The sequence below is a fragment of the Desulfobacterales bacterium genome (genome assembly GCA_029211065.1).
In the GTDB taxonomy this organism is placed as follows: domain Bacteria; phylum Desulfobacterota; class Desulfobacteria; order Desulfobacterales; family JARGFK01; genus JARGFK01.
Genome location: JARGFK010000015.1, coordinates 1 through 57,671, shown reverse-complemented (window position 1 = coordinate 57,671; position 57,671 = coordinate 1). Strand labels below are relative to the sequence as shown.

52 protein-coding genes (1 of these 52 running past the window's edge) are annotated in these 57,671 nt (G+C 47.2%); 26 read left to right on the top strand and 26 right to left on the bottom strand.

Annotated features, from left to right (window positions below; genetic code table 11):
* Nucleotides 1-111, top strand: partial view of an alpha/beta hydrolase gene (locus P1P89_05355; protein ID MDF1590924.1) — the 3' end only. 660 nt of this gene lie to the left of the window's left edge; only the last 111 of its 771 coding nucleotides appear in the window; the start codon falls outside the window, past its left edge; it ends in the stop codon at nt 109-111.
* A gap of 80 nt (nt 112-191) precedes the next feature.
* On the top strand, nt 192-533 hold the full coding sequence (locus P1P89_05350; protein MDF1590923.1) for a cupin domain-containing protein: 342 nt from the start codon (nt 192-194) through the stop codon (nt 531-533).
* Between the two features lie 89 nt (nt 534-622).
* Here P1P89_05350 and P1P89_05345 read toward each other — a convergent pair whose 3' ends face one another.
* The 6 genes from P1P89_05345 to P1P89_05320 all read right to left on the bottom strand — a co-directional run bounded on the left by P1P89_05345 (nt 623) and on the right by P1P89_05320 (nt 6,314).
* Nucleotides 623-958 (bottom strand): hypothetical protein, encoded by a 336-nt coding sequence (locus P1P89_05345; GenBank protein ID MDF1590922.1) that lies wholly within the window; start codon nt 956-958, stop codon nt 623-625.
* A complete protein-coding gene (locus P1P89_05340) occupies nt 955-1,290 on the bottom strand; it encodes a hypothetical protein (protein ID MDF1590921.1) in 336 nt (111 codons plus the stop codon). The genes P1P89_05345 and P1P89_05340 overlap by 4 nt, the downstream gene beginning before the upstream one ends.
* A gap of 7 nt (nt 1,291-1,297) precedes the next feature.
* On the bottom strand, nt 1,298-2,116 hold the full coding sequence (nudC, locus tag P1P89_05335; GenBank protein ID MDF1590920.1) for an NAD(+) diphosphatase: 819 nt from the start codon (nt 2,114-2,116) through the stop codon (nt 1,298-1,300).
* 410 nt (nt 2,117-2,526) lie between these two features.
* A complete protein-coding gene (locus P1P89_05330) occupies nt 2,527-4,266 on the bottom strand; it encodes a DUF6178 family protein (GenBank protein MDF1590919.1) in 1,740 nt (579 codons plus the stop codon).
* Between the two features lie 102 nt (nt 4,267-4,368).
* Complete coding sequence (locus tag P1P89_05325; protein MDF1590918.1) at nt 4,369-5,565, bottom strand: AmpG family muropeptide MFS transporter; 1,197 nt, start codon at nt 5,563-5,565, stop codon at nt 4,369-4,371.
* A gap of 98 nt (nt 5,566-5,663) precedes the next feature.
* Nucleotides 5,664-6,314 (bottom strand): XTP/dITP diphosphatase, encoded by a 651-nt coding sequence (locus tag P1P89_05320; GenBank protein ID MDF1590917.1) that lies wholly within the window; start codon nt 6,312-6,314, stop codon nt 5,664-5,666.
* A gap of 364 nt (nt 6,315-6,678) precedes the next feature.
* Between P1P89_05320 and P1P89_05315 the strand changes: the two genes are divergently transcribed.
* Entirely contained in the window at nt 6,679-7,686 is a 1,008-nt protein-coding gene (locus tag P1P89_05315) for a potassium channel protein (GenBank protein ID MDF1590916.1), read from the top strand.
* Between the two features lie 83 nt (nt 7,687-7,769).
* On the opposite strand, the gene P1P89_05310 is transcribed toward P1P89_05315, so the two are convergent.
* On the bottom strand, nt 7,770-8,981 hold the full coding sequence (locus P1P89_05310) for a porin (GenBank protein MDF1590915.1): 1,212 nt from the start codon (nt 8,979-8,981) through the stop codon (nt 7,770-7,772).
* A 491-nt stretch (nt 8,982-9,472) separates the two neighbouring features.
* Between P1P89_05310 and recN the strand changes: the two genes are divergently transcribed.
* The 9 genes from recN to P1P89_05265 all read left to right on the top strand — a co-directional run bounded on the left by recN (nt 9,473) and on the right by P1P89_05265 (nt 18,149).
* Nucleotides 9,473-11,173 carry a DNA repair protein RecN gene (gene recN, locus P1P89_05305; GenBank protein MDF1590914.1) on the top strand — a complete coding sequence of 567 codons (1,701 nt, stop codon included), beginning with the start codon at nt 9,473-9,475 and terminating at the stop codon, nt 11,171-11,173.
* A gap of 82 nt (nt 11,174-11,255) precedes the next feature.
* Nucleotides 11,256-11,501, top strand: a complete 246-nt coding sequence (locus P1P89_05300) for a zinc ribbon domain-containing protein (protein MDF1590913.1) — start codon at nt 11,256-11,258, stop codon at nt 11,499-11,501.
* Nucleotides 11,502-11,664: 163 nt separating this feature from the next.
* The gene (locus P1P89_05295) at nt 11,665-12,354 is read left to right on the top strand and encodes a transcriptional repressor (GenBank protein ID MDF1590912.1); all 690 of its coding nucleotides are present in this window, start codon (nt 11,665-11,667) and stop codon (nt 12,352-12,354) included.
* A 7-nt stretch (nt 12,355-12,361) separates the two neighbouring features.
* A complete protein-coding gene (locus P1P89_05290; protein MDF1590911.1) occupies nt 12,362-12,589 on the top strand; it encodes a FeoA family protein in 228 nt (75 codons plus the stop codon).
* A gap of 7 nt (nt 12,590-12,596) precedes the next feature.
* On the top strand, nt 12,597-14,777 hold the full coding sequence (gene feoB / locus P1P89_05285) for a ferrous iron transport protein B (protein ID MDF1590910.1): 2,181 nt from the start codon (nt 12,597-12,599) through the stop codon (nt 14,775-14,777).
* Between the two features lie 17 nt (nt 14,778-14,794).
* Nucleotides 14,795-15,730, top strand: a complete 936-nt coding sequence (locus P1P89_05280; GenBank protein MDF1590909.1) for a radical SAM protein — start codon at nt 14,795-14,797, stop codon at nt 15,728-15,730.
* A 49-nt stretch (nt 15,731-15,779) separates the two neighbouring features.
* Nucleotides 15,780-16,253: an SH3 domain-containing protein gene (locus tag P1P89_05275; GenBank protein MDF1590908.1), complete on the top strand. Its 474-nt coding sequence runs from the start codon at nt 15,780-15,782 to the stop codon at nt 16,251-16,253.
* 154 nt (nt 16,254-16,407) lie between these two features.
* Nucleotides 16,408-17,403, top strand: coding sequence for an adenosine kinase (locus tag P1P89_05270; protein MDF1590907.1), 996 nt, complete (start codon nt 16,408-16,410; stop codon nt 17,401-17,403).
* Between the two features lie 59 nt (nt 17,404-17,462).
* Nucleotides 17,463-18,149, top strand: a complete 687-nt coding sequence (locus tag P1P89_05265; GenBank protein ID MDF1590906.1) for a tetratricopeptide repeat protein — start codon at nt 17,463-17,465, stop codon at nt 18,147-18,149.
* 391 nt (nt 18,150-18,540) lie between these two features.
* Here the strand turns inward: P1P89_05265 and P1P89_05260 are convergent, their stop codons facing one another.
* The gene (locus tag P1P89_05260) at nt 18,541-19,923 is read right to left on the bottom strand and encodes a sigma-54 dependent transcriptional regulator (protein ID MDF1590905.1); all 1,383 of its coding nucleotides are present in this window, start codon (nt 19,921-19,923) and stop codon (nt 18,541-18,543) included.
* A gap of 2 nt (nt 19,924-19,925) precedes the next feature.
* The gene (locus tag P1P89_05255; GenBank protein MDF1590904.1) at nt 19,926-21,263 is read right to left on the bottom strand and encodes an ATP-binding protein; all 1,338 of its coding nucleotides are present in this window, start codon (nt 21,261-21,263) and stop codon (nt 19,926-19,928) included.
* 714 nt (nt 21,264-21,977) lie between these two features.
* On the opposite strand from P1P89_05255, the gene P1P89_05250 reads away from it, so the two are divergent.
* The 6 genes from P1P89_05250 to pilQ are packed head-to-tail and all read left to right on the top strand — an operon-like array spanning nt 21,978 to nt 28,408.
* Nucleotides 21,978-22,175, top strand: coding sequence for a helix-turn-helix transcriptional regulator (locus P1P89_05250; GenBank protein ID MDF1590903.1), 198 nt, complete (start codon nt 21,978-21,980; stop codon nt 22,173-22,175).
* 8 nt (nt 22,176-22,183) lie between these two features.
* Complete coding sequence (pilM, locus tag P1P89_05245; protein MDF1590902.1) at nt 22,184-23,239, top strand: type IV pilus assembly protein PilM; 1,056 nt, start codon at nt 22,184-22,186, stop codon at nt 23,237-23,239.
* Nucleotides 23,236-23,805 carry a PilN domain-containing protein gene (locus tag P1P89_05240; protein ID MDF1590901.1) on the top strand — a complete coding sequence of 190 codons (570 nt, stop codon included), beginning with the start codon at nt 23,236-23,238 and terminating at the stop codon, nt 23,803-23,805. Before pilM ends, P1P89_05240 begins: the two co-directional genes overlap by 4 nt.
* Before the next feature lie 12 nt (nt 23,806-23,817).
* Nucleotides 23,818-24,450 (top strand): type 4a pilus biogenesis protein PilO, encoded by a 633-nt coding sequence (locus P1P89_05235; protein ID MDF1590900.1) that lies wholly within the window; start codon nt 23,818-23,820, stop codon nt 24,448-24,450.
* A gap of 27 nt (nt 24,451-24,477) precedes the next feature.
* The gene (locus tag P1P89_05230) at nt 24,478-25,413 is read left to right on the top strand and encodes a pilus assembly protein PilP (protein MDF1590899.1); all 936 of its coding nucleotides are present in this window, start codon (nt 24,478-24,480) and stop codon (nt 25,411-25,413) included.
* A gap of 1 nt (nt 25,414) precedes the next feature.
* Entirely contained in the window at nt 25,415-28,408 is a 2,994-nt protein-coding gene (pilQ, locus tag P1P89_05225) for a type IV pilus secretin PilQ (protein ID MDF1590898.1), read from the top strand.
* Nucleotides 28,409-28,656: 248 nt separating this feature from the next.
* Here the strand turns inward: pilQ and P1P89_05220 are convergent, their stop codons facing one another.
* From P1P89_05220 to serS, 3 genes are all read right to left on the bottom strand, one after another.
* On the bottom strand, nt 28,657-29,361 hold the full coding sequence (locus P1P89_05220) for a tetratricopeptide repeat protein (protein MDF1590897.1): 705 nt from the start codon (nt 29,359-29,361) through the stop codon (nt 28,657-28,659).
* Nucleotides 29,362-29,492: 131 nt separating this feature from the next.
* Complete coding sequence (gene thrC, locus P1P89_05215; protein MDF1590896.1) at nt 29,493-30,992, bottom strand: threonine synthase; 1,500 nt, start codon at nt 30,990-30,992, stop codon at nt 29,493-29,495.
* The gene (gene serS, locus P1P89_05210) at nt 30,989-32,263 is read right to left on the bottom strand and encodes a serine--tRNA ligase (GenBank protein ID MDF1590895.1); all 1,275 of its coding nucleotides are present in this window, start codon (nt 32,261-32,263) and stop codon (nt 30,989-30,991) included. The genes thrC and serS overlap by 4 nt, the downstream gene beginning before the upstream one ends.
* A 276-nt stretch (nt 32,264-32,539) precedes the next feature.
* On the opposite strand from serS, the gene P1P89_05205 reads away from it, so the two are divergent.
* A complete protein-coding gene (locus tag P1P89_05205) occupies nt 32,540-33,127 on the top strand; it encodes a 5-formyltetrahydrofolate cyclo-ligase (protein MDF1590894.1) in 588 nt (195 codons plus the stop codon).
* Between the two features lie 5 nt (nt 33,128-33,132).
* Here the strand turns inward: P1P89_05205 and P1P89_05200 are convergent, their stop codons facing one another.
* Nucleotides 33,133-34,137 (bottom strand): potassium channel protein, encoded by a 1,005-nt coding sequence (locus tag P1P89_05200; protein MDF1590893.1) that lies wholly within the window; start codon nt 34,135-34,137, stop codon nt 33,133-33,135.
* Between the two features lie 46 nt (nt 34,138-34,183).
* Between P1P89_05200 and P1P89_05195 the strand changes: the two genes are divergently transcribed.
* Nucleotides 34,184-34,840, top strand: coding sequence for a protein-L-isoaspartate(D-aspartate) O-methyltransferase (locus tag P1P89_05195; GenBank protein ID MDF1590892.1), 657 nt, complete (start codon nt 34,184-34,186; stop codon nt 34,838-34,840).
* A gap of 3 nt (nt 34,841-34,843) precedes the next feature.
* Complete coding sequence (locus tag P1P89_05190) at nt 34,844-35,425, top strand: DedA family protein (GenBank protein ID MDF1590891.1); 582 nt, start codon at nt 34,844-34,846, stop codon at nt 35,423-35,425.
* A gap of 25 nt (nt 35,426-35,450) precedes the next feature.
* On the opposite strand, the gene P1P89_05185 is transcribed toward P1P89_05190, so the two are convergent.
* The 7 genes from P1P89_05185 to lpxC all read right to left on the bottom strand — a co-directional run bounded on the left by P1P89_05185 (nt 35,451) and on the right by lpxC (nt 44,180).
* Nucleotides 35,451-37,622 carry a vitamin B12-dependent ribonucleotide reductase gene (locus P1P89_05185; GenBank protein ID MDF1590890.1) on the bottom strand — a complete coding sequence of 724 codons (2,172 nt, stop codon included), beginning with the start codon at nt 37,620-37,622 and terminating at the stop codon, nt 35,451-35,453.
* A 155-nt stretch (nt 37,623-37,777) separates the two neighbouring features.
* A complete protein-coding gene (coaD, locus tag P1P89_05180) occupies nt 37,778-38,266 on the bottom strand; it encodes a pantetheine-phosphate adenylyltransferase (GenBank protein MDF1590889.1) in 489 nt (162 codons plus the stop codon).
* 47 nt (nt 38,267-38,313) lie between these two features.
* Nucleotides 38,314-38,889, bottom strand: a complete 576-nt coding sequence (rsmD, locus tag P1P89_05175) for a 16S rRNA (guanine(966)-N(2))-methyltransferase RsmD (GenBank protein MDF1590888.1) — start codon at nt 38,887-38,889, stop codon at nt 38,314-38,316.
* 16 nt (nt 38,890-38,905) lie between these two features.
* The gene (locus P1P89_05170; GenBank protein MDF1590887.1) at nt 38,906-40,255 is read right to left on the bottom strand and encodes a sigma-54 dependent transcriptional regulator; all 1,350 of its coding nucleotides are present in this window, start codon (nt 40,253-40,255) and stop codon (nt 38,906-38,908) included.
* Between the two features lie 57 nt (nt 40,256-40,312).
* Nucleotides 40,313-42,547: an ATP-binding protein gene (locus P1P89_05165; GenBank protein ID MDF1590886.1), complete on the bottom strand. Its 2,235-nt coding sequence runs from the start codon at nt 42,545-42,547 to the stop codon at nt 40,313-40,315.
* Nucleotides 42,548-42,582: 35 nt separating this feature from the next.
* Nucleotides 42,583-43,149 carry a DUF4390 domain-containing protein gene (locus tag P1P89_05160; protein ID MDF1590885.1) on the bottom strand — a complete coding sequence of 189 codons (567 nt, stop codon included), beginning with the start codon at nt 43,147-43,149 and terminating at the stop codon, nt 42,583-42,585.
* A 140-nt stretch (nt 43,150-43,289) separates the two neighbouring features.
* On the bottom strand, nt 43,290-44,180 hold the full coding sequence (gene lpxC / locus P1P89_05155; GenBank protein ID MDF1590884.1) for a UDP-3-O-acyl-N-acetylglucosamine deacetylase: 891 nt from the start codon (nt 44,178-44,180) through the stop codon (nt 43,290-43,292).
* A gap of 226 nt (nt 44,181-44,406) precedes the next feature.
* On the opposite strand from lpxC, the gene P1P89_05150 reads away from it, so the two are divergent.
* The 3 genes from P1P89_05150 (at nt 44,407) to P1P89_05140 (ending at nt 47,203) form a co-directional block, all read left to right on the top strand.
* Nucleotides 44,407-45,723, top strand: a complete 1,317-nt coding sequence (locus P1P89_05150; GenBank protein MDF1590883.1) for a radical SAM protein — start codon at nt 44,407-44,409, stop codon at nt 45,721-45,723.
* A complete protein-coding gene (gene prmA, locus P1P89_05145) occupies nt 45,710-46,642 on the top strand; it encodes a 50S ribosomal protein L11 methyltransferase (GenBank protein ID MDF1590882.1) in 933 nt (310 codons plus the stop codon). Before P1P89_05150 ends, prmA begins: the two co-directional genes overlap by 14 nt.
* 192 nt (nt 46,643-46,834) lie before the next feature.
* Nucleotides 46,835-47,203 carry a hypothetical protein gene (locus P1P89_05140; protein ID MDF1590881.1) on the top strand — a complete coding sequence of 123 codons (369 nt, stop codon included), beginning with the start codon at nt 46,835-46,837 and terminating at the stop codon, nt 47,201-47,203.
* A gap of 90 nt (nt 47,204-47,293) precedes the next feature.
* Here P1P89_05140 and P1P89_05135 read toward each other — a convergent pair whose 3' ends face one another.
* Together P1P89_05135 and P1P89_05130 are read right to left on the bottom strand one after the other, a co-directional pair.
* Nucleotides 47,294-47,605 carry a hypothetical protein gene (locus P1P89_05135; GenBank protein ID MDF1590880.1) on the bottom strand — a complete coding sequence of 104 codons (312 nt, stop codon included), beginning with the start codon at nt 47,603-47,605 and terminating at the stop codon, nt 47,294-47,296.
* A gap of 77 nt (nt 47,606-47,682) precedes the next feature.
* Nucleotides 47,683-49,020: a glutamine synthetase family protein gene (locus tag P1P89_05130; GenBank protein MDF1590879.1), complete on the bottom strand. Its 1,338-nt coding sequence runs from the start codon at nt 49,018-49,020 to the stop codon at nt 47,683-47,685.
* Between the two features lie 406 nt (nt 49,021-49,426).
* Here P1P89_05130 and P1P89_05125 point away from each other — a divergent pair, with 406 nt between their 5' ends.
* Both P1P89_05125 and nspC read left to right on the top strand, forming a co-directional pair.
* Nucleotides 49,427-50,605 (top strand): saccharopine dehydrogenase family protein, encoded by a 1,179-nt coding sequence (locus P1P89_05125; GenBank protein ID MDF1590878.1) that lies wholly within the window; start codon nt 49,427-49,429, stop codon nt 50,603-50,605.
* On the top strand, nt 50,602-51,738 hold the full coding sequence (gene nspC / locus P1P89_05120; GenBank protein MDF1590877.1) for a carboxynorspermidine decarboxylase: 1,137 nt from the start codon (nt 50,602-50,604) through the stop codon (nt 51,736-51,738). The genes P1P89_05125 and nspC overlap by 4 nt, the downstream gene beginning before the upstream one ends.
* 167 nt (nt 51,739-51,905) lie before the next feature.
* Here the strand turns inward: nspC and P1P89_05115 are convergent, their stop codons facing one another.
* From P1P89_05115 to P1P89_05100, 4 genes are all read right to left on the bottom strand, one after another.
* Complete coding sequence (locus tag P1P89_05115; GenBank protein ID MDF1590876.1) at nt 51,906-52,214, bottom strand: hypothetical protein; 309 nt, start codon at nt 52,212-52,214, stop codon at nt 51,906-51,908.
* A 197-nt stretch (nt 52,215-52,411) separates the two neighbouring features.
* Entirely contained in the window at nt 52,412-53,149 is a 738-nt protein-coding gene (locus P1P89_05110) for a hypothetical protein (GenBank protein MDF1590875.1), read from the bottom strand.
* A gap of 201 nt (nt 53,150-53,350) precedes the next feature.
* The gene (locus P1P89_05105; GenBank protein MDF1590874.1) at nt 53,351-53,944 is read right to left on the bottom strand and encodes an ATP-binding protein; all 594 of its coding nucleotides are present in this window, start codon (nt 53,942-53,944) and stop codon (nt 53,351-53,353) included.
* A 172-nt stretch (nt 53,945-54,116) separates the two neighbouring features.
* Nucleotides 54,117-57,515 (bottom strand): DUF6079 family protein, encoded by a 3,399-nt coding sequence (locus P1P89_05100; protein MDF1590873.1) that lies wholly within the window; start codon nt 57,513-57,515, stop codon nt 54,117-54,119.
* Between the last annotated feature and the right edge of the window lie 156 nt (nt 57,516-57,671).

Here is a 57,671-nt window from a genome sequence, read left to right as displayed (position 1 = left end):
GCCGAAAGCCTCCCCGAAGACAGGGTCATTATTATTGCCGGCGGACATCGACCCAGCACCTTTAAAAGGATATGGGATATTTTTCTGGACAAACACAGACTGTCCCCTTAAATATTGTATTCGCGTCCATCAAGGCTTGTACCCTTAATGAATGACGTGATCCATCACACTGACCGTAAGGAGTTTAACGCATGATCGTCCGAAATTTGAATGACAAGGAAGTCCTGGATACCACTTACCTCGCCCATGGCGGCGCCGTTGCCCAGATGTTTCTGGATGGGCGCACGTTAAAAGAAATCGGATTTTTAGCGATTGCCAATCTGGCCCCCGGAAAGGAAATTGAAGCCCATGTCGATCCCATGGAAGAAATCTACTTTGTCTTGAGCGGGACCGGAGAAATGCGGGTCGATGATGAGTCCCGGCAGGTCAAACCCGGTGACGCCACCTGGATTCCCACCGGCGCATCCCACAGCCTGCTGAACAACGGGGAAAAGGACCTTCTCATACTGGTGGTGGCTTCACCGGTGCGGTGAGCCCTGAGTATTGCATAAAATAGGATATATTCTTTCAAATCCCCCCGGCCCCCTTTTTCAAATGGGGAGACCTTTGAAATATGATCCATCTATGGGGCCAGCATCACCTGGTCGCCAAACCGCTCTGACAAAGCCTTTGCAAGGGTATCGACCGCTTCATGGTCTTCCAGTTCCATCTGCAGCTCACCCTGGTCCCCCACCGTCAGCCGTCCGTGCGCCTCCACAATCTCGGCGACTTCAGTGGGCTCCACCGTCCACCAGCCCCGGGTCCGCATCAACAGTTCTTTTCCTTTTAAGCGTCTTGGGGTTACCAGGTCGATGCGACGGAACCATGCTTCCCAGCCGATCTGTGCCGGCGCCCGCAACACCGGACTCACCGGATCGTGGTATATGCGGCAGCGCCCGAACAACCTTAACCGGATCATCGCGACACCTCGCGAAGCAGTTCACGCACATTCCTGTCATCAGGCAATAGATCCTGCGATATCGCCATTCCAGATGTCCTCATCGCTTGATGCAAACATCCTGTAAATATGTCCTTCATGGCGGTATCGGTCAGCCGTATTCCCTTGCCGGCCGCGCGAGCCACAGCTTTATCAAACAAATTCAGGGCGGTCTCCCGGACGGATCGCAGGCGTCCATCAAAGGGTGAAATCCGCACCTGATCCAGCAGGGTCTTTTGGATTTGTTCCATCCCGGTAAAAATCCTTCGCATTTGTTGAACCGCCGGGTCCCGGCCCCACTTGTCCTGTTCCATAAATTATTCACGCCTTATTGTTTTGAACAAACCAGTCGATCAGCTGCCGGGCAATGGTCGGTCTTCCGGGCACATCCGGCAGGGATGATGCTGCGAACCAGTTTGCATCAACTATTTCATGATTATCAATAACGATATCCCCGCCGGCATGTTCCGCGGTAAAGCCGATCATGAGCGAATTCGGGAAGGGCCAGGGTTGGCTGCCGAAATACCGTATATTTTTTACTTCCAATCTGACTTCTTCTCTGACTTCCCGCCGGACACACGCCTCCAGCGTTTCTCCGGGCTCAACAAAACCGGCCAGAACGCTGTATCGCCCTTGCGGGAAGCGCTGGGATCGGGCCAGCAGTATTTGACCATCCTTTATCACCGCGACGATAATCGCCGGAAAGACGCCCGGATACCTTACAAGATTGCAATCAAGACAGATTTTGGCATATTCGTCTTTTTTAAATTCCGTAGGGGCTCCGCATTGCCCGCAAAACCGATGGCGCTGCTCAAACTGAATCATCTGAAAAGAACGCCCCGCAAGTACAAACAACTCGTCTTTCAACAGACCAAACAATCGCCGCAGCCCTGTCAATTCCATACCGGGCGGCAATGTAAAATCATCCGACAACGCCACGGAAAAGCAAGGGCGCTCATCAAATGCGCCCACATAGCGCCGGGCCACAGATTTTGGATGTAAGGGTGCGATTTCTTCGATCCGCGGAATTTCAACTGCCCCCCCACCCTGTTTGACAAGCAGTTCATTGTCCCTAAAGGCGAAACAAAGCGCTTCTGTCGGTTCCATTGCATCGGCTGTTTTTATGGGGGTAACATTCACGACGCATCTTTCTTTGAACCAAACTGAGAATTCTCATTTTTATAAGGTTAATGAACTACCCCGTAGTAAGCTACTGGGTATCAAATGTCATGCCGGACTTGATAAGCCTGCCCCGTACTTGATACGGGGGCATCCAGTTTATGTTTCTGGATTCCGGCTTTCGAGACTGTGTCGCAATTATAAAATCCAGCGTTCCAAGAATTTTCGTCATTCCGGGCTTGACCCGGAATCCAGAATATTTTCGCGGGGATGTCCATCTGGATGCCGGACCAGGTCCGGCATGACGTGGAAAAAAAAGGATCCATTTTAACAATTACGACAAAGCCCCTTTCGCCGGAATGACGACTCGCGGCAAGCCGCGTGGAATTGGACCTAAAAGAGAATTAAATTAAGTTTTATAAAACCTTCTATTAAGGTGAAAGCAGAAACAGATGAATATATTTCGGATCTAAGTCCGCTTCTGAAACAGAGCCGTATTCGCTTTCAATTTCATTAAAAAGCTTTTCGAATGTGTCGCCGAGTCGAAATGCAATTTCATCGGTGCTGAACCCGGTTTCTTCCGCCAGCCAGTTTATAAAAAACGTTTTTACCGGCTGTTGTATTTTTCGGGGAGTATTCTCATCGATCCATAAGGCTTTAAAGAGGCTTTTGAATTCACCCCGTGTCAATGGCCGGAAATCTTTTGAAAGGCCCAGATAATCTCTGGCCCAGAGGGTCAATACAAGATTTTTATGGTTCAATGATGTGTTGGCGGAAACGGGTTTGATCGTTCGGGTCATCAGCGACAACAACTCGTCAAAAGCCACGATCGCATCCAGCGCCCTTTCGGTTTGAGCAATATCCTCGTTGGAACTGAATTCTCTGTAGAGCACACCTGTTTTGTAGTTATCGAAAAAAAGCGGCCGTTTGACCAAAAGCCCCCCTAAAACCCCCAGCCATGATTCACCCCAAAAACTCAAAGGCAGTCCCGCCTTTTTAAACCAGCTGTTTTTAAGCCATTTTTCTGCCCGCCATTTCAACTCCAGCGCCGAACCGTAGCCGACCCGAAATATCTCCAAAAGCGGAAACCTTGTCAGGTCGACGGCGGAAGATTGTTTTTGTTGTTCAGGAGGCAGCGTCTTTAAGTCATGCAGACGCCCCAGCCCGATGCTCAGATATCCGCAGGCTTTTTTGACTACATCTTTCAGCGATTCCCTGTCACGGATTTTTTCCTGATCCGCCGTCACAATCCGGTTACATAAAGCAACAAATTCCAACTGAATCTGCTGCAGCAGCTCAAAGCCTTCGATTACCTGAAGTGATGTTGAAAACAAACTTTCCTCTTTTATCATCCGTGAAGGATAGAGCGGTATCGGCAGATTATTTCGCTGTTCGGACTCACCGGCAATGACCTTGTCTTGCTGATTTTGCAAAACGCCGCGATCTAAGTATTGATAAACGCCCACGGCTTCATCAAAGGGTAAAAATCCTTTTTCCCCAAGGCGAACATTTCTCAAGCGATAAGCTTCCTCTTCTGCTTCAGCCGGAATAACGCAGCGGGCACTAAAGAGCATCTGTTGAAATTGAATATGATCAAACTCGGCCAGTCGCTCCAGCAATACCGGCAGAACATGGCCGCGCGGCTTTTCGTCCTGGTTTTGCGAATTTTCATCCACTTGATCGTCCATAATTCTCATATAATAGACATCGTCAAAGGTGAAAAATCCTTTGCCGAAATCCGATGGGTCCTGATCATGCTCCCGGACGATCACTTCGATATTTTTGAACAGATAGTATTCAAACAGTTCGGGTTTATCCTTTAAAAGCCATTCCACCAGGCGGCCGGGATTGGCCTGCAGCAGCAGCCCGAACCATTTGGTCAGAGCAGAAATATCCATGCCATCCCGCTGCCAGGATTCCAAATCAATGATATATTCCCACTGCGCCGGAGAGGCCATCGAAAAGAGCGCCAGTGAATCTTCCGGACCGATATCATGGATCAAAAAATAAAAGTCTTCTTCCGGAAAAGATTGAACCAGTTCAGCCGGCCGGGGGTGATCCAGAATATAGTCCCGGATCTTCTCGGGCGGAAGGGAAAGAAGTTTTTCCCTTTCTTTAAGATAGTTTTCCTCGGAAACAATGACGGATTTATTTTGAATATCTTCATTCATCGTAAAATTCCCATTTGCGGTCATTTTAACCCAAGTTGTTCCAGCCATTTCCAGGAGTATTCCGCCGGCACTTACTTCTATTACCTCATCTTAACATATGCTTTAATTCTGCAATCTGGCAGTCGGCTTCCATGGAGCAACCTTCAGAAGCAACAGCATTCCCGGAATCGCGATTAAGGTGCAAATGACAAAAAAGATTTCCCATCCCAAAAACTTGGCAATTAACCCTGTCGGCGCCGACGCCATTACCCGCGGAATCCCCATCAGGCTGCTTAACAGGGCGTATTGAGTAGCAGTAAATTTTTTATTGGTGATACTGGCCATATAGGCGGCATAAGCGGCGGTCCCCATGCCGCTGCTAAGATTCTCAAAACCGATTACCGCAGACAAAGCCGGTATGCTGTGCCCCATTCGGGCCAGAAAGACGAAGCCGGCTGTGGATAGCGCCTGTAGAAGACCAAAAACCCAAAGGCTTCGTTTGATGCCAAGGCGCAGCATGATGATCCCACCGACCAGGGCGCCAAGGAGTGTCGCCCAGAAACCGAACAGTTTAACAACAGCGCCGATTTCAGTCTTTGAAAAACCGATATCCAGATAAAAAGGGGTCGTCATGGCGCTGGCCATGGTATCACCGATTTTGTAGCAAAGTATGAACGCCAGAATCCATAACGCTTCCGGTCGGTTGAAATATTCGATCAGGGGGGCCAGCACCGCTTCCCGCATGCTTTTGGGAGGGTCTGAAAAAACGACCGGTTCCGGCGCCAAAAGGGTGGTCGCCACACCCGGCAGCAAGCAGGCGGCCAGAATAACATACACCAGAGAAAACGGCAAAAAATCCGCCATAATCAGCCCGCCGCCGGAGGCCAGCAGCATCCCGACGCGATACCCGTTGATATAGAGAGAAGACCCCAGTCCGAGCTCGGCATCGGAAAGGTCCTCGCGACGGTAAGCATCGACGATAATGTCCTGGGTCGCACTAAAAAAAGTGACCAGAAAGGCAACCGAGGCCAACAGCCACGGACTGTTTTTGGGGTCGGTGGTCCCTAAAGCAGCGATGGAAAAAATCAGCGCGATTTGGACAATCAACAGCCAGCCCCTGCGCCGCCCCAAGAAAGGTAATGTGAACCGATCCAATACCGGCGCCCAAATAAATTTAAGGGTATAGGGGAGCCCCACCAACGCCATCATGCCGATAACGGCCAGGTCCACCCCCTCTTCTTTCATCCATGCCTGTAAGACTGTGATGGTCAAGAGAAGCGGCAGCCCGCAGGCGAACCCCATCACTAGAGCCACCAGCATACGCCGGCTGAAAATCAAAGTGAAAAGAGAATCCTGATTGCGTGTCTGCCCGCTATTTTTGATGGGGATGCGCCTCTCCGTAAAGGGTAAAGCCGTTGTTAATCGCCCTTACAATTGCCGGGTTCCGGCAACGGCATGTGCTGCCTGATCCAAATCAGCGCCTTTTCAAATTCGGCACATAAATCTCTTAATGCCTTACCCCTATGACTGACGCTGTTTTTTTCTTCTGCGGTCATTTCAGCAAAGGTTTTTCCGGCCGGCGGATAAAAAAATACCGGGTCATAACCGAACCCGCCCGAGCCGGACGTTGTCTGGGCAATAAGACCCTCGCACTTTCCTTCATATGTCAGCGCGGAGCCGGAAGGAACGGCAATGGATACGACGCATTCAAAAACAGCGCTGCGGTTGGCCTGGCCTTCCATTTCTTCGAGCAGCTTTAGACACCGCTGTCGATCGGTGGCATCTTCACCAGCATATCGGGCCGAATAGACGCCGGGTCTTCCGTCCAAAACCTCTACCACAAGACCTGAATCATCTGCCAATGCCGGCAACCCCAGAATTCTTGCGATTGAACTTGCCTTTTGGTATGCATTTTCTTCAAAAGTTGTCCCATTTTCTGCTATCTCCGGAACAGGGCCAAAATCATCAAGCGTTTTGATATTAACAGGAAAATCGTTTAGCAGCTCCTGTATTTCGACTTTTTTCCCTTTGTTTCGAGAAGCAATGACGATCGTCAGTATCGGCCGCATCAGGCAATTTTCTCTGTTTTCAGGATAAATCCACTTGTAATAAAGCTTTCCAACTTTCTAACCTCCCGGCTTCCCAGCCTCCCAGCTTTATAGCCTATTTGCACTTCACTTGAACCCCGGACCCCTTGAACCCTTGAATCCTGGATCACCAACTCTTTTGGAGGTGATCCAAATTTATAAAGCATGCTCGTTCCTTTGTAAAGATTTTTCACCGGCCGGCCTTGCCTAAAAAGTTGATAGAACCTTTATCGGTTACGGGATTGTTTGCAGAAAAACCTTTACACTAAAACGCATACTGGTGTATGAGTCTATCACAGTCACTATAGTGGTTTCCATATCTTAACCGACCTTTTCATACTAAACGATGCATATTAAGAAACGTCTCCTTTTTGCGCTGCTGGCCGTTTTTTTCGTGGTTCTGGCGGGAAGTCTCGGCTACTTTATCCTCCTTGGCGGCAAACCCAGGTTTATGGACTGTATCTATATGACGGTAATTTCTTTGACGACGGTCGGATATGGAGAAATTCTTGAAATCAGAGGAAATATCCCCGTTGAAATATTTACCATGATCCTTATCACCTTCGGAATGGGGATTATTCTTTATGGAATAAGCTCGTTAACAGCCATGATCATTGAAGGAGAGCTATCAGGGGTCTTGAGGAAAAACAAAATGGAAAAACAGATCGCAAAACTCAGTAACCATTATGTTGTCTGCGGCGGTGGCGAGACCGGTCGCCATGTTGTGACGGAGCTGCTGAAAAATAGAGAACAGGTTGTCCTCATCGAACAAAGTGAAGAAAATATTGAACGCTGTAAAAGCATCGGAGATTTACTCTATATCAAAGGGGATGCCACCGATGACCAGAATCTGTTGACAGCCGGCATCGAAAAGGCCTCCGGAATTGTGATTACGCTTCCCTCTGATAAAGACAGCCTTTATGTCACCATGACCGCCAGAATGCTGAATAAGCAGGCACGCATCATCAGCCGGATGATCGATCCCAGTTTAGAGCCCAAGCTCAGAAAAGCAGGCGCAAACCAGGTGGTTTCACCCAACTACATCGGCGGTCTGCGCATGGCTTCTGAAATGCTTCGCCCTACCGTTGTCAGCTTTCTTGACAGCATGCTGCGAAGCAGCCAGGGCAACCTACGGATACACCAGATTACCGTTACTGAAAACTCCACCGTAGAAGGCAAAAAACTGAGCACTTGCGCCTTGAATGATAAATACAATCTCCTTGTCCTGGGCGCCAGACAAGACATGGGTGAAATAGAATTTAATCCTTCCCCCGAACAGCAGCTTGAAAAGGGGATGACGCTCATCGTCATGGGCGACGTCGACGATATTGCCAGAGCCAGAAAAATCTTCTAAGTGCACGTCCACATCGCAACGATCCGCAATCATCCCCGTTCCGTTGTCATGTTAAAGCACCATTGCTTCAGACCGCTATCTTGCTAGAATTTGATTCTCCCGCCCCCCAGAACAACATTGATATCTTCAAAGTCATTACCTGTCCGGTCGAGACTGGCGTGGCGGTAACCCATATACAGCTCCGTGCGCCAATCCGTCAGGTTCTGCACAAACTGAAACCCGATGGCGTCAGCCTCATCGTCATTCCTGTCCACGTCGTTGTAACGGCCATAATCCACCGAAAGCGCCGTGGGACCGATATCAAAATACTTCCGGACAAACCCTATTTTTGCGTAGTAAAAGGTCGCGTCATCCTGACCGGATGCCCGCATGTATTGATTGCCGGCGGCAAAGGTGGCATTAAAGCCACCGTCCAGCAGAATGGAGACGGATCCATCCAACTGATTGTCCAACGATGTATTGCCCGGATTGGCATAGGCAGCCGCGCCGGCAAGTTTAAATCCCGAAAATTTCCGGTTATACCAGAGGGCAATATCCTCGGCATTATTTTCAATAGCCGATCCCGACAAGACAAAGCCGAAAAATTCGGGGGTGTCATAGCGCAGGCGGTCCCTACGGCTGAGTCCGTCCATGTTATTGAAAACATCTCCGATGTCCGTGTCTGACAGGCTGTTGGCGGTCTTATCAAAGAATAATATGCCGCCCCCCACGGTACTGATATCAGAATAGCCTACAAGGGCTGTTCCAGACAGATCCACTTCAGAGGTTTCATTGGAGGCAGTGTTCCCTTGGCCGATTGACAGTTTGCCGAAGCGCTTTGATTCTATAAATAAATCGAGGTGCCGCTGGGTAAAATTATCGGGACCGGTCGAATTGCTTGTCTGGCTGACCGAAGCCGAAGAGTTCGATTCGTACTGGACCTCGAAGCGCGCGCCGACTTCCAGATCGCCGCCGGTTCGGGTTTTGGCATTTATACCCAGCCGGGTGGAGGATGTATCGTTGTCCACATGGTAAAAATCGCTGTCATTGCCGTCGTCCGCATACATGACACCCCGGTTTACCTGGCCGTATAACTGCACCTCCACCTTGTCGCTGCCGGGTTTTACAATGTTTTGCAGGGACGGAAGTTTTTCAGCGGTTGCCGTTGAAGGCTGCCCCGCCTTGGAAAGGGCCTGGAGCTGTTTTTTCATGTCTTCAATCGCCTTGGCCTGGGCATCCAGCTGGGATTGCTGCTGCTCGATCAGACGCTGCATCTTTTCAAAGGGTCCGGGCATCGACCGGTTGGGCCTGCACACGGCTGCTCCAGGTCGATACCAACAGAAAAATGATAGCCACTATACAAATATAATATCCTGAATAATTTCGCTTCATAATCCCTCCTGAAAGTTTGGGTTCACCTTTGATTTCTTTTGACATTAATGGGGTCGCAACAATTTGGAAGCACACCGGATGCAATTGACGCTTTTCTGGTTGAACAACGGACATCTAAATATTAATGCATTTTTTTGCAAAATAAAGATTAGAGCCAAAAAAATGTCGGCTTAACCAAATCATCGAACGCTTTGCCCTGGATTAAGGATGCCTTTTTTGATTTAAATAACCGAAATTTTATAGCGACTTTCAACCCATGCCGAGGACTCACAAGTACCTTTACAAACATGAATGCTTATGCAATATTAATTTTTATCCGGGTGCCCTTTTCAGAAAGGAACTCATCAGGATTTTGTTCATGGAGGGTCCCCCCTGTCTAATTCGGAACAGATTAATTTAAGTAACATTTTTTTATATGCTTCAAGAACTCAGCATACGCAACTTTGCCATCATTGACGATCTGCACATCCATTTTTCAGATGGCCTGACCGTACTGAGCGGCGAAACCGGGGCCGGAAAATCAGTAATCATCAATGCCGTCAATTTGTTGCTGGGAACCAGAGCTTCCGCCGGCCTGATTCGATCCGGGTCTGAAACCGCCGAGCTTGAAGCTTTATTTGTTTTCTCTCCCGACAGTCAAATGAATGCCATTCTATCCGAGCATGGTTACGATACCGCCGACAGCCTGCTGGTCCGGCGAATTATTTCCCGTAATGAGCGTCACCGCATCTATATCAATGACCGTCTGGCCACTATCCAGCTGCTCAACACGCTAACCGAAAATCTTGCCAGTATCTCCGGCCAGCATGCCCATCAAGGGCTTTTAAAAGAAGACCAGCAGCTGTTGATCCTTGACCGGTTCGGCGGCCTTCTCCCACTGCGGGCTGAGGTTTATGCCTGCTATCAGGAGATCCTGCCGGCCATTGCAAAACTGAACAAACTGAATCTGAAAAAAAATCGTCAGGATGAACATATTGAACTGTTGAAATTTCAAAAAAAAGAGATCAGCGATGCCGCTGTTGTTCCGGATGAAGACAAGTCTCTTGAACAGGAAAAAATTCGCCTTAAAAACAGCGAAACGCTCTACCAGGTTGTTTTTGACGGCATCGAGGCGCTATACAGCGGCCAGGGCGCCGTGATCGAACATCTTGCGGCCGTGAAAAAACAGCTGGATAAAGCCGGCCAGCTCGACCCGGAGCTGCTGCCGGCTGCAAAGGGAATGAATGACGTTTCCTTCCAGATAGAAGACCTTGTGGAAAACCTTCGCGGCTATCTGAAAACCATATACTTTGATGAAAACCGACTCGAAGAAGTCGAATCCCGCCTGGACAAACTCCAAAAACTAAAACGAAAATATGGAGGGACCCTCGAAAGCGTAATTTCTCATCTTGAAAATATTCATTATGAGTTGTCCGAAATAGAAAATCTATCGAAAAAAATTAAAACAACAAAAGCGGACATCGGCCGCTTGCACGAAAAACTGGCCGGGCTGTCCCGTCAACTTTCTCAAAAAAGAGGGGGGGCCTCTCTAAAATTAGCTAAAATGGTGGAAAAGGAACTTGGCTTTCTAAAAATGGGTCACACCCGGTTTGAGGTGTCTTTTCGAAAAACAGCAAAAGATGCCCATACGGATCCGAACCTCACCCTAGCGGACGCTGTTATGGGCGAAACCGGTATCGACCGGATTACCCTGATGATTGCCCCCAATGTGGGCGAGGAACTCAAACCCCTTGCCAATATTGCTTCCGGGGGTGAACTGTCCAGGGTGGTGCTGGCCCTTAAAGCCATTCTGGCGGGAACGGATTCGGTCGAAACGATCATCTTCGACGAGGTTGATGCCGGCATCGGCGGCGGCGTGGCGGAGGTTGTCGGAAAAAAACTGGCGGACCTGGCCCGTTTTCACCAGGTCGTCTGCATCACCCACTTGCCCCAGATCGCTAAATTCGGAAAGCATCATTTCAGGATATCAAAGCAGGTTTCCGGCGGTAGAACCGTGACAATGATCCAGCCCCTTGACAAAAATGACCGCATCAAAGAAATTGCCCGGATGCTGGGTGGTGCAACGATCACAAAAACCGCGCTTGAACATGCCAGCGAAATGCTGCAAGACCGATAAAGAACCGTTCCCCTTGACAAACAAAGTTAAAACATCATAAAGATATTGTGTTTTTAATCAATTCAAGTCACTGGAGAAAGTAATGCCGATATATGAATTTAAATGTTTAAAATGCAACGATATTTTTGAATTGCTGCTGATAAAAAAAAGTCGATCGCTTAAACTTCAGTGCCCCAAATGCGACTCCGATAACCTTGAGCGGGTTCTTAGCACAACCGGTTACACCATCGGCAGTGGTTCCGGGCAGCGTTCAGGCGCGACTTCCCAGGCCAGAACCTGCCCCGGCGGCTCCTGCACAACCTATGATATCCCTGGACCAGGCAAGTAGTAACATACCGCTTTAATTCCCAGGCCACCAATGACCGACCCCGTTTCTTTTTTTATACCCCCGGAAACAAATCATAGTCCTTGAAAACGATGAATTTTCAATATATTGACATTATCGGGCTTGAGCACTATGTTCAAAAAAATATTACCAACAGGGATTACTGATGAAATACATCCACCGCCAGGAACATGAACAGTTCAAAAAGCTTTTTACCCATGAACATACGGATAACATTGAAGATAGATTCAAAGTCCTTGAGGCCTTCCTTCAAACCGAACAGCATGTGACCAGCACTGAACTCGTTCAAATCCTGAATGATAGAGGCCACCCGTTGGAACCGGGGCTTGTACGCGAAACCCTCAAACTGATGTGCCGTTATGGATTTGCCCAGAAAAACCGATTTCGCAACGGGGAAGTGCGCTATGAGCATCGGCATCTCGGCCAGCACCATGATCATATGGTCTGCACCAAATGTCGGGGTATCTTCGAATTTAAAAATGAACAACTGGAGGATCTGCAGGTAAAAATTGCCGCAACGTATGGCTTTCATATGCTGCAGCATAAAATGGAAATATACGGAATTTGTGCCGCGTGTCTGAAAGAACGTGTTCGGGTATTGCCCCTTGACACAGCCAAACAGGGAGAAAAGCTGATCATAAAAGACATTTTGGGTGGAGCCGGCGTCCGCATGCGATTGTTGACCATGGGGCTGCGCCAGGGCGATCAAATAGACATCGTTACCAACATCAGCAAGGGTCAGCTTGTGGTTGCAGTTGAGGGTAAACGCTTTGTTCTCGGGCGCGGGCTGTCACAGAAGATACTGGTTCAACCGGCCGAAAAGAACATCGGATAGAGGGGCTATGCAACTGAGTGAATTGAAAGAGGGTCAGACCGGAAAGGTCCTGCACGTCGGCGGCATCAGCGCATTGCGCCGCCGAATTCTTGAAATGGGAATTACCAAAGGAGCCGAGCTGTATATTGAAAAATACGCTCCCTTGAAAGACCCGGTGGAATTGATCGTAAAAGGCTATCATGTTTCCCTGCGGGTCGAAGAAGCGGCCCAGATAACGGTCGAGCAGGTAAAATAGGAATGTTATGACGCAGATAGGACCCATCACCATCGCCCTTGCCGGCAATCCCAATTCAGGAAAGACCACCATCTTTAATGATATCACCGGAACCCGGCAGAAAGTGGGTAACTGGCCGGGAGTCACTGTGGCCAAAAAAGAGGGAAATGTTCACAAGTTCGGCCATGATCTCAAAATCGTTGATCTTCCCGGCACCTACAGCCTGACCCCTTTTTCCATCGAAGAAATTATTGCCCGTAATTATATCCTGGATGACCGTCCCGATGTGGTCATCGATATTATTGATTCTTCCAACCTGGAACGCAGTCTTTATCTGGCAACCCAGTTAAGAGAGCTGGACTGTAATGTGCTGTTCGCCCTGAACATGGAAGATGTCGCCCTGGCGCGCGGCATAAAAATTGATGCCCCAAAGATGATGGAACTTTTAGATGTTCCGGTTGTTTTTACGGTGGGAAACAAAAATGAAGGCATTGATGCCCTTTTGAAAAAAGCGATTGAACTGGCGGCGTCCGACCGGGAAAAACCCAAACGACGCCGGGTTAAATACAGCAAAGATATCGAAGGGGCCATCGCAAAGCTGCAATCCATCCTTCAGGACAAAATACCCGAATCATTTCCATACAATACCCGCTGGACCGCAGTTAAGCTTCTGGAAGACGACAAAATAATTAAAGACCGCATTTGTCAAAAAGTACCGGATCATTGTCAAACGCTTCTTGCTGAGACGCAGCTGCTGCGAAAGAACTTATCGAACCTGTATGACGATGATCCGGAAATCATCATGACCGGGGAACGCTACGGTTTTATCTCCGGCATCATAAAAGAAGTTCTTACAACTTCGGCCAAACAACGAATCGATCTATCAAGAAACATCGACTTGGTTTTAACAAACCGATTCCTCGGATTTCCGATATTTATTTTCTTCATCTGGGCCATGTTTCAGTTGACGTTTTCACTGGGCGCTTATCCCATGGATTGGATCGACAGCGGCGTCAATTGGACAGGCGCTTTTATCGCAACGCTTTTGCCGGACAGTCTGTTTAAGGATTTAATTGTTAACGGAATCATTGCCGGTGTCGGCAGTGTCATTATTTTCCTGCCCAATATCCTGATCCTTTTTTTCTGTATCGCCATTTTTGAAGACACCGGCTACATGGCCAGAGCCGCTTTTTTAATGGACAAAATCATGCACTTGATTGGGCTTCACGGTAAATCCTTTATTCCCATGCTCATGGGGTTCGGCTGTAATGTGCCGGCAATCATGGCCACCCGCACCCTTGAAAGTGAAAAAGACCGTGTATTGACGATTCTCATTACACCTTTTATGTCCTGCTCCGCCAAACTGCCGGTGTACATCATTCTTGCCGGCGCTTTTTTTGCCGGCAAGGCCGGCACCGTCATTTTTTCAATCTACCTTATCGGAATTTTGCTCTCTATCATTACCGGCCGCCTTTTTCGCTCAACGATCCTGAAAGGAGCCGACGCCCCTTTTGTGATGGAACTTCCGCCATACCGGGCGCCCATGTTGAAAAGCCTGATTATTCATATGTGGGACCGCAGCAAGATGTTTCTCAAAAGAATGACCGGTGTCATTTTGATCGGCTCCATTGTTGTCTGGACCCTTTCAGCCTTCCCCCGCAACTTAACCTATTCACGCGACTATACGGCTGAAATCCAATCCCTTAAAACATCTTACAGCAGCCGGATAAATACCGCCACTGACAGCGAAAAAAAACAACTTCTGCTGGAACGTGATGCCGCCCTGTCCATACTTTTAAAGGCCAGCAAGGCCGAACAGGCCGAAAGATCCTACATGGGCCGGATCGGAAAGGTTGTCGCACCTGTTTTTGCCCCTTTAGGAATCGACTGGCGCGGGAGCGTGGCACTCCTAACCGGTTTTTTTGCCAAAGAAATTGTTGTCAGCACCCTGGGTATTCTTTACGTTGCCGGCGAAGAACCCGAAGCGCTTCAGAACGCGCTATTATCCTCAGGAATGACGCCGCTGGGCGCTTTTGCAATGATGGCCTTTGTGCTATTATATGTCCCTTGCCTGGCCACTGTCGCAGCAATCAGGAGGGAAACCGGATCCGCCAAGTGGACCATTGTCAGTATTGTATACAGCACCCTGGCAGCCTGGGTGCTGGCGTTTATCGTTTACCAGGGCGGCAGATTAATTGGTTTAAGCTAACATCACATTTGAATACTATGTCCCCTGTTGAACCCACCTATATTGACACTTTTAAAAAGGGGCTTTTGCGGGAAAAAATAGAGACCGCCTGCCGCATCCTGGACAGCTGCCGGCTTTGCCCCAGGGCATGTGGGGTTGATCGAAATTCGGAAAGGACCGGTATTTGTAAAACAGGCAAAGATGCGGTTGTTTCCAGTTATAATGCGCATTTTGGTGAAGAGGCACCGCTGGTGGGGAAAAGAGGTTCCGGGACCATTTTCTTTACCCATTGCAATTTATTGTGCAATTTTTGTCAAAATTACAGCATCAGCCATGAAGGAGACGGTCAGCCGGTTTCAAGTGGGCAGCTGGCTGCAATAATGCTGCAACTGCAAAAAAGGGGCTGCCACAATATCAATTTTGTCACACCGTCTCATGTGGTTCCCCAGATCCTTTCCGCCATTGAAATTGCCATTAAAGACGGTTTGTCGATTCCGCTTGTCTATAATTCCAGCGGATACGATCAAGTGGACACCTTAAGGCTGCTTGATGGCGTTTTTGATATATACATGCCGGATTTTAAATTCTGGGACACGGCCGTTGCCGAAATGACCTGTAACGCCGCAGATTATCCGGCCGTCGCCCGGCAGGCCCTGCTGGAAATGCATCGTCAGTGCGGTGACCTGGCCTTGGATGAGACCGGCATCGCCCGACGCGGCCTTTTGATACGACATCTGGTGCTGCCCCAGGATATGGCCGGAACCCGGGAAATCATGCGGTTCATTGCTCGTAAAATCTCCCGGAACAGCTATGTCAACATCATGTCGCAATACCGTCCCTGCGGGCGGGCGGGAGAAATCAAAGCGCTGGTCGCTTCTTTATCTCAACATGAATTTAGACAGGCGCTCCAGTCTGCCCGGGATGAAGGTATTAATCGGCTGGATAAACCCCGGCGGGTGTTTATGATAGGGTAGCCCCAACCGGACCCAATTTTTGGGTTCAAACATAAGTGAGCATTTTGTCATGGTTCTTAAAAAACAATATCGGCGTTGTTCAATCGTTAAAAATCATATCGGATTTCTCATCGGACTGACCGTGTTTTTTTCAGCAGTTTCTGTTGTTTCAGCCGAACGGCTGACCGTCTCAGCACCTTTAGCCAACATCCGGTCCGGCCCTGGAACTACCGCCGACATTCTTTGGCAAGTTGAAAAATTTCACCCGATACAGATTTTAAAAACATCCGGCAACTGGTACTATTTCCGAGACTTTGAAGGTGACGAAGGCTGGATCCATTCGTCTCTGGTTCAGAAAATTCCTTCCCTGATTACCATCCAGGATGAGTGCAATATCCGATCCGGTCCGGGGACCTCTTTTCCCGTTCTATTTACGGTTGGAAAAGGCATTCCCTTCAAGGTGCTGGAACGGAAAGGAAACTGGTTCCATGTTCAACACGCCGACGGAGATAAAGGCTGGATTCATCAATCTTTGATATGGTAAAGGGTCCTGAATAATATTTTGAACATTGTTCAGCCCCCTTGTTATAGCGGTTGTCAAAAATACATTCCGATTCAGCCGCCGGATGGCGTAGCAGATATATGGAGATCCATCAACTGGAACATATTTGTGACAACAACTCCAATGGACGTTTCATATGCCAGGAATGGGAATAATAGATCCAAAAAAAAAGTTGATCGTCAGCATCGGTTCAGCTCTCGTGGATATCCTTATTCGCGAAGATGATAAATTCCTTGGGCAAACATGCGTCCCCAAGGGGGGCATGACACTGGTGGACCATGTATATATCCAGCAGACCCTTTTGCTGGCAAAGGATACACCGCATATTGTTCCGGGCGGTTCGGCCTGCAACACTGCAATCGGGATTGCCCGGCTGGGGGGAAATGCCCGCTTCATCGGCAAATTAGGAGAAGACGACTTGGGGAGGCTTTTTAGCGACGGGCTCCAAAAAAATCATGTGGAATCGATTCTTTTTAGATCTCACCTCCCGACCGGCAGGGTTCTTTCGGTCATCACACCGGATGCCCAGCGTTCCATGTTGACTTTCCTTGGCGCATCTGCTGAAACACTGCCGGAGGAACTCAGCGACGCTTCCCTGGCGGGTGCGGCCGTTGTTCATATTGAGGGGTATCTTCTCTTTAATCGAAACCTGATATTGGCAGCACTAAAAGCCGCTAAAAATGCCGGTGCTGTGATTTCACTTGACCTTGCCAGTTTTACGGTTGTCAGAGAAACGAAAAAGTTTCTAAACGAAATTGTACCGGAGTATATCGACATCCTGATTGCAAACGAAGATGAATCGTTAGCCTTTACGGGTATAGACGACGAACGCAAAGCCCTTAAAAAACTGGCTGAAAACGTAACCATTGCCGTTCTTAAAGTAGGAAAGCGGGGAAGCTTTGTTTTTCACGACAATCAAACAATTTCCATCGCCCCCATTGGCGCCGGAAAAGCAGTTGACACCACCGGCGCCGGGGATCTATGGGCTTCCGGTTTCCTGTTTGGACTGGTCCACAATCTTCCCCTTGAAAAATGCGGCGTCCTGGGTTCCGTCTGCGGTAGTGAAGTATGCCAGGTGGTGGGGGCGGCAATCCCCGATAAGGGCTGGCACAGGATAAAAAAATACTTATGAAAAACCCCCTACGAACGATAATAACTCTTAAACAACAATAGACGAGGTGGAGGATAAATATGGCAGCTAAAAAGGTAACCCGCAAGCAACTTCTTAAAGAGCCTGATGAGTTCATAACTTTCTCTGCCCGGCTTTTTCAGTTTGCGCTCAAATATAAAACGCGGCTTTTAGCGGGTGTTGGATTGGTTTGTGCGGTATTGATACTCCTTTCCGGGCTTGTATATTTTTCAAAAAAGTCGGAAGAAAAGGCCTTTTCATTGATGCAGCAGGGATTAGCAAAATATAAAACACTTTCGCAAACGATTGGGACGGCAAAAGCCTACCAGGAAGTAAATGCGGATTTTGAATTCATTTTAAAAAAATATTCAAGTAAAGAGGGGGGGAAACTGGCCCGGGTATCCTATGCCGACATCTGCTACAAGGCCGGTGAATATGACAAGGCCATTTCTTTATACCGCGAATCTCTTGAGACTCTCGGCGATCATCAGCCTGTGAAATATCTTGTCTTGAGCGGGCTTGGCTATTCCTATGCCGCCAAGCAGGCGTATCAGGAAGCGGCAACATATTTTCAAAAGATATCTTCAGGGCCGGAATCCATCATGAAAGACGAATCCCTTTTTAATCTGGGGCGCATTTATCATATCCTCGGAAATCCTGAAAAAAGCAAAGCGTCCTATGAGAAGATTGTTTCCGATCATCCGGATTCAATCTACATGGAACTTGCCAAGGACAAACTGGCTGGATAAATACAAAGCTTTTTTTTCAGAATCAAGAGCGAGTCTGTTTTTATATTTAAAGTACCAGACAAAAAAATGGCGAGTCAGGAACATCCTGACTCGCCATAAAAAGGAGGAAAACAGAATTAAGGTTTAGGTTTGATTCTATATCACTGCAAAATACTTGCCAATTCCGCCTTTAAATTATATTTTTTAAAAATTAATATTATTTCATTAATTATCAGCATGTTATAAATTTGATTGGTATAGTTTTATTACATGACGACTTTTGCTGTAAACTTAAAACCCGTTATTCTGTTTCCATTTGGAAACAAGCCGGTTTCCAAATGGAAATTGCCATAGCTTACATCTATAAAAACAATTTCAATTTAATCAGTACCCGGTTCCCAAAAAATAGATTTTATTTGTTATCTCTAATAGGGATTCCGTATTTTTTAATTTTTTTGTTAAATCCGCTTCGTCCAATTCCCAGCAGTTCGGCAGCATCTGTCTGCACATGATTTGTCAACAACAATGCCCTTTCTAACATTTTCTTTTCTATAGCTGAGACGGTATCATACAGCTTTGCATTAGCCGGTATCCACTCGAGTGACTGCGCATTATCGAGATTCTCCTTAAAATCTTTAGGCAAATCCGACACTTCAATATGATCGCCTGAGCAGAGAATGATACCCCTTTCAATGACATTCTCAAGTTCACGTATATTTCCCGGCCAGCCGTATTCATAGAAAAGACGCTCGGCTTCTTTCTCGACCCCCTTGACCGGGACATCCGGTTTGAGTTCTTGGGAATATTTTTGAATAAAGTGATTAATTAAAAGGCGGATATCTTCGGGACGTTCCCGCAATGGCGGCAATACGATGTGAACCACATTAAGGCGAAAATAAAGGTCTTCACGGAAATGTCCTTTTATAACCTCCTGTCTCAATTTTTTATTGGTGGCCGCAATAATTCGAATGTCAACGGATATCGGCTTAACCCCGCCGACCCTTTCAAACACCTTTTCCTGCAAAACCCGCAGCAACTTAACCTGCAAAACAGGGGATAGTTCGCCGATTTCATCCAGAAACAGGGTGCCGCCGTCCGCCAACTCAAAACGACCTTTCTTGGTCGCCACCGCACCGGTAAATGCGCCCCTTTCATGGCCGAATAATTCACTCTCCAAAAGGGTTTCGGCCAGGGCGCTGCAACTGACCGCCACGAAAGGCTTCTCTCTTCTGGGGCTGTTGAAATGAATCGATTTCGCCACCAGTTCTTTGCCGGTGCCGCTTTCCCCTTCGATCATCACCGTTGCACTGGTGGGTGCGACTTTCCGGATCATTTCAAATATCTCTGACATCGGTTTGCTTTTTCCGATAATGTTCCCGAAACTGTAGCGGGTTTCGACTGCGCTCCGAAGATGCCGGTTCTCTTTGACCACCCTGAACATGGCGTTGGCCTTGTTCACATATAGAATCAGCTGCTCGTTGTCGAAAGGCTTCAGCAGGTAGCTGTAAGCGCCTTTTTGCATTGCCTCGACCGCCTTTTCAATGGTTCCATGCGCGGTCATCATGATAACCGGAAGTTCAGGGTCCCTTGCCTTAATGCGCTCAAGCAGTTCAATACCATCCATGCCGGGCATTTTCATATCGGTAAGGACCAGATCCACATCGGAATCTTCCAAAACTGCCAACGCTTCCGGTCCGCCATAGGCCATTAAGGTTTCAAATCCTGCGTCCTCCAATACAGCGCTTAAAACAGGAGGATAATTTTTTTCATCATCAACGATCAATATTGTTTCCATGTTCATCCCTCACGGGTCAGCGGCAGGTTAACAACAACGCGCGTTCCCTTGGGGGTTCTCTGTTCAATGTGGATATTTCCCCCGTGTGATTCGACGATATTTTTCACGATACCCAGGCCGAGTCCCGACCCCGTATCCTTTGTGGTAAAAAAAGGCTCCCAAATTTTTCCAAGAACACTCTCTTTAATCCCCTCGCCCTCATCTTCAAAATTAATATTAACGAACTGTTCATTGACCCCGACACCAATGTGAATATTTCCACCCTGCGGCATTGCCTGCATCGCATTGATCAGAATATTCAAAAACGCCTGGTACATCATGGCGAAGTCCGCCATTATTTCAGGCGAACTGTTTTCATAATGCCGGAGGACCTGATAGCCCTGTTCCTGCATCTGGGATTCAAGGAACTTGATGTTTTTTTCAATGACATCTTCAATCCGGCAGGGAATCAGGTTCGGTTTTTTAGGCTTTGCAAAGCTGATAAAACCGGTAATGATGTCATTGAGCCGATTGGTTTCCTCAACGATAACGTTCGGGATCGTATTGGCGGGATCCAGCACCGTCATTTTTTTCCTGAGCAGTTCGGCGGAACTCCTGATAATACCTAAGGGATTGCGTATTTCATGTGAAATCCCTGCCGTCATTTCTCCCAAAGATGACAACCGCTCGGCCCGGCTTAACTGTTCCTTAAGTTCCAGTCTTTCCTGGGCCCGTTGTTCGCTGATACTTTCACCCCGTTTAACAACAAATAGAAGAACCAGGAATAAAACCCCCATGACAATGGCGTATGTCAGAATGACTATAATTTGGAACTTGAATATTGCCTGATATTCTTCAGACAAATCCTGAACAATCTCAACAACACCCAGAACCGGTCCCGATAATGTCGACATCGGTCGTTCCACACGTAGCGGCGCAAAGGTCACGATTTTGCTCTCCTTGGGTATTCCCAGAAGAATCTCCCAAAAATTTCCCCTTTGAATCAGTCTTGAGGTAGACTGTCCCTCAATCGCATTTTGGTAGCCTGTCCCGCCGATATCTTTTTGACCGATAATACTCTTATTGAAGCTGTAGGACACCGTATTTCCCATATCGTAAATGTTCACCTGGTCGACCTTGAAACTGTGGAGCGTGCTTCGAACAACCTTGTCCATCCGCTTAAACTGCTCCTCTTCGCGAAGCTGTATTTTGCCGTATCGGATCAAGACGGGGATAAGAAATTGCGTAAAAATCTGATGATTCAGGTTTTCAACCAAAACAAGGGCATAGTCCTCACTTTTTTTAAGCTGCAGCATCCTGGCCCAGTGGGTGTTGAGTGCCGACAGAACGACGGTTCCCAAAAAAATTACAATTAGGCTGGTAAAAGTAAAATACTTGACCAACCTAAACGGCTTTATTTTTTCTTCTGTAGTTTGGAGAATCGGCATTGTGATAACTGTAAAATACATTCAAAGCACTTTTTATTTTTTTGCCATAAAGACTATTATGGACTACATTCTAATATTGAAACTCTCCGTCAAAGTCAAGATAAACCTTTATTTTTATTGATAGTATGTTATGTTGAAAGTTAAATTGCCGATGCGAAACACCCTCTTATTACCCTTTCAGCTTCGATTATAATTTCACTGACCAATACCTTTTTTTAGCAAAATTTTCTTTCCCCGACACGTCATCATACTGTTTTTGAACCCAAGATATTAAATAAGGAATAAAGAGAATCGGGGTCACCCTTGGAAAGTTCTCTTTGAAATTATTCCTGCGGGTACCAAAACAGGTTTCAATCAACGCTTTACTTTTTTTGGAATTTTTTTTTATTCTTTTCTCCACAATATCTTGTTGTGGCAATTAATAAAACACAACATAATGTAACTTCATATAAGTTATATATAATTTATATATAAATCTAAATAATTTTTCTTGACAAAACAGGTTCTTCAAACACATAATCTTATCAAAAATAATAAATGCTGTAGTGTTGACTTTTCTTCTGTTCTACTAAGTGCCATGGTTCTGAACTTAAAATTTGCTAATAACAATAACGCTTCAAATCTAAAATGACTAAGAATTCAGTAAAGAAAATTAGAGAATCTTTAATGATGAGCAAGGCTGAACTTTCCAGAAAGGCAAATGTTTCACCTATAACGATTTCACGCATCGAAAAAGGGTTGGATTGCCGGATGGAAACGAAGCGCAAGATCATTCTGGCGTTAGGGTATAAGCTTTCAGACAAAAACAAGATTTTCGGTGATTAAGAGCAGCTATGCTATTTGGAAAAAAATATAACCTGGTTGGCTTAGACATTGGTTCCTGCACTTTCAAAGTCGGTGAAATCGTTGACTCAAAGAAAGGACGCAGCCTGAAAAACTTCTCAATGCTGGATATTCCCCCAGGCGTTATTGAAGAAGGGACCATTCGAGAACCCGATATTGCGGCACAAAAAATTCATGAATTGTTTAAAACTGCCGGGATCAAGGAACAAAACGTCGCCATATCGATAGGCGGATTTTCTATCATCGTCAAAAATATAACCGTCCAAACAATGACAGAAGCAGAACTTCAAGAAACCATCCAGCTTGAAGCAGAACAGTACATCCCGTTTGATATCAGCGATGTCAATTTAGATTTTCAAATTATTGGAGAAAATGAAAACAACCCCAATCAAATGAACGTGATCCTCGTAGCGGCAAAAAAAGAAATGGTCGAAGATTATCTGAATGTTGTTCAACTGGCCGGATTAAACCCCCTCATACTTGATGTTGATGCCTTTGCCCTGCAAAATATATTTGAACTGAACTATGAAGGTGAAGAAGAAAGTATTGCCTTAATTGATATTGGCGCCAGTAAAACTTCACTGAATATTCTGAAGGGATCTTTTTCCGTTTTTATGCGCGATGTCTCCTTGGGGTGCAGCCAAATCAATCAGAAAATCATGTCTCTCGCTAATTGTTCGGCAGAAGACGCCGAAGACATCAAATTTAATGAAAAAACAGATAAGATATCCAAAGATGACCTGTCTGAAATTACTTCGGCCGTTGTAAGCGATTGGTGTGCCGAAATTAGAAGGGCTTTAGACTTTTTTTACTCGACCTATCCGGATGAACAGATTAAACGGGTTATTCTCAGCGGAGGCGGCGCCAACATTAAAGAATTTCAAGAACTGCTGGCCGTTGAAACTTCTACTGAAGTTGAAACGATTGACCCATTTAAAAACTTAATTATTGATAATAAGAAGTTGGATGCATCATATCTTGAACAAATTGCCCCCCAGGCTGCTATCTGCATGGGCCTGGCAATCAGAAGAGCTGATGACAAATGATACGAATTAACCTATTGCCATTTCGGGCCGCACGCAAGAAAGAAAACATCCGTCGCCAGTTGTCCATTTTTGTTTTGATGTTTGCTTTTACGGCCGTGACCTTAGTCTACTATAATGGGACCTTAAACGACAAACTCACAACTCTCGAAACCGAAATTGAAGCAAAAAAAAGGGAGCTGGCAACTTACAAAAAAGACATACAAGAAATACAGCAAATCAAAAAGCGTCTGGAAGATCTCCAAAACAAGACGCGAATCATCAACCAGTTAAACGTAAACCGGGAAGTGCCGTTAAGTTTTCTTGACTCCATTAACGAGTTGATCATTGAAAAACGGATGTGGCTTACCAACCTTCGTTTGACCGGTCGCAGTGTCAGCATAAAAGGGATTGCCCTGGACAACAAGACCGTTGCCGATTTTATGACCCGGCTGGAAAAATCAAAATTATATACGAATATAAATTTACAAACCGTGAACCAGCAAACCATTTTAAAATATAATCTTAAGAGTTTTGATATCAGTTGTCAAAAGGCAGCTCCCCAACAGACAACGGCTGCAAAAAAGTAAGGCCAAAAAATAATGAAAAATATCAGCCTCCCCACAATATCAATGGAACCCTTCTTCGAGAAGGTTGAAAAAATCAGCAAAATCCAGAGAATCCTGATTTATGTGGGGTCCTTTGTGCTTCTCATCGGCCCAATTGTATATTTTTCATATTTGCCCAAATTACAAAAAATTGACCAATTGACCAAGGAATCCGCGTCCCTCGACGCCCAACTCGTTTCAACACGGCGTCAGGCCGCTCAGTTACAAGCCTGGCGTGACAAGGAAAAGCAGGCGGCGGCGAGCTTCAACATTGCCAAAAGAGCTTTGCCCCAAACCAAAGAAATTCCCTCGCTGCTGGCCAGCATTTCAGAATCAGGACAGGCGGCCGGGCTTGAATTTTTACTTTTTAAACCGCAAAATGAAATTCCGAAGGAATTTTATGCAGAAATACCCGTCTCTATAAATGTTACGGGTAGATATCATGACCTTGCGGCCTTTTTTGATAGGGTTTCAATGTTGCCGCGACTTGTCAATGTCGATAATATTCAGCTAACAGCCCCTGCAAAGGCAGACAAACTGAATATAACTTGCACGGCCATTACTTACAGATTCATCGAGGCAAAGCCAAAAGCAGCTCCCCCCAAAAAGAGAGGAGCAAAAAAATAATATTCAGGAAAAAATTATGTTATCGCTATGTATAAATCTATTCTAATTACTACTAAAATTGCCTGTTTATTCTTTTTTGCGGTATTTATTTTTGGTTGTGACAACCAAACCGAACCGCCCCAGGCGCCAAAGGTAATTACTCAAAAAATTGCGGTTGGCACCCCTACACAGATAGCGCCTCAAAAACCGCCTACACAACCACCGCCTGCTCCCCAACAGCAGCCGGGACCGGCCCAAAAAACACCCCCTTCGGCGAAACCGGAGACTCTCTCAAAAACAATTCAACCGGTCCCAGTAGCGGAAAAGCCACTATCGGTGCCAGGGAAAACGATTGCAGCGGCCCAACCAGTCCCTGCTTCAGTTCCGAAAAAAGCAGAACAAACAGCCGCCGTTTATGAAGAAACGGCGAAAAAAGGAGTGCCACCACCTCCCCCCCAAGACCAAAAAGCTGATAAGGCTGCGGACAAATCCGAGCCCGACACTATAGCGGGAGCTCCAAAATCCGCAGAAACTAGCGGCCAAGATGTTGATGCCCCGGCTGCTGAAACCGATCTTGAAAAACTGGCAGCAGATGCAGTCGGAAGCTATAGCCCGGCAGGAAAGGTTGATCCCTTTCTGCCTCTATTCGAAGAAAAACCGGTTGTTCCGGAAGACGCTGGAGATGCTGAAAAGCAAAAGAAAAAACGTCGGATGCCATTAACACCGTTAGAGCGGGTAGACCTGAGCCAGTTGAAGCTCGTCGGCATCATCCAGGCCCCAAGTGGAAATAAGGCGCTGGTTGAAGAGGCTTCCGGCAAGGGATACATTATTAAAAAGGGAGCTTTTATCGGAATTCATGCAGGTCGTGTTTTAGAAATACAAAAAGATCAAGTTGTTGTAGAAGAAGAGGTTGAAAATGTTTTAGGTCAGTTTACGCTGGAGAAAAAAGAACTAAAACTACAAAAACCTCCCGGAGAATTTTAATATGAAATACAAAAAAATGGAATTGTCAAAAATCTGCGCCGTTGCAATCTTTCTTATGGCTTTGATGTTAGGTTTCACCGGCTGTGCCTCCACATCCATGAGTCCCCAGGCCGAAACTTCGCCGGCCGCAGATGCGGTAAAACTGATTACCAATATAACAACGGGGGAAGATTCCGGGTTTTTTTATGTGACGGTCGAGTCAAACCAGCCCCTGACTTATACCTCCGTCAAACAGGTATCGCCATTGGGGGTTATTTTCTATTTTCCTGAAACCGCCCTTGACGCCATTCAGACTGATTATACCGTTAAAAACGGTATGGTCGAGGGTATTAAAGCATCCGTGCTGACGGAAAAGGGCAGCGCCTCTCGTATTCAAATTCAATTAAAAAAGGATGTGACTTATTCAGTTGTCCGCGCAGGGGACGGGATAAAAATCGCTTTTACAAAACCGGCTATGGTTGCCATGCTTGAAAAGAAAGAAACTGGCAAACAAGATAACATCCAGATTCAGCAAAAAAAAGAAGCGGAAGAGGAGGAAGAACAAAAGGCGATAGATTTAACCGGCTTGCCCCCAGCGTCACAACTGGAATCAATCTATACCGTTCAATCCGATAAAAGCATAAAAATTAAAATAATGGCGGACGGCGTCATCAAAAATTATAAATCCTTTACCATTGCCAGTCCGGCCCGAATCGTTTTTGATATATTCAAACTGCAGCATGCCCAGCAGCAAAAAAAGGAACTGCTGATTCCCGTCAATACCGAATGGGTAAAGAGTGTCCGCTATTTCAGCTATCCGGACAAGCTCCGCCTTGTTATCGATACTTCAAAACCCTATCTAACCTCATTTTCAGCTGCGCCGGCAGAAAACGGCCTTATGATTCAAGTGGGTTCCGATGTGATGATGGCGGCGGCAACTAATAAAGAAAAATCTGAGGCAGCCCCTCTCCAGGCAAACCCGGCATCTTCGGCTGCTGAAAAGAAAACCGGCGAACCGGCCAAGGCAGCATCCATAACGGTTACTGATATACCTCCCCAGCCTACTGGTGCTGAACCGGCCAAAGAAACACCCATAACGGTTGCGGCGGCAGCCCCCCAGCCTGTCAAAGTTGAACCCCCGGCCACTGCAAATAAAACCGACGAGCCCGCCAAGGCAACTTCCATTACGGCAGCTGAGCCTGCTCCCCTGCCGGCGGCTAAAAAAAATCCGGGCCAGCCCTCTTCACCTGCCTGGGTAAATCGTATTGATTTCTCCAGCGAACCGGCCGGAAAATCAACGCTGATTATTGGTACTACCCGACCGATTCAATATGACATTAAAAAAGAAACCGATAAAAGAATCCAGCTTAAGCTTTTTGACACCAATCTTCCCGATTATCGAAAGCGACCATTGATTACCACCCGTTTTCAAAGTGCCGTCGATCGAATATTACCCTTTGATGCGCCGGCCTTAAAAAACACTTCATTGTTTGCAATTGAACTCCGGGAGACAGTCCCCTATGCTGTTGAGCAGACCGACAACCTGCTCCTGGTGCATTTCGAAGCGTCTACGGTTCCGCCCAGGCCGCTTGATGAAACCAAGTTGCCTGACTGGCAAGCGGTAATGACCCAGACGACACTGGCAGCGGCTGAACCTGAAAAGCCGACCGGGCAGCAGCCGGCCGCCACCCCCGCCATGGCGGCGCCTAAAGAGTCCGCAGTGATAGTTGAAGAGCCCCTTAGCGGTACTACCAAAGAGTATACCGGTGAAAAAATCGCCCTGGATTTTTACGATACGGACATTAAAAACGTATTTCGTATCCTCAGGGAAGTCAGCCGTAAAAACTTTGCCATCGACAAGGGAGTTGCGGGAAAAGTCACTTTGACGTTGGAACAACCGGTCCCATGGGACCAGGTGCTGGATTTAATCTTGAAAATGAACGGGCTCGGCATGACATACGAAGGCGATATCATTCGGATTGCCAAGCTGGAAACCATAGAAAAAGAACAAACGGCTCTGCAGCAAAAAATGGCGGCCGAACGAAAAGCCAAGCGTGAAGAGCTGAAAGTGGAAAAAGAATTAGAGCCGCTGGTTACCGAATACATTTCGGTGAACTATGCCAACGCAACATCCGAAATTCTACCTAAAGTGAAACCGATTATCACAAAAGACCGCGGTTCAATCAGCGTCGATGACCGCAACAACCAGCTTATCGTTAACGATGTGGCCGGCATCATCGACCGGATCAGGGATATCGTTAAAAAAATCGACCGGGTCACACCGCAGGTCCTGATCGAGGCCAGAATCGTTGAAGCAACCAATACCTTTACCCGGGCGATCGGCACCCAGTGGGGCGTGACCGGTGAAGGCAATGAAGACTTGACAAATTCTCTCGGCGGACAATCCCCCGGCGGACTCAGATATGATATGTCAGCCACCAATCCGCCTACCTCAAGCCTTGGAACACTCGGCATTAATTTCACCCGATTGCTGGGCACACCGTTTTCGTTGGTCAACGCCCGCATATCGGCGTCTGAAACCGAAGGCGATCTGAACATTATTTCAGCGCCCAAAATTTTGACCCTGAACAACAAAAAGGCGACCATCAAACAGGGGGTTAAATATCCCTATAACAAGCTGGTGGATGGCGAAACCACCACTGAGTTCATTAATGTTGACCTGCTGCTGGAAGTTGAACCGCTGGTAACCCCTGATCAGCGCATCGCCATGAAATTGAGAGTGACCAACAACGAACTGGGCACCATCGTCAATAATCAGCAGTCATTTACCACAAAAGAAGCTGAAACGGAGCTGCTGGTGAATGACGGCGAGACGATCGTAATCGGCGGCATTCGAAAGACCACCAAAAGAAATGATGTTTCCGGTGTTCCGGTCATGAAGGATATCCCGGTCCTTGGCTGGTTGTTTAAGTCCAAAGGAATCACCGACAACAAGGAAGAGTTGCTGATATTTATTACACCCCAGATAGTTCAATTGGAACAACGTGGCGGCTGATCCATTCTATTATTAACTTATCCTGCCGGGTGTACTGTGAGTTGTGCACCCGGCTATTTTTTTTCTACCCCTCCTTATTTCATCGTCAAGGGGATGCGATCCATCGCTCCCATGAGAATCAATCTTCTTGAAATTCGCACCGCGCCTATTGATGATTGAAGAACCCTGTAGTCCCGCTGTAGCGGGATTCGACCGTAAGGACTCTTAATCTGTTTTTTATATGTGCTCGCTAATACGGTTCACTTACCTTATTTCAAATTAGCGTTTCGCTTAATTTCTTCAGCGGCCTTGGCGGCTTCCCGGGCCAGGGATCGATCGGGTATGAGTTCTATCACTTTATTGTATGCTTTAACAGCTTTTGGATACTCTTTGGCAAGTGTATATGCCCGGCCCAGGTCAAAGTGAAGCTCGCCAATTCGGGGAGCAAACTGAACCGTTTTTTCCAAGATGGCAATCGCCTCCCGGCTTCGCCCCGTCGCCATATAGTTTAGGCCAAGCCCGTGAAGCGTCTTGATATAAACCGCATCCTTGTTCAGTCCGTCGTCGAATAAGGCGAGGGCCCTATTATAATACTTTTCAGATTGGGCATAGTCTTTCTTGTGGTAATAGGCCAGTCCCATATTCACCAAAGGATTTTGGGGGGTGGTGTACAGCAGATTTTCGATGAGATCTTTAAAACAGTCAATGGCCTCTTCCCATTGCTCATTTTTCATATAAGCCACGCCTAGGTTGTTTTTGGCAGCGGAATAATCGGATTTTAACGCCAGCGCCCTTTTAAAGTGTTGAATGGCCTGGCCCGGTTTTTCCTTTTCCATGTAGACAAACCCCAGGTCATTCTGCAGAAAGGGATCATCGGCATAAAGCTTTTCGGCTTCAAGAAGCTCCCTGAGCGCTTCGGTGTAATTTTTCTGACCGATATAGGCGCCTGCTATATTTCGCTTATCCTCCGCCATCCGCTTTTGCATCTTCAGATCGGCGGCACAGGCAGTTATAAGAAATACTAATAGTAAAAAACTACAGTAACCCCTTTTCATCTTTTTTACCTCGTCATTGAAAGTCAGTTGGCATCACTATTATATTTTCTTTATAACTTTTTTAGATCCAGTATCTTTGCAATTTCATCGCTCTCGCGTTCAACAAACCGTTTAAGGGCTTCCCCTTGCAGTGGTTTGCCGGGAGCCGGTAGTTCTATATCCCTTGGACAAATCAATTGGGGCGCGTTGGCGAACGCTTTTTGGGGTTCGATTTCGTATTCACCCGGAAATGAATTGTCAAAATACATCTCTTGAAAAACTGAAAATTTAAGCGCATGCGCAGTCGAATCCAGGACGGCTATATCATCTTTTTCTAAAATCCCCCGCTGTTTCGCATCCAAAAGTCCGGCCAACGATTCGCCCCCATGGGTACAGGCAATATGGCCATTCCGATTGGCTTGAAGCTGCCAGTCCATGATGGCCTGCTCCGCTACTTCAACCATGAAAACTTTCTGCATACCGACCGCTGCATTGTAACGGTCGACCAAATGGATGACCCGCGGCATGGATACCGGATTTCCGATCATGGCGGCCTGGGCCACACTGGGTTTAACGTTCATGGGTCTAAATTTACGCTTGCCGGCATCCGGCTCCTGGTAATACTGAAAAACCGGGTTGGCATGGATTGACTGCACGCCGATAATTTTTGGCAGGGTTTGAATGATGCCGGCCCTGAAAAATTTTAAAAACCCGTTCATCACTGCCGTTATATTGCCTGCATTTCCAATGGGAACCACCACCACTTTATGTGTCAGATCATACTCAAAATATTGCGCTATTTCATACGCATACGACTCCTGCCCCAGTATTCGCCAGGCATTTTTCGAATTCAGCAGGGCGACATTGTATTTTTCCGATAAATCCTCGACAATTTTCATACAATCATCAAACACCCCCGGGATTTCAAATACCGCTGCGCCGCTGCCGAGCGGTTGAGAGAGCTGCTGGGGGGTAACCTTTTTATGGGGAAGCAATACCGCCGATTTAACGTGGGGCTTCAGATAGGATGCATATAAGGCTGCAGCGGCAGAAGTATCTCCGGTGGAAGCACAAACTGCCAGCACCTCCGAAAGAGACCCACTTTGGACCATATGGTTGATATAACTAAAAGCACTTGCCATCCCCCGATCTTTAAAGGAAGCGCTGGGATTCTGGCCATCATTCTTAAAATAAAACCTGAGACCGACCTTGTCTTCCAAACCCGAATTGGCCTCGACCATCGGCGTATGCCCCTCTCCCAAATATATAATCGCATCCAGAGGCATGACCGGTCCGATAAATTCATAGAAAAGAAAAATACCCTTCAATGCAAGGACATTCAGCATTTTACGATAATCAAAAATCTGATGCCATTTATCGGCTGGAATTTCTGCCAACCGACCGAACCCCGCATCTTCAATTAATAATACCTGTCCGCACGCCGGACAGGTGTATAATAACCGGTTGATATCATATTCAGCCTCACAACCCAGGCAGCGGTAGATCAGTCGACCTCCCTGTTTCGGTATGATGTGGGGGCGAATTTCTTCGGGAATCTTTTCAAGCTTCACGGTCTGATAACGTCCTTTCCGTTCATATAGGACCGAAGCGCTTTGGGTATGACAACAGAGCCGTCCGCCTGCTGATTGTTTTCAAGTATGGCAGCGACCGTTCGCCCGACCGCCAGCCCGGACCCATTCAAGGTATGTACAAACTCGGTCCCCTTTTTACCACTGCGCTTTAATTTGATATTTCCGCGCCTGGCCTGAAAATCTTCAAAATTGCTGCAGGACGATATCTCGCGGTAAACATTCTGGGACGGCATCCAAACCTCTAAATCATAAGTTTTTGCGGCCGAAAACCCCAAATCTCCCGTACACAGACAAATCACTTGGTAGGGAAGTTCAAGACGGGACAAAATGGTTTCAGCGTTTTGCAGCAGCTTCTCAAGTTCGTCATACGATGATTCCGGTGTTGTGAATTTTACCAGTTCAACCTTATTAAACTGATGCTGACGAATCAGTCCCCGGGTATCCTTGCCGTATGAGCCCGCTTCGGAACGAAAACAAGGCGTATAGGCACAGTACAATACCGGCAATCGATCTTCATCCAGAATTTCCCCTTGATGGATATTCGTTACCGGCACTTCTGCTGTAGGTATCATATAATAGTCCCAACCTTCCAGCTTAAAAAGGTCTTGTTCGAATTTAGGCAACTGCCCCGTATGCATCATACTTTCACGGTTGACGATGAAAGGCGGCAAAACCTCCAGATAACCATGCGCGTCGGTATGAATATCAAGCATAAAATTAATCAGGGCGCGTTCCAACTTGGCGCCGGCGCCGAAATAGAGCGGAAAACGTGCCCCGGTAATTTTCGAAGCCCTTTCAAAGTCAAGGATTTTCAAGCTTTCCCCCAAATCATAATGGGGCTTGGGGTCAAACCCAAAGACCGGCGGGGTGCCTACTTTTTTCACGACAGGATTGGCGCTGCTGTCTTTTCCAACAGGAACCGTTTCGTGGGGCAAGTTGGGAAGCCCCAGAAGTATGTGATTAATTTCCTCATCATATTCAGACAAAAGCGTGTCGAGTTCCTTGATTCGGGCAGAAACTTCCCGCATCTCGCCGACAAGGTCGGTTGAATCTTCTTTCTTTTTTTTCATTTCAGCAATCTGGTCCGATACCACATTGCGTCGATGACGAAGCCCTTCAACGTCGAGCAGGACCGATCGCCGTTTGGATTCAACGCCCTGAAATATTTCTAAATCTGAAACAACACCCCTGTTTAGAAGTGCTTCCTGGACCTGGACAATATTTTGTCTGACGAACTTGATCTCCAACATAATTATTCCCAATATTTATAGATGGTTATATTGACTTTCACCCCGGCTGCAATCATCTTATGGGCTATTAGATTTTCAAAAAGAAGGGAAAAAACAAAACCTGAAAGCGCCTGTAGTTCTAACGAAAACTTCAGATAAAACGATAAAATTTTTATCATGAGGTGGTTATTTAGTCAATGATTATTGTAAGTTGACTTTATTCGACGTTTCTGTATATTAAAGGATCAAGTAATTCGCTTCACAGCACATAGACACCCCCTGACCAGGAGACGAAGCATGGAAGGAATTCAAGAGAAAAAACTTGAAATAAGAAATGAGACCGGCAAACGCCTGGATGCTCTCTCTGATGGCGACCGTCTAAAAAAAAATAAGATTATCACGGAGCGTCTTTTTGATTTCGCTAATTTTCTGGAAGCAAAAATTTCGTTGCTTTATATGGATTTGGGCTACGAAGTCAAAACCCGTGAAATTATAAAAAAATGTTTCAACTACAACAAGGTTGTTGTGTTGCCCACGTTTGCCGAAGATAATTATAGAATGAAATTAATGAAAATCGACAACTTTGATTCCAGCCTCCGTCCCGGCCCCCGGGGGGTTTTGGAACCAAACCCGGCAAGATGCAAGCTGGTTCCGATTGAACAAATTGATATCGCCATAATTCCCGGAATTGCATTCGACGAAAAAGGCGGCCGAATTGGATCCGGCAAAGGGTACTATGACAGATTGATTCCCGACCTGGCGATTACCACCCGTAAGGTGGCCCTGGCTTTTGAGGAACAGCTCACCCTGCAAGTCCCAATGGAATCGCATGATAAACATGTGGATATTATCATCACCGACGAAAGAATTATTTATAAAATATAGAAAAATCATTCGTCGCTGTTTAAGATCTTCTCGAGTTTTTGCAGGTTATTTTCCTCCCCGACCGCAATAACCGTATCCCCGCCACAAATAACCGTTTCAAAGGATGGGTTAAAGAGCATGCTCCCATCTCTCTTTTTTATCGCAATGATAATCAGGTTAAATTGTTGGCGGATACCTGAATCTTTCAAGGCAATATTTGCCAGTTTAGACGAAACGCTGATGGGGATCTCTTCCATTTGGATATCTTTATTTTTGTATGTAAAAGCCAGGTCTAAAAAACTGGTAACAGTTGGCCGAATAATTCGCTGGGCCATATTGACCGCACCCATTTCATAAGGTGATTCCACTTTATCCGCTCCGGCCGCTTTTAGCTTGGATTTGGATTTGCTGTAGGTTGCCCGGGCCATTATAAAAATATCCGGATTTAATTGCCTGGCTGTCAGGACCAGAAACACATTTTCTGCGTCTGTGCCCAAAACGGCAATCAGCCCTTTTGCCCGTTTGATCCCGGCTTTAAGCAGTATGGCTTCATCCGTCGCATCTCCCGACACATAGACAAAACCGTCTTCCATCAGCTCTGTCTCAAGATCCGGTTTGTTGTCAATCACCACCAGGTCAATCGGGTTGGTCAGCAAACTTTTACAAAGCACCATGCCGATACGCCCATATCCGCATACGATGTAATGATTTTTTAATTTGTCGATTTTTTTATCCAACCTTCTCCTCCCCAATATGGTCCGAATGCGTCCCTCAACCATAAACTGTACCACAGCCCCGATGACATACAGAAAAAAACCCACCCCAACAATGATCAGCACCATTGTATAGACCTGGCCGATTCTACTCACTTTGTGGACTTCGCCGTATCCCACTGTTGCAAGGGTCGTGACCGTCATATAGGCGGAATCTAAAAAGTCCCACCCTTCAAACAGCATGTAACCGACGGTTCCCATGATGACGACCAATGCCGCCATCAATACAGACAATATGATATGACGAGTGCTGTCCATTCTAATATCTTGACCTAACCCTTCAGTTTTGATAGAAATTTTTATTATGCAGAGAGTTGCTGTCAAATACAAACGGTTGCGCGACGAGATGGTTCAAAATCAAATCGAAGCCCGCGGTATTAACGATCCTCGGGTTTTGGCCGCCTTTCGTAAAATTCCCCGGCATTTATTTGTCAGCGAAGCCTTAATGGACCAATCCTATGGCGATTTTCCGCTGCCGATCGGTGAACAGCAGACCATCTCCCAACCATTCATTGTGGCCGAAATGACCCAAGCGTTGGCACTTCACAAAGATGATCGGGTACTTGAAATCGGGACCGGTTCGGGCTACCAGGCCGCCATTCTTGCCGAGATCGTTTTTCGTGTTTATACGATAGAAAGAATATACCCCTTGTATGTGAAAACACGCAAGCTTTTTGACAAACTTCAGTATCACAATATCGTTACCAAATATTCCGACGGTACAACCGGCTGGCCTGACGAAAGTCCTTTTGATGCAATCATCGTTACGGCCGGCGCACCACGTATTCCGGAAACCTTGATTAAGCAACTCGCCATCGGCGGTCGGATGGTAATTCCGGTTGGCAACCAGTCCTCTCAAGACCTTATGAAAGTGTCTAAAACTACCAGCGGTATTCAGACGACCAGCCTGGGAGGCTGTCGGTTTGTTAAACTTATGGGCGAACACGGCTGGAGAACGTAATTCATGTTGCGTCGACTCTATGACTGGGTCCTGCATTGGGCCGATACCCCATACGGTACATGGGCCCTATTTCTGCTTGCTTTTTGTGAATCCTCTTTTTTTCCTATCCCGCCGGATATTTTATTAATCGCCTTGGCAGTGGCCGCCCCTAAAAAATCATTCAAGTATGCGCTGGTCTGTTCGATTGGGTCTGTCCTGGGTGGATGTTTCGGCTACTTGATCGGGTGGCGGTTTATGGAGACAATCGGAAACAAAATTATTTTGTTCTATGACTTTGGAGATAAATTTAATTATATCAGACAATTATATCAGTCATATGATGCCTGGGCGGTGGGCGTTGCCGGTTTTACCCCGATACCATACAAGGTGTTTACGATTTCGGCCGGGGCCTTCCGCATCAATTTCCCGGTCTTCCTATTTGCCTCTGTGGTTTCGAGGTCCGCTCGCTTCTTTTTGGTCGGCGGATTGATCTACCGATTTGGGCCCAAGATTCAAGCTTTTATCGAAAAATATTTCAATATTCTGGCAATTGTCTTTACCGTCTTGCTGATTGCCGGGTTTGTTGCAATAAAATATCTCTTGTAGCGTGAAGCCGCTTTTGAAATGGCTTCTAACTGCATTTGGAAAACCCGCACGCATGGCAGACCATACACCCCTCCTCATGAACCATGACGCTGCTGCATTCCGGGCATACGCCCATCATGACATCACTGTTTTCGGAAATATCTACCCCGGTTATATTTTTGAGGACCTGCGCCATGGCATCCGGGCAAGACAGAACGATCTTGCCGTTTTGCCAGGAAGGCGAAGGGCAGCGGATACCGATAAGCTGTTTGACAATTGCATCCGCTTTCACACCGGACCGTAACGCCAGGGATACCAATCGTCCGGCAGCTTCAATTTGCGAAGAGGCACACCCGCCGGTTTTTCCCATCTGTGCAAAGACTTCACAGATGCCGGCATCATCGGAATTTACCGTAACATAGAGCTTTCCGCATCCGGTCCGAATACGTTCGGTACTCCCGGTGGTGCGCTCAGGCCTGGCGCGCGGCGCAATTTTACTGGCTTCATGGAGAACTGCCCCCACATTCAACACCTGCTGTCCACGGCTTCCATCCCTGTATATGGTTACCCCCTTGCAGCCGGCCTTGTATGCTGAAAGATAAACCTGAGCAACATCTTCACGGGTGGCGCTTGCAGCACAATTTACCGTTTTTGAAACCGCATTATCGGTGTATTTCTGAAAAGCCGCCTGAATTTTGATATGCCACTCGGGAGAAATGTCGTGGGATGTTTTAAAAATTTTCTGAATATGGCTTGGAACAGCGTCAACGCCTTGCACCGAACCGGTCTTTGAAATTTCAGCGGCCAGTTCCTTGCTGTAAAATCCGTGTTTTTTCGCAGCCTGAATAAAAAGCGCGTGCATCTCCGGTAGCAATTCACCGTCCAGAACTCGCCGGACATGTGCCACGGCAAAAATCGGTTCGATGCCGCTGGAAGCCCCGGCGATAATGCTGATGGTTCCGGTTGGGGCAATCGTCGTCGTTGTGGCGTTTCGCATAAAAGGCGTTTCGGGGGCATCAAAGACGCTGCCCTTATAAAAGGGAAAATTCCCGAACATTTTAGCGCGGATAGCCGAGGCATTCCTGGCCTCTTTTAAAATAATTGACATCACCCGCTCTGCCTGGAGAACCGCCTCATCAGAATCATAGGGGATCCCCAGTTTTATCAACATGTCGGCAAATCCCATCACACCGAGTCCGATTTTACGGTTGCTTTTACTCATTTTTTCGATACGCTCAAGGGGATATCTATTTAATTCGATGACGTTATCCAGAAAATGTACAGCCGCCTGGACTGTTTGGGTCAATCGGTTTACACTCAAATCCTTTTTCACTACCATCTGAGAAAGATTGATGGATCCCAGGGTACAGGACTCATACGGCAACAAGGGCTGTTCGCCGCACGGGTTGGTTGCTTCAATGGCCCCGATGTGCGGCGTCGGATTGCTTTCATTCATTCGATCAATAAAAATAACACCGGGTTCACCCGACTGCCAGGCGGAATCAACAATCTTGTCGAAAACATCCTTGGCTGAAAGAAGCCGGGCCGTTTTTCCGTTTCTGGGGTTGATTAATTCGAAGTCCTTGCCCCCGTTCAGGGCATCCATAAATTTGTTTGTGAGGGCCACCGAAATGTTAAAATTATTCAGCCGCCCGAGGTCGTTTTTGAATTTAATAAAAGCTTCGATATCCGGGTGATCCACCCTCAGAACCCCCATGTTGGCACCGCGTCGGGTTCCCCCCTGCTTTACGGTCTCTGTGGCAATGTCAAAAACGGACATAAATGAAATCGGCCCGCTGGAAACCCCTGCCGTTGTAGAAACCACATCCCGTTCCGGCCGGATATTAGAAAAAGAAAAGCCGGTTCCACCGCCGCTTTTATGAATCATTGCGGTGTGCTTCAATGTTTCAAAAATGCTCTCCATGGAATCTTCGATGGGTAGGACAAAACAGGCCGCCAGCTGCCCCAGGCTTCGCCCGGCATTCATCAGCGTGGGTGAATTCGGCAAAAACCACATCCGGCTTAACATGTTCAGAAATTTTTCTTCTGTTTTTTTTACATCGGCGGAGGGGTCAAGAATTGCATCCGCAGCGGCAATACTCCCGGCAACCCGGGTGAACAATTCCTCAGGGGTCTCGACAATGTTCCCTTCGGCATCTTTTTTTAAGTACCGTTTTTCCAGTACTATGTTAGCATTTTTTGATATGGATACAGCCATGGTTTATTTCTTTTCGTTCTTCCTGTTGTGGTCATTGGATTAATTAGCCGACGTCCAGCCGGCCCGATCTTGTGATCGTTTGGCCCCCATTTTCACAGTAATACTTTCGGATATGTTCGATAAAGGCATTTCCTAAAGGTGATAAACTGCGATATTTATGAAGCTTTCTCGAATTTTTCCTTTAGTCTTTTATTCACCTCGGCCGGGACCATGCCGTTTATGTTACCGCCGAATTGCGCTGCCTCCTTTATGATCGAAGAGCTTGTAAAAATCCAGCGCATCCCGGTCATCAAAAAAACCGTCTGAACTTCCCGGTTTAACCGGCGATTCATCAATGCCAACTGAAACTCATACTCAAAATCCGACACGGCCCGAAGCCCGCGCAGAATGGCTTGGGCATTTCTCCTGGCGGCATAATCCACCAGGAGACCGCCAAATGAGTCTATTTCTATGGCTGGATTATTTTTTAGACATATCGTAAGCAATTCGACCCGCTCTTCAACGGTAAAAAGTGATTTCTTGGCGGGATTGTGAAGGATAGCCACTATAATTTTATCAAAAAGCTTGAGCCCCCTCTCAACGATATCGATATGACCGTTTGTTACCGGGTCAAAGGATCCGGGATATATCGCAACTCTTTGCATCGATTTTAAGTCCTCTATCCTGTAAAGGGTATTAAATTTAAGAGTCTCTATAGCACATTGGTTAAAAAGGTAACAAGCGTTTTTCCGTATTTGCGCTGATCGAAAATGGCAAATTCCTTAGTATTTTCCGGGATTGGCTCTGAAGCGCTGTGCTCAATCACAATGCAGCCCTCTTGGTGCACACAACCGCTAAGGTAAAGATTATTTAGCCCCTTTTGCACCATATCCCGGTCGTAGGGCGGATCCATAAATACCAAATCATACCTGAACGGTATTCTTCGGAGACAGTTCAGATTTTTTGCAATATCCCATTTGATGACCTGTGTCTGCTTTTCAAGAGCGCCGGCCTGGATGTTACGCTGAATTACGTGCAAGGCATCCCTTGATTTTTCGACAAATACTGCTTGTTTGGCCTCCCGGCTTAGCGATTCGATACCGAAAGCGCCCGTTCCGGAAAACAGATCCAGCACAACAGCGCCCGGAACCTTATCAGAAAGGATATTAAATATGGTCTCCCGAAGCCTATCTGCTGTCGGTCTTACTGTTTTGCCTTGAGGCGAGAAAAGTTTTTTCCCTTTTAAATTGCCTCCGATGATTCTCAATTGAAAAGTCCTCTGATAAATTTCTAAGTAGCTGTATTTATTTTTTTAATTTTTTATACAGATAACTTCGCTTGACACCGATGGCTTTTGCCGTCCGGGTAATATCATGACCGTTTTCTTCGAGTTTTCGAAGGATAAATTCTTTTTCAAAATTTATTTTCGCCTCTTTTAAATTTTTTAGGGACAATAATCGATTTTCCGAAGATCCTTTATTTTTTTTGGATTTAGGATTATAGGGCGCCGGCAAATCATCACCGGCGACAATTTCATTTCCATCCATGATGGCAATGCGCTCCATAAGGTTTTTCAGTTCACGGACATTTCCCATCCAGGGATAGTCACAGAGCAATTCCACGGCATCCGGATCCAACTTCTTTTTGGAACTTCGTGTCTGTTTGGCGAATTCATCTAAAAAAGTATCTATCATCTGGGGAATATCCTGGCGACGCTCCCTCAGCGCAGGAACTTTAATGGGTATCACATTCAGGCGGTAGTAGAGGTCTTCCCTGAAATTGCCGATGGCGATCTCCTGTTCAAGATCTTTATTACTAGCGGCTATTATGCGGACATCAACGCTTAATGTTCTGCTGCCGCCGATCCTGTTGAATTGCTGCTCCTGTAAGACCCGCAGGATTTTAGCCTGGGTTTTTAGGCTCATATCTCCAATTTCATCTAAAAAAAGTGTGCCGTTTGCAGCCAGCTCAAACTTGCCGATGTTTTTTTTGGTCATCTCTGTAAATGCGCCCTTTTCATGACCAAAAAGCTCACTCTCAATCAACTCTTCGGGAATAGTTGCGCAATTGACGACAATCATCGGATGATCGGCCCGGTTGCTCAACTGATGGATGGTTCTGGCAACCAGTTCCTTGCCCGTTCCGTTCTCTCCGGTTATCAGTACCCAGGACTCCGTTGGCGCTGCAACAACGATATCTTTTTTCAACGCTTGGATGGGAGGGCTGCCGCCGGTGATGGAATGTTTTTCAATTGTTTTTTTTCGTAAATATCTGTTTTCTTCTTCCAGCCGTCTAAAATTCAGTGCGTTGTTTATGCTCACAATGACCTTGTCGATGGACAACGGTTTTTCGATAAAGCCGAATGCCCCCAGCTTTGTCGCCTCAACAGCCGTTTCAATGGTACCATGCCCGGTGATCATGACCACTTGAATGTTAGGGTTGTCTTTCTTGATTTCCTTTAAAGTTTCAATACCATCGATGCCCGGCATCCATATGTCGAGCAAAACAAGATCGGGGGAATCCGAACTGATTACTTTGAGCGCTTCATATCCATTCGAAGCAGTCAACACCTCAAAGCCTTCATCGGCAAGGAGTCCGCTCAAAGAATGAAGGATGGAGGGTTCATCATCCACAATCAAAACTGATGGAAACATAGGTTGTGATTCCTTTTCTTAATCGATCGCATTTTGCATCGAAATATTACGCAGGTCTCAGGCCGGCAGCTCGATAATAAACCTTGCCCCTCTGGGTTGGTTATCCTCTACCCGTATCCTGCCATTGTGATCAGCAATAATCGAGCTTACGATTGTCAGCCCCAGGCCCATCCCCGCCTTTTTAGTGGAAAAATAGGGTTCAAAGAGGCGGGCTTTCTGCTCATCGGAAATACCGCTTCCATTATCGACCACTTCGAGCCGGACTATTTTAGTACCGGACTCGTACGTTAAAGTTATATGAATATCACCGGAATTTTTTATCGCCCCGATGGCATTATCAATCAGATTAATCATTGCCCGTTTGATTTGCTGACGATCCATATTGAGCACTGGGATTTTAGGGGCTACTGTCAGATTAAAATTTATCGTTTGATGACCCTCTTTATAGAGAGCAACCGTCTCTTCAATAATAGGCGGCAGTTCGCAGGGTTGAAGATTTGCTGCCGGAAACCTTGCAAAGGATGAAAACTCATTAACAAGATTTCGTATTATTTCGACATGATCAATGATCATACGGATACATTCATCAAATACCGGCTCTTTGAACTGGGTGGCATATTTTCTTTTCAACCGCTGGGCTGACAGCGTTATCGGCGTCAGCGGATTTTTGACTTCATGGGCAATTCGACGGGCGACCTCCCTCCAGGCAGCCATGCGCTGGGCTTTTTCCAGTTCGGTCAGATCATCAAAAACCATCACGATGCCAATGGGGTTTCCGGCGTCGTCCTTGAGGCTGTTTACATATACGATAAAGCTGCGCGGTCGACCCTCTATCGTCAACCCCAGCGGCAGTTCAATGGCGTCATCCATCGAGTCATTCAGGCTTTGCAGGATTCCCTCCGCAAGGCGCAGGTGCTGACCCTTTAAGAGTGTTTTAATATTTTTATTCAGGATTTCTGCGGCCTTTAAATTCAGCATTTTTTCCGCTGAAGTGTTCATGGTCGTGATAAAGTCGCGCGAATCCAAGGTCACGACGCCTGTGGAAACATTTTTTAAAACAATCTCCATATAGCGCCGCCGCTCTTCAATTTCAATATTCTGCTGGCGAAGCATACGGGCCGACAGTTCCAGTTGCTCTCTGCTGGTTCGCAGATCCCGGGTCATTTTATTGAAAGAATCAACCAGGCTTCCAATTTCATCATCGCCTACCTGGCCGATGCTAAAACCCAAGTCCCCTTCGGCAACCCGCCGGGTTCCTTCTGCCAATTCCTTGATGGGTACACTTATTGATTTTGCAAAATAAAAACCGAACCAAACCGCACAGAAAAGGACCAGGAGTGCAACAATCGACAGCGTAATATAATAGGTTATCTGAATAGGTTCTTTTAAGAGTTTTATCTGCTGGTACTCTTCAAAACCTCTTGCAATTGAATCCATATTTTCCGAGAGGTTCGGCGGAATTAAAATAGTAACAACTACAAACCCTTCTGCATCCCGATGCGGCTGACCAAACGGTATGGTGCCGATGGTTCGGATCAATTCACCGATTTCAAGGGTTTCAGAAATGGTTCTGCTTTTTTCCGATTCAAAGTCTTTCTGGAGATCATTCGCTGAAATGGCTGTCAGGCCCTCTGCTTCCAAATCCGAAGAGATCGCAAAGGTAAGGCGCTGGGAATTTGATGAATACACCTCAATGGCATCCAGGTTGAATGCGCGCTGGGCAATTTGAATGTATCGGGAAAGTGCCTTTCTCTTTTGAACGCCCAACTGTTTTTTTGCATTCACCTGATAGGCGATTCTTTCTATAAAAAACTGGTTGTTCTCCTCAATATGCCGGTACAGGCTTCGGCCGACCTGTAAAGAATTCAGCAGAGACTGCTCAACCGGGACATTGAACCAGAACTCAATGCTGTTGGTAATAAAATTGATCGAAAAGAAAAAAAGTATAATCGTCGGCAACAGTGTCAGCGTGATAAAGGCCACCACAAGTCGGGTCCGGAGCTTGGCCCCCATCACCTTCCGTTTTCTATCATAGAGGAGCTTTACCACATTGCGGAAAACAAGAAATATTAACAATATCAGTAACAATAGGTTAATATTGATCAGGATGAACATCAAAATGGTATTTGAAATCGGGATATCTGTGCCGAAATGAATGATGCGGTTTTCTGCAAACGTCAATAACGCAACAACAACAAGAATAACGACAATGAGAATACTTTCCCGTTTTCGCCGCCGGCGTTCGCTTTGCGGGATATTTAATTTTGTTTTTTCGGCGATGTTATTTTTCATCTTAAATTTGGCGAGAAAGAAATAGTGATTGGCTTTTAATAAATGAACTCTATTGTATACCAATCGGTCTCAAAGTCCCATAACGAAACAAAGAAAAGAACATAATGCAGATAAAAAGGGAGAGTGAGTTTGCTGAGTTGAGCTTTTGCCCTGATCTGATACTGGCTGCCTTTTTCCAACCGGCTGAGCGGTACGGCCTTCAAGCTGTCAATCTCAGACATTAACTTTCGAGCTTCTATAAACGATTTTGTGACAATAGGCTGATTATTTTCCCACGACCGAGTTATCACAAACTCTTTTTTCAGATTATTATACTTAACCGTATGGGTGATGTCTATTTCTACGATCTCTTTATCAGTCCAAAAATTACGAACACGGTATAGTTGAATAAAAAATGAAAACGTGGTGGGAACGCCACTTAAAATCGCTTTTTTCATTTTTTCCCTGAAGGCGCCTTCAACCGTCAGGTAAACCAAAAGATCGTCACGGGTATTGGTTACGATGACATTCGTCAAGGCTGCGTCCTGTGCGAAAGAATTGCAGGGAAACAGCATATAACATACTAAAACCAATACACAATATTTCTTTCGCAGGCCTGACATCATATCATCAATAAGTATTGTTTGGGTTGCAGTACAAGCTAATTCATAGGGGACAAAACTGTTTATGCTGCAACAATCCTATTTTTCATTTTTTCAGATAATTAATAACTGATAGGCCCTTAAATGGCAAGCGATTTTGATTAAATGGCGGGAAGGTCATTCTTGTCCCGGATGATTCGGGTTTCCCAGGATTGTTTTCGATTAAAAAATTCTTTCAGGAAGGCATGGTTGAAGGCATGGCCGGACTTGTTGACGATCACATGCCCGAGAACGGGCATGCCCAATAAAGAAAAGTCCCCGATACAGTCCAGGATTTTATGGCGTACGAATTCGTCCTGGAAACGCAACCCCTCCGCGTTAATGATATGTTCTTTGTCTATCACAACCGCATTTTCCAGGGATCCGCCCCGGGCAAGTCCGTAGCGTTGCATATGTTCGAGTTCTTCTAAAAAGCCGAATGTCCTGGCCCTGCAAATCTCACCTTCAAAAACCTGGTTCGATAGGTTGATGGAAAAAGATTGTTTTTTTATCAATGGGTGGTTGTACTCAATCGTACAGGTGATCTTGTATGTTGAATCCGGGTAGACGCCGACTGATTTTCCATCCTCTTTCAGCTCAATCGGCTCCTTAATCACAAAGAAAAACCTGGGGCTGAACTGCTCTTGAATCCCGCCCGATTTTATCATGGCGGTAAATGGTTCGGCACTCCCATCCATTATCGGGACTTCATAAGAATCGATCTCAACAATGGCGTTATCTATGGAAAGCCCGGCAAAACTGGCCATTAAATGCTCAATGGTCGAAACGATGAATCCATTATAGCCGATGACCGTTGCCAGGCTTGTATCGACAACCATATTAAAATGGGCTGAAATACTTGGGCTGTCTGGAAGGTCCGTACGTATGAATTTAATCCCGTGGTTTACGGGAGCCGGCTTAATCGTCAGGTTTACGTTTTTACCCGAATGAAGGCCGATGCCTGAACAGACCGCTTTTTGGGCAAGGGTCCTTTGTTGAAAATTTATATCCATTCCCGTTTGTATGCTCGTATTCCCATCAATAAAGTTTTTTTCCCGTTCTAAATTCAGAATCATTTTTAAACAGCGCTGAAAATACAGAAACATAGAAATAGCCTTTTGGAAAAGGCGCCATTTGTTAATGATCGCCTCTTCTTTAGCTCAGATCGGTATGTTATTGCAAGACTTTCTTAGAATGGCTGTTTAAATACGTCCTAATTTATGATACCTGTTTCAACTAATGAAAAAATACGAAAATATAAAGGCCCGCTTTCTGACTGCCGTAGTAGCCAATTCAGAAGGTGAAATCTTTGAACTCGACGGTTACGCCGCAGTCGGCATGGCCGGCAAGCTGCAAGTTCCCCTGTCTGTTGAAGAAACCGTCCCCCTTCCTTATGGCACCGAACTGATGTTTCTTCCGGACAGAAATCCCATTGTGTACAACCTGCTTACCCGTAAGATTGAATCACTGGCGGAAAATCCTTACAGGCCCGGGGAAACGATTTGTCCGGTTGCCGCCTTTAATTCCCCGGGATTCATCATAACCTATGTCAGCGCCTTTAAAGAACAAAGAAATCCCGTCGGGCTCCCCCTGTTTTCCTACGGTGCTGTCGGATGGCACCAGAAAGGGTTCAGATCCGCAGCCATTTGTGTTGACAAGGAAAGAAGGCAGGACCTCAGATTAATGCCGATACAAAAAGTTGAAGCCGGTATACACCGGATGCAGCAGCGTCTTCCGGCCAACCGACTGCGGGAACACTTGGAAAACTGTGCCATGACATATGGATGCCCGGCTGCAAAAAATTTCTTTTTAGGTCGATATGAAGCCCCGCTGCCAACCGCCACCACATGCAACGCCCGCTGTGTCGGCTGTATATCGTTGCAGGGGGAGGGAATTGTATCAAATTGTCAGGAGCGCATAAAGTTTACGCCGCAACCCGAAGAGATTTCGGCTTTGGCGCTGGAACACATCCGCAATGCCAAACACCCCATCCTTAGTTTCGGGCAAGGGTGCGAAGGCGACCCCTTACTGGCCGCAGATGTTATCGGGCCGGCCATCCAAAGCATTCGCGCCCGCACGGACAAGGGCACCATTAACATGAATACCAACGGCAGCCGGCCCGATACTCTCTTAAAATTATTCAATATCGGGCTTGATAGCGTCCGCGTCAGCATGAACAGCGTCAGGGAAAACTGCTATACGGGCTATTTTCGACCGAGAACGTACCGGTTTGCCGACGTCGTTGAAAGCATCGACCTTGCCAAACGGATGGGAAAGTTCGTTTCAATAAATTATTTAAACTGTCCGGGATTTACGGATTCGCCCGAGGAAATCCATGCATTGGTCTCTTTTTTAAATAGCCATCCTGTTGATCTGATTCAGTGGCGCAACTTAAATATAGATCCGGTTAAGTATATAAGATTAATGAATAAAATATCTAATAACAGTCATCCGCTCGGCATCAAAATGGTGTTAGGCAAAATCAAAACGCAATTTCCGAAACTGAAATACGGGTATTTTAATCCCCCCAAAGAGACTTTCTATGAAATGGTCTGAAATAAAAGTCATTTTTGATTCCACAGACAAGGAACTCGCAGCCGACCTGATTTCAAATATTTTTTATGACCTCGGCCTCTCGGGTGTTGTCTTGGAAGATGCCGATATGCCCCTTTCCCCAAATGGTCCCGGAGACCTTCCATTACCCCGCGTGAATGCCGTCAGCGCTTATTTGCCAAAAACAGAAAACCTACCCGGCAGCATGGATTTTATAAATACAAAGCTGCTTGAATTGGCCCGTCAATTTCATATCCAAAGCCGAATCGTTTGCCGGGATATTGATGAAACAGACTGGGCTGAATCATGGAAGGCGTACTTCTGGCCCCAAAAAATCGGCCGGAAAATCGTTATTAAACCCAGCTGGCGGGAATATGTTTCCCACCCGGATGATATTATCTTAGAAATAGATCCCGGCATGGCATTTGGAACCGGCACCCACCCCACCACAAGTCTGTGTTTACAGATGATTGAAACCCATCTGCAAAAGGGGGACGCATTCCTGGATGTCGGAACCGGATCCGGTATTTTAATGGCAGCCGCTGCCAAGCTGGGGGCTGAAAGGTTAATCGGAATTGACAATGATGTCCTTGCCGTTGAAATCGCCGGAAAAAATCTGTTGCTGAATCACATCGATCCGGAAAAATTTGATGTTTTTGCAGGGGATCTGGCGGAAACCGTCCATGAAAAATTTCACTTTGTTGCCGCCAATATCCTGACCGAAGCAATAATCAGGCTGCTGGATCAGATCCGCAATATTCTGAAAGACGGGGGGGTTTTCGTTTGTTCCGGAATAATTGAAGAAAACAAAGAGCTGATTTTATCGAAAATGGAAACACTGGGATTTGAAATCCTGGATACGGCTGTCCAGGAAAAATGGGTTGCCGTTGCCGGGCGGCTTCGGAACAATCAGGCGCTTTGAGCCATAAATCATTTTCAACGGCGCCTGAAATACCCCTAAAGGATATTCGGGAATATTTGGAGCTGGAAAACAGGTTCTTTTGAGGGTTGTCCAATCACCGGCAGAATTAAACAACCTTTTTTTGACACGGTTGAAAATTTAAGCTATAAGGTCGGCAACATTTACATTCGAGATCAACAAAAGAAGGGCTTCATGGCAAAAGACAACTCGCAGACCGATCAATACTGGGAAAACCGAACCCTTTGCAGTGACGAGAATTGTATCGGCGTCATCGGGCCGGACGGCCGCTGTAAGGAATGCGGCAAAAAATTCGAGGGCGATTTCTCTAAGGTAAGTGTTCCGGATGGGGAAGCCGTCCCACCGGATGATATTGAGCCGGATGAAACCGAACCTGAAGAAACGGCCGATGCTTCGGAAAAACCTGCTACGGCGCAATCGGCTGATTCACAACCGGACAGCGACTGGGAAAGCCGGACGCTTTGCAGCGATGAAAGCTGTATCGGGGTCATCGGACCGGACGGCCGCTGCAAGGAATGCGGTAAACCATTTGAAAAAGGTTAACGAACTATCCTTTTCAATTCACCGATATAAACAGGGAGCCCTTACTGGGGGAAATGGTCAATCGGTGATAAAAACCCTCCGGCCTTTCCATCAGCAAGGAAAGCGCAAGCCATATTCATCCTCATTTTCAACCAAATCAATCCCCTGCGCCGTTAATGCCACCGAACAGGCGATAAAAGGAGGGCTCTCAAAGGACCGGCCGAGTTCCAGGTATCCGCACTTTTCCAAATAAACCAGGTTCCAGTTTAGTTCCTTTACATCTGTCCGGCATAATTCCATGATCTGGCCCGGCTCTGCCTGGGCATAGGGGTGCTCCCTGAACATCCCATAAAGCATTTTCAAGATGCAGCCCCTCAGCCGGAAATGGTCGCTTCTATCCGCTGTTTCCTTTTTCGCAGACATTTTTGTTGCTGTTTGTCTGTATGATTTCGTCATTAATCTTTTCATACCTTGTCATGTTTTTTATGCAACTGCAGGGTTTAGGTGATTGAAAGATATTTATCAATCTCAAACTGGCTGACATGGGTGCGATACCGATCCCATTCAATTTTCTTGTTTTCCACAAACTTGTTGAAAATATGCTGGCCCAGCGCCTCGCTGACAACTTTTGATTTTTCCACTTCCAGAATAGCCTCATAAAGATTTCCCGGAAGTGTTATAATTTTTTTCTTTTTCTTGTCTTTTTCACTCATGCTGTAAATGTCTTCTTCAATCGGCGAGGGCAGTTCATATTCATTTTCAATCCCTTTTAATCCGGCCGCCAGCATGACGGCAAAAGCCAGATAGGGATTACAGGCAGGATCCGGCGCGCGAAATTCGATCCGGGTGGCCAATTCCTTTCCGGGCTTGTACATGGGAACCCGGATCATGGCCGATCGGTTTCGCCGCGCCCATGAAATATATACCGGCGCTTCATACCCGGGGACTAGGCGTTTGTAGGAATTGACCCACTGGTTGGTCACGGCGACAATTTCGCGGGCATGTTTCATGATTCCGGCGATATATCCCTTGGCCATCTTGGATAAGTGATAGGGGTCGTTGGCATCATGAAACAGATTTTTCTCACCCTTAAACAGCGACTGGTGGACGTGCATGCCGCTGCCGTTTTCACCGAAAATCGGCTTGGGCATAAACGTGGCGTAACAGCCGTGCTTCCTGGCGATTTCCTTGACCACGATCCGATAGGTCATGGTCTTGTCGGACATCTGCAGGGCCTCGCCGTACCTTAAGTCAATTTCATGCTGACTCGGCGCCACCTCGTGGTGGCTGTACTCCACATGAATCCCCATTTTTTGCAAAGCAAAAATGGTTTCGCGCCTCAAATCCGAGGCCTTGTCCAGGGGCCGGCTGTCAAAATATCCTCCGGTATCGATTCCTTCCGGGTTTTCATCGCTTTTAAAATAAAAATATTCCAATTCCGGCCCGACGTACATCTTATATCCTTTTTCGGCGATTTTATTTAACAGCCGTTTGAGCACATAGCGGGGGTCCCCCTCGTATGGGGTCATATCCGGGTTCATAATGTCACAAAACATTCTGGCCACCGGTCTGTCCTCCGGACGCCACGGCAGCAATTGAAATGTGGTCGGGTCGGGCATGGCGATCATATCGCTTTCCTCTATCCGGGCAAATCCCTCAATGGAAGAGCCGTCAAACCCCATGCCTTCCATCATGCCGCTCTCCAGTTCGGTGGGTGTCACCGCAAAGCTTTTGAGCATGCCCAGAACATCCGTAAACCAGAACTGGATAAAACTGACATTATTATCTCTGACAAATTTTAAAACTTCCTCTCTGGCCATACAACTATTGCAACTCATTGATCATCCTCCTAAGTGAATGTTTTTTTATCGGCTTAAAGGCTCTGACCGCCTGTTGGGCGAAGTACTTTTGAAAAATGTTCAGCTTTGTTCAAGTTCAAGGAAGACAAAAATATTAATCTCGGGAATACCTAGTGTATTTGGAGGATTAAAATTTGAGCCTGTTGACAAATTCCGACCAACGGGCATGTCGAAATTGAGCAAAAGTGGGCATTTTGCAAAGGTCTTTCATATAAATCTTTTTATACGGGGTTCACCGGATTGTCAAAACTTTTCATTAAATTACGGTCGGATCGCCTGCGCCGGGTTCATGGTTACTTATTTTGGAAACTTTCATGATTGACATAGCCCATAAGTTTCTATAATTTTCACTGATATAACGACAACCCAAAAAGGATCCAAAAAAATGAGCAAGGTATTAATCATCGGTGCAGGAGGGGTAGGGAGCGTTGTAACCCATAAATGTGCCCAGGCACCTGAAGTCTTTTCTGAAATTATTCTCGCCAGCCGCACCATTGAAAAATGCGAAAAAATAAAAAATCAAATAAAACAACCCATCATCACTGCCCAGGTGGATGCGGACAATACGACCGATCTGGTTGCCCTGTTTCGCAAATTTTCACCGGATCTGGTCATCAATGTGGCGCTGCCTTACCAGGACCTGACAATCATGGACGCCTGCCTCGAAACCGGGGTGGACTACCTGGATACGGCCAATTACGAACCGCCGGATGAAGCCAAATTCTGTTACAAGTGGCAATGGGATTACCAGGACAGATTCAAACAGCGTGGCATAATGGCCCTGCTGGGATGCGGATTTGATCCGGGGGTAACCAATATATTCTGCGCCCATGCCCTGAAAAACCATTTTGATGAAATACATTCCGTTGACATAATGGATTGTAATGCCGGCGACCACGGCCACCCCTTTGCCACCAACTTTAATCCCGAAATCAATATCCGGGAAGTATCGGCCCGGGGCAAGTATTATGAAAACGGCCGGTGGATTGAAACCGAACCCCTTTCGGTGCACAAATCATTTGATTTTCCTGAAATCGGACCGCGTGAAATGTACCTCATGTATCACGAGGAGCTGGAATCGCTGGTCAAAAATATACCGACTCTCAAGCGCATCCGTTTCTGGATGACCTTTTCGGAAGCCTATCTCACCCATCTGCGGGTACTTGAAAATGTCGGCATGACCCGCATCGACCCGGTAAAATATGAGGGCCGCGACATCGTGCCCTTGAAATTCTTAAAAGCGCTCCTGCCGGACCCCGCTTCTCTTGCAAAAAATTACAAAGGTAAAACCAACATCGGCTGCATGATCGAAGGCGCCAAGGCAGGAAAGCCCTTAACATACTACATTTATAATATCTGCGACCATGCGGCCGCCTATAACGAAATACAGGCCCAGGCGGTTTCTTACACCACCGGCGTTCCGGCCATGATCGGCGCCATGATGATGCTCACCGGCGCCTGGCAAGGAAAAGGCGTTTTCAATGTGGAAGAATTCGACCCCACCCCGTTTATGCAAAAGCTGGGGGAACACGGGCTGCCCTGGACGGAAAAGTTCTTAAAATGAATTTCGATATCCACAAGATTCCCACCCCCTGTTATGTCTGCGATGAGGCGGCCCTTGAACGCAACTTAACGGTCCTGGATTCCGTCCAGAAAAAAACCGGCGCTAAAATCATCATGGCCCTCAAAGGGTTTGCCATGTTCAGCGTTTTTCCCCTTATCCGAAAGGTCCTCCAGGGGACAACGGCAAGTTCTTTGGATGAAGCCCGGCTGGGTTTCGAGGAGTTCGGAAAAGAGGTGCATGTCTGCGCGCCGGCCTATCGGGAAGATGAATTTAAGGAATTGCTGGGGTACAGCGATCATATCGTGTTTAATTCCTTCTCCCAGTGGAATCGGTTTAAACCGATCATACAAGCGGCCGGAAAACCAGTTCAGTGCGGCCTTCGCGTCAATCCGGAACATTCTGAAGTGGCCGTGCCCATCTACGACCCCTGCGGACCCGGTTCCCGACTCGGCATTACCCGGGCAAATTTCAAGCCCCAGGAGTTAGCCGGAATCAGCGGACTGCACTTTCATACCCTTTGCGAGCTCAATGCAGATGCGCTGCAGCGGACCCTGCCTGTTTTTGAAAAAAGGTTCGGCGAATTTTTAAGTGCTATGCGTTGGGTCAATTTCGGGGGCGGCCACCACATTACCCGCAAGGATTATGATGTGGCGCTTCTATGCCGGCTGATCAACGATTTCAAAACTCGCTATCCGCTCCAGGTGTATTTGGAGCCGGGCGAAGCCATTGCCTTAAACGCCGGCGTCCTGGTGGCATCGGTCCTTGATATCATCCATAATCAGATGGATATCGCCATCCTGGACACCTCGGCTGCAGCCCACATGCCGGATGTGCTGGAAATGCCCTACCGGCCGGAAATTGTGGGCGCCGGAAATCCGGGAGAATACCCCCATACCTATCGCCTGGGGGGCTTAACCTGCCTGGCCGGAGATATCATTGGCGATTACGCCTTCCCCGAACGCCTCAAAATCGGCTCGAAACTGATCTTTCAGGATATGGCCCATTACACCATGGTCAAGAACAATACCTTCAACGGCGTCCGCCTCCCCTCCATTGCCGTCGCCGACAGCGCCAGCAACATCCGCGTCGTCCGAAAGTTCGGATACGAAGACTACCGCAACCGCTTGTCTTAATATTACTCTCTTATCACCGGTTTAATTAAGGTAGCGATATCCAAAAGGTATCTCAAGTGGAAATAGTTGAATCAATCGGTATGTAGTGGCCAACTCATAGAAAGTCTGCCATTCCCTTACTAACCTTCTTCGAACCTTAATGCATTAAAACAAAACCGTCCCCTACCCTAATTCGCGTGGATCGTATTTAGGACATCCCGGTAACCGGCAATTTCCTGCTCAGAACGATTTTGAGGGGTCGTTTTTTTGGCAACCAGGTCCTTAATCCGCTCCAGGGGGGCGGTGATCCCTTCCAAGCGGTTGGAGGATTCCGTACTTTGTATAATTGCGGCCTGCCTGAGAGTTTCCAAAACCTGTGGGGATTGTTCCTTGTACAGATCCTGTTTTCCCTTATATTCCGCAATTCGGCGGATGGTTTGCAGAAGGTTATGGGTAATCGGTTGCTTTTTGAGGTATTCGGAATTTAACGATTGCATTTATCTACTCCAGCATAATACTTAGTTTTCCGGACTCCTTTACCTGCCCTTGGTGGTCGAGTCCTTCCAGGTTTGTCAGGAGCGTCTGAATCCAATTGACGACCAGCTTGTCCAGTCCCTTGCCCGCCTACTCCACTTCCAGAACAGGCAGATCGGTATAGCCGTAATTTTTGGCAAGTTCCTGGTCGATGAGGACTTTATTGCTTCATGGTAAAAGATCGCAAGTCGTTCTTGATATAGTATTTTGCGCCAAGTTTCGTTAAAAGGGTTTCCGCATCGAAGAGAAATTTGCCCCAGTCCACAGTCCGTTCATATGCTTTCATGTGGTTCAGCTTACCCACCTTCCAGAAATTCACATACGGGTGCGCCATGCGGATTACCGCAAGGGCCTGATCAGGACTGATCACCGGCTCAAGGCTGACCCACGTAAAAATACCCGCTTTATGAGCTGCTTTCAAAATGGTCGGCCGGTCGTCAATGGTCGAGGCGTTCGGCTCCCAATCCTTGCGTGTAGCATCATCAGCAAAGCACAGGGTAATGCCCAATTGCGTACGGGCAGTCTTCATCAGCCCTATGTCTTCCATGATCAGATCGGCGCATCCTTTGGTCAGCACCTGATTGTTCAGACTGTGTTTAGAGACAATTTCAAGAGCTTGCCTGGTCAGTCGTTCGGTTCGTTCAAGCGGCTGGTAAGGATCGCTTAAAAAACAAAACAGTATGGAGCGGGTATCTCCCTTTAAACGCTGAGCATCTTTTTCGAGGAGTCTTAAAATATCTTTTCGGGGCTCAGCATTTGCATGCCATTTTTCACCGGTTGTCCGCATGCATGCAGGCGCATAGCAATATCGGCAGCCATGCGTGCACCCTCGATAAAGGTTGCACGCAAGCTCCGAATACTCCCGCGCCCTTCCCCTGGGTTCATAAACAACATTCATGAAAGGCCTTCCCTCAAAAAATAACGAATTCTTTCCAGTTCCGATTTTTCCTACTGTAGAGATTGAATAATTAAGATTTAAGATGCAACCCTCCTACCCCACTGATCGTAGAAACTTAAAAATTTAACCTCGCCTTATGAGTTATTTAATAGTTTAAGAACGTCCCACCTGCCTTAATAGTTTAAGAACGTCCCACCTGCCTCAGTGATAGAGAAACTCCTGATCCGGTTGCTTGGGATCGAATCCGGCATTGACCTGATGAAAACGGTCCCGATACCAGCGAATGCTGCTTGGATGAAAAGCTTCCTTCAGCAGGGCTTTTTCAAACGGCTGGCTGTCCCAACGGTCGGCGGTGGCGTCACGCAGCAACCGTTCAATGTCCTGCATCTGGGCCTTGTAATCACCGCCACCTTTTCGCAGGAAGGTTCGCCGGATGTCACCGTCCAGATACACCGGCTTGCGGGTTCGATGATTCTCCGCGATGTGGAAGATCAAGACCGTCTTGCCGCTGATGTTCATTCGTTGTTCGGTCACCTCAACATCATGATTGACCTTCTTGTCGGCATGCAAGACGGAGAGAAAATCGTTTTGCATCTTATCCGGCCTCTCAACGCCGGTAATTTGGAATTCCTCGCCAGACTGTGAAACGCCGAACACCAGCCACCCGCCATGGGTGTTTGAAAAGGCTGAAACTGTTTCGAAGGCGGATTTTGGAACGGACGAGCGCGCCTCCTTGAACTCGACGTCCCTCAATTCACCGGCTTTGAGCAGCTTTTTCAGTTCCGCAATCTTCATCCCTGTCTTCCGCATCCATAAGTGGTTCTTCTTTTACACATTTGCGTTTATTCGTGTTCATTCGCGGTTTCGTACCAAGATTAACTTTATATACGTACTGAAAATGGTTCAATACCTATTAATTGGGTATTTTACCTATTTCTCCATTTTGCACTGTCAGCGATTTCATTTTTTACTCCAGCACGATCCGCACCTTGCCGGGTTCCTTGCCCTTGGTGAGTTCGTCCAGATATTCCTCGAACCGCTTTTTCATCTCCGCCGGTGTTACCGACGAGCCGCCGGAGAGCAAGGCCGCGCGCAGGTCGGCGATCCTGACCGGGACCTTCTGGAGACCGGAAAGCGCCTCGCCCAAAGCGTGGATGAAGTCCTGGTCAAGCTTGTCCGGCAAGGCCCGCTTCTTGATAAAGCCATTAACCAGCTTTTTTGGCTCGGGCTTGAGCAGGTTCAGGTTGCCCTTGGTGGTCGGGTCCTCCAGGTTGGTCAGGAGCGTCTGAGTCCAATTTACCACCAGCTTGTCCAGTTCCTCGTCCATACCATCCAGGAGTGTTCCGGCGGGAGCAGCGGGCGGTTCCGGACCGGGTTTAAAGTTGTAATTCGGGCAAACGGGCGAAGCGTTTAATTCCTGCTCAGTGAGAGCAAAACAGCTTTTCAAACCGGTGAGGCGATTCTGGGAATCGATCAGGTGCTGCCTGGGCATCAGCTCAACGGTGGAAAGTTTTTGCAAAACCTTAAGCCGCTCGTCGGTCATGAGCCTGGTCTTGCGCTTGTCTTCATTGACCCCCAGCCGCGCCTTGGCGTGCAGGGCCAAGTAAGTCTGCACATAGGATTTCTTAAGGTCGGTCAGTTTACGCTGGGTCTGCTGGCGAAAGGCGGGTGCACCGCGCTTGTCGGGCTCGCTGAGTTGGGCGAGTACTTCCGCACGAGCCTTTTTCACTTTGTCTATCCATGCATGTTCTGCGGGCAGCACCGCTTCAGCGGTGGAAAGGAACGACGCCTTGGAACCAAGATCTGTCACAAGTTCCTGAAGGGATTCGATCTCTGCCAGGGAATCAAGCCCGCTGCGATGGCTGTTCACCTCCTGGGCGTCGTAACGGAAGTTCTTGAGCTTACCGGGCGAATTAAACGCTTGAAGGCTTTCAAGAAAATACTTCAACCGTTCAAGTGCTGCGGACTGGGTGCTGAGTGCTGATTCGTCCAGAAGATTCTTCCCCCAGAAAACGATGCCTTGCTGCATGGACTGCTGGGCCATGACGACGCGTTCTACCAGTTTGCCGATGCGCGTCTGCATCTCGGTGACAGGGTCTGGATTTCCCTGCGTGACCAACTGGGCCATGCCGGGCGTGAGACCGAGCAGTTCGAACAGTGCCTTTAACGCAGGCAGGTTCCAGTCTTTGGGTCGCTCGATGTGCTTGAATTGGGTCAATTCGTCCACGCTGCATCCTGAAAGCTGGGAAAGCCCGGTGGCATCGAATTTTTTCCCAGGGATGGCCAGCACCAGATCACCGGAGTAGACCAGCGCCGCCAGAATGACTATCACCCATTCCGGTTCCAGCCGATACCGGTCCTTGTTCAGATATTCCAGGCCCTTATCGTCCTGGATCAGCTCGGAACGATTGACAACCTGGCCGTGGCCCTTCTTTTTTAGCAGGGCGATGATATGTTTGGCGTATTTCGATTTGTAAGGATCAAGCCGTTCCCCGTCGAGCAGTTCTAGGGCATCCAAAACCGCTGTTGCCTGTTTGGTGCGGTTTTGTCCGGCAATGGCGCGCAGGGCGTCCTGTGCGGCCTGTTCCCGGTTGATTCCGGTGATGAGTACCGAAAAAAAAGGGTATTCGGGCGCCTGATCCTGGAAATGAGCCTCCAAGCAAATTCCAGCGATGGTGTTTACAAGGTCCCGAAAATTGATGCGCTCATGGGCGCCGATACCGGAAAGTTCGCGAATCGATTTGCCTTTGGCCCATTCGGTGAGCGATTGGGTGCGCCCCTGGTAAGTGACCTCAAAAGCGGTTGCCGTATTCTTTTGCAGCCATTTGACAAGAACTTGCAGGAAATTAGATGCCTTGGATTCATAGTTTGATTTGGCTTGCCCGGATGATGTGGACGCCAAATCAAGAGCAGCGGCATAATTGCTTAGGGTGGAGCGAAATTCTTCATCTGAATTTGAAAGCCTTAAAAACAGTTCGTCGGATTTCTTCTCGTCTTTGAAGTGGGGCGGATCGAATGGTTGAATAAAATAGAGGTAAAAATCCCGTGGCGGGACTGCGGTGGATCGTTCGTTGGGCGCACCGAAAAAGAGATATCCCTGCCGCGCAGCCTTTCGCTCCAGCCATTCCAGCTCTTGCTGCCAGATTTTATAGCCGGTGACGTAAGTTTGGTCCGTGCACTCCATGACTCGCTTTAAAGCCTCGTAGTAATATCTATCGAGCTGAGACGTGTCGAGACTCTCAGCGCGCTTTTCGATCAGCGCGTCGAAATCGTCGGTTTTTTTCAAGTCAAGGTAGAATTGACGGTTATCCGGGTTGGAGGAGATGAACTGGCCGCTGACTGTTTTATGGATTTCTCGAAGGACAGTTTCCACCTGGGAGAGCAGATCATCAGCCGGGTTGCCGCCTAAATCCTCGATGCCAGGCTGATAAAGGCATAGCCCGTCCCGAAGCTCTTCGGCTGTCGCCCCCAACGTGGCATAGATATCGCCGGTAGTAAGCCGGTGAATCGACAGGGCATGGATAAGCCGCAATGCCATGGGTTTGTATGCCGGACGCGTAAAGACCTGCTGGATGCGTGATTCCAACACCTGGCTGCAGTCGATGACCGCTCTGATATCAGGCACCGCCCGGAATGACGGGTTTTCTCGAAGGTTCGTCCAATAGGAATCATAAGCGATGAGGCCCGGCCGGTCATCCGGCAGTTCCTGGCCAAGCAGCTTCTTCATGGCCAAAGACAAGGTCTTCAGCACTTCGCGTTTCTCCACCACGGTGACTCTCTCGAATGTGTCGACGTAGTCGGGATGAACCGGAAAGAGGCGGACAAACTCATCCATGCGCTCATTCATGTGACCGTAGAACTTGCCAAATGGCGTGAGGTATTTACGTATCTTGGTCTGCTGCTCGCCGTTTTTTTTAAGCAAACGCTCGGCCACCACGAATTTGACGTCTTTGCGGGCGATAAGAATCTGCTCGAACCGATCCCTCACTCTGCGGATGCTATCGGCTACAAAGGAGAACCTCGGGCTGTCGAAGATGGCCTCCTGGATACCGGCTATGAAACGAAAGCGCAGGTCTTTGCAAACCTCGCCGATTTCTCTGAGAAAGTTCAGATCCAGGATCAGCTCATGATCCTTGCGGGAGCGCAGGTAATCAAGCAACTCGTCTACTGCTACGTCCCAGAATGAGTGACCCCGCAAATCCCGCAGTAGTTTAACCCGCCATCCCGTGACCCAACTATCCCGCCAAAAAAAACCAAGAAATATCCCGTCCTGTTTGATAAGGTATCCCTCCCATAAAAGAGCGTGCCTTTCACGAAAAAAACACCTTAAACAGGAGGGATACCCAGATGCCGCCGACAGCGACACTTGAGGACATTAAAGCACATCAGGAAAAAGTAGAAAAGGATAAAATCACCCCTGACAATTTATCCCCGTGCCCACGCTGCAGTGTTGAATCGGTGTTTTTCAAGATTCATGCATATCGCGAGCGGCGGTTTTTGATCATCGTAAAGATGTTGATCG

Bases quoted from the DNA above. Each gene is read 5' to 3' on its own strand.
- pilQ (MDF1590898.1), top strand. From the start codon at position 25,415: ATGAAATACAAAAAAATGGAATTGTCAAAAATCTGCGCCGTTGCAATC.
- P1P89_05290 (MDF1590911.1), top strand. From the start codon at position 12,362: ATGCAACTGAGTGAATTGAAAGAGGGTCAGACCGGAAAGGTCCTGCAC.
- P1P89_05130 (MDF1590879.1), bottom strand. From the start codon at position 49,020: ATGAGTTGCAATAGTTGTATGGCCAGAGAGGAAGTTTTAAAATTTGTC.
- P1P89_05325 (MDF1590918.1), bottom strand. From the start codon at position 5,565: ATGCTGGTGGCTCTAGTGATGGGGTTCGCCTGCGGGCTGCCGCTTCTC.
- P1P89_05260 (MDF1590905.1), bottom strand. From the start codon at position 19,923: ATGGAAACAATATTGATCGTTGATGATGAAAAAAATTATCCTCCTGTT.
- P1P89_05250 (MDF1590903.1), top strand. From the start codon at position 21,978: ATGACTAAGAATTCAGTAAAGAAAATTAGAGAATCTTTAATGATGAGC.
- serS (MDF1590895.1), bottom strand. From the start codon at position 32,263: ATGTTGGAGATCAAGTTCGTCAGACAAAATATTGTCCAGGTCCAGGAA.
- P1P89_05230 (MDF1590899.1), top strand. From the start codon at position 24,478: ATGTATAAATCTATTCTAATTACTACTAAAATTGCCTGTTTATTCTTT.
- P1P89_05275 (MDF1590908.1), top strand. From the start codon at position 15,780: ATGGTTCTTAAAAAACAATATCGGCGTTGTTCAATCGTTAAAAATCAT.
- P1P89_05220 (MDF1590897.1), bottom strand. From the start codon at position 29,361: ATGGCGGAGGATAAGCGAAATATAGCAGGCGCCTATATCGGTCAGAAA.
- P1P89_05340 (MDF1590921.1), bottom strand. From the start codon at position 1,290: ATGGAACAGGACAAGTGGGGCCGGGACCCGGCGGTTCAACAAATGCGA.
- P1P89_05200 (MDF1590893.1), bottom strand. From the start codon at position 34,137: ATGGACAGCACTCGTCATATCATATTGTCTGTATTGATGGCGGCATTG.
- P1P89_05270 (MDF1590907.1), top strand. From the start codon at position 16,408: ATGCCAGGAATGGGAATAATAGATCCAAAAAAAAAGTTGATCGTCAGC.
- P1P89_05345 (MDF1590922.1), bottom strand. From the start codon at position 958: ATGATCCGGTTAAGGTTGTTCGGGCGCTGCCGCATATACCACGATCCG.
- pilM (MDF1590902.1), top strand. From the start codon at position 22,184: ATGCTATTTGGAAAAAAATATAACCTGGTTGGCTTAGACATTGGTTCC.
- P1P89_05295 (MDF1590912.1), top strand. From the start codon at position 11,665: ATGAAATACATCCACCGCCAGGAACATGAACAGTTCAAAAAGCTTTTT.
- P1P89_05265 (MDF1590906.1), top strand. From the start codon at position 17,463: ATGGCAGCTAAAAAGGTAACCCGCAAGCAACTTCTTAAAGAGCCTGAT.
- P1P89_05195 (MDF1590892.1), top strand. From the start codon at position 34,184: ATGCAGAGAGTTGCTGTCAAATACAAACGGTTGCGCGACGAGATGGTT.
- coaD (MDF1590889.1), bottom strand. From the start codon at position 38,266: ATGCAAAGAGTTGCGATATATCCCGGATCCTTTGACCCGGTAACAAAC.
- P1P89_05320 (MDF1590917.1), bottom strand. From the start codon at position 6,314: ATGCGGCCGATACTGACGATCGTCATTGCTTCTCGAAACAAAGGGAAA.
- P1P89_05280 (MDF1590909.1), top strand. From the start codon at position 14,795: ATGTCCCCTGTTGAACCCACCTATATTGACACTTTTAAAAAGGGGCTT.
- prmA (MDF1590882.1), top strand. From the start codon at position 45,710: ATGAAATGGTCTGAAATAAAAGTCATTTTTGATTCCACAGACAAGGAA.
- lpxC (MDF1590884.1), bottom strand. From the start codon at position 44,180: ATGGATATAAATTTTCAACAAAGGACCCTTGCCCAAAAAGCGGTCTGT.
- P1P89_05330 (MDF1590919.1), bottom strand. From the start codon at position 4,266: ATGAATGAAGATATTCAAAATAAATCCGTCATTGTTTCCGAGGAAAAC.
- P1P89_05235 (MDF1590900.1), top strand. From the start codon at position 23,818: ATGAAAAATATCAGCCTCCCCACAATATCAATGGAACCCTTCTTCGAG.
- P1P89_05240 (MDF1590901.1), top strand. From the start codon at position 23,236: ATGATACGAATTAACCTATTGCCATTTCGGGCCGCACGCAAGAAAGAA.
- P1P89_05165 (MDF1590886.1), bottom strand. From the start codon at position 42,547: ATGAAAAATAACATCGCCGAAAAAACAAAATTAAATATCCCGCAAAGC.
- P1P89_05150 (MDF1590883.1), top strand. From the start codon at position 44,407: ATGAAAAAATACGAAAATATAAAGGCCCGCTTTCTGACTGCCGTAGTA.
- P1P89_05190 (MDF1590891.1), top strand. From the start codon at position 34,844: ATGTTGCGTCGACTCTATGACTGGGTCCTGCATTGGGCCGATACCCCA.
- feoB (MDF1590910.1), top strand. From the start codon at position 12,597: ATGACGCAGATAGGACCCATCACCATCGCCCTTGCCGGCAATCCCAAT.
- P1P89_05160 (MDF1590885.1), bottom strand. From the start codon at position 43,149: ATGTCAGGCCTGCGAAAGAAATATTGTGTATTGGTTTTAGTATGTTAT.
- recN (MDF1590914.1), top strand. From the start codon at position 9,473: ATGCTTCAAGAACTCAGCATACGCAACTTTGCCATCATTGACGATCTG.
- P1P89_05205 (MDF1590894.1), top strand. From the start codon at position 32,540: ATGGAAGGAATTCAAGAGAAAAAACTTGAAATAAGAAATGAGACCGGC.
- P1P89_05115 (MDF1590876.1), bottom strand. From the start codon at position 52,214: ATGCAATCGTTAAATTCCGAATACCTCAAAAAGCAACCGATTACCCAT.
- P1P89_05140 (MDF1590881.1), top strand. From the start codon at position 46,835: ATGGCAAAAGACAACTCGCAGACCGATCAATACTGGGAAAACCGAACC.
- P1P89_05170 (MDF1590887.1), bottom strand. From the start codon at position 40,255: ATGTTTCCATCAGTTTTGATTGTGGATGATGAACCCTCCATCCTTCAT.
- P1P89_05315 (MDF1590916.1), top strand. From the start codon at position 6,679: ATGCATATTAAGAAACGTCTCCTTTTTGCGCTGCTGGCCGTTTTTTTC.
- P1P89_05125 (MDF1590878.1), top strand. From the start codon at position 49,427: ATGAGCAAGGTATTAATCATCGGTGCAGGAGGGGTAGGGAGCGTTGTA.
- P1P89_05110 (MDF1590875.1), bottom strand. From the start codon at position 53,149: ATGAATGTTGTTTATGAACCCAGGGGAAGGGCGCGGGAGTATTCGGAG.
- P1P89_05300 (MDF1590913.1), top strand. From the start codon at position 11,256: ATGCCGATATATGAATTTAAATGTTTAAAATGCAACGATATTTTTGAA.
- nspC (MDF1590877.1), top strand. From the start codon at position 50,602: ATGAATTTCGATATCCACAAGATTCCCACCCCCTGTTATGTCTGCGAT.
- P1P89_05350 (MDF1590923.1), top strand. From the start codon at position 192: ATGATCGTCCGAAATTTGAATGACAAGGAAGTCCTGGATACCACTTAC.
- P1P89_05185 (MDF1590890.1), bottom strand. From the start codon at position 37,622: ATGGCTGTATCCATATCAAAAAATGCTAACATAGTACTGGAAAAACGG.
- P1P89_05135 (MDF1590880.1), bottom strand. From the start codon at position 47,605: ATGTCTGCGAAAAAGGAAACAGCGGATAGAAGCGACCATTTCCGGCTG.
- P1P89_05105 (MDF1590874.1), bottom strand. From the start codon at position 53,944: ATGAAGATTGCGGAACTGAAAAAGCTGCTCAAAGCCGGTGAATTGAGG.